Genomic DNA, 55,410 nt, shown 5'->3' on the forward strand with positions numbered 1-55,410 from the left:
GGGGAGCCGTGCGTAAAGCCGCAGGCCAGGAGTCTGGGGGGCTTCTGCCGCCCAGACTCCTAGGCGCAGCGCACAGGCGGGTGGGGCCACCCGGCGAGCACTGCAACGACGCATGCAGGGGTTTCTCGCCTGAACTTCTTCGACGAACTTGCGGGACAGCACACTAGGGCCTCAACCCTTCGCGCACCGTCGGGTAGCGCAGCTTCAGCTTCAGTTCGCGCTTCAGGCGCTCGTTGCTCAAGCGCCGCGACTCGCTCAAGAAGGACTGCTGCATCGGCGAGAGCTGCTGCGCCGCCTCGGCCCGCGAAACGCGCGGCGGGCGCGGCAGGCCGCACACGTCGGCCGCCAGGTCGAAGTAGTCGCCCATCTTCAGTTCGGTGTCGTCGCTCGCGTGCACGATGCGCTGCGGCAGGCCACGCCACAGTGCGACGGCACAGGCCCGCGCCAGGTCGTCGGCATGGATGTGGTTGGTGTAGACATCGTCTTGCGGCGCCAGCACCGGCGCACCGCGCAACAACCGCTCGCGCGGGTGCCCGCCAGGGCGGTCGACCGCATAGATGCCCGGGATGCGCAGCACGGTCACGCGCACGCCGAGCGCCCGGCCGAACCAGCGGATGCGGTCCTCGGCGTCGACACGCCGCTGAGCACGGTCGGTGGCCGGACGCACGGGACGGGTTTCATCGAAAAGCTCGCCCTGCGCGTCGCCGTACACGCCGGTCGTGCTGCCGTAGACCAGCGCGCGCACGCGGCCCTTGCGTGCCAGCGCCCGCAGCAGCGCCGCGGTCCGCGTGTCGACGCGCCCGCTGGCCGGTGGTGGCGCGAGGTGCAGCACCGCGTCGGCCAGTGCGGCCAGCCGGCCCAGCGTGGACGCGTCGTCCAGGTTGCCCACCAGTGGCACGGCGCCCAGGCCGCGCAGCGCGGCACAACGGTCCGGCTGGGACGTCAGCGCCAGCACGCGCCAGCGCGGCACCAGCAGGCGCAGCACGCGCTGGCCGACGTCGCCGCAACCGATGATCAACAGCCGTGGTCGGCGCAGGGGGAACGAGGGCAACAGAGGCATGGCGAACGGCCGGCCCGGCGTCGGGCCTTTGCAACCGGGGCAAAATGTCGGGTTTCGCAGTGTATGAGCCGCGGCCAGGCCCGTGGTGCATGAGGAGACTCCCCGATGACCTTCACCGTGACCGTGCAGCCCAGCGGCCACACCTTCGAGGTGCAGCGCGACGAGACCGTGCTGGCCGCCGCGATCCGCCAAGGCGTGGGCCTGCCCTACGGTTGCAGGGACGGCGCCTGCGGCTCCTGCAAGAGCCGGCTGCTCGATGGCCGCGTGATCCACGGCGCGCACCAGGTGAAGGCGATGTCGCCGGCCGAGGAAGACGCCGGCTACACGCTGACGTGCTGCGCCACGCCGCAGAGCGACCTCGCTATCGAGTCGCGTGAAGTGGTGGGCGCGGGGCAGTTCCCCATCAAGAAGATGCCCTGCCGCGTGACGACGATCGAGAAGGTCGCACCCGACGTGGCCGTGCTGCGGCTGCAGCTGCCCGCCAACGACCAGCTGCAGTACCACGCCGGCCAGTACGTCGAATTCATTCTGCGCGACGGCGCCCGCCGCAGCTATTCGATGGCGAACGCACCCCACACGCAGGCCGACAAGCCGGGCATCGAACTGCACATCCGCCACATGCCGGGCGGCAAATTCACCGATCATGTGTTCGGCGCGATGAAGGAAAAGGAGATCCTGCGGCTCGAGGGCCCGTTCGGTAGCTTCTTCCTGCGCGAAGACTCCGACAAGCCGCTGGTGCTGCTGGCGTCCGGCACCGGCTTCGCCCCGATCAAGGCGCTGATCGAGCACCTGCAGTTCAAGGGCATCACCCGCCCCGCGGTGCTCTACTGGGGCTGCCGCAGCCGTGCCGACCTGTACCTGCACAACTGGGCCGAACAGGCGGCCGCGAGCCTGCCCAACCTGCGCTACGTGCCGGTGCTGTCCGAGCCCAAGCCGGAAGACGCCTGGACCGGCCGCACCGGCTTCGTCCACCAGGCGGTGATGCAGGACCTGCCCGACCTCTCCGGCCACCAGGTCTATGCCTGCGGGGCGCCAGTGATGGTGGAGTCGGCCCAGCGCGATTTCGTTGCGCATGCTGGGTTGCCCGGTGAAGAGTTCTACGCGGATTCGTTCACCAGCGAAGCGGACAAGCACTGACGCGGAGGAGCATTTCCCCAACCCGTGGTCGCGCGTGACGAGGGCGCGGGGTGGCCGACTCCGCTCATGTCCCCCGCCCCGGACTACGTCCGGTCCTCCTCCTTTACTTCGCTGCGTCGGCCACCCCGCACCCTCGTCATGGCCGCTTCTGTGACCTGCCCGGAATGTCAGGGCGGTGCCAGATCGGGCCGGCGGGGTGCTCTGCGTAGCGAAGTAAAGGAGGAGCGGCGGGCGCAGCCCGTCGCGGGGGACATGAGCGGAGCAGAGCACCCCGCCGGCCCGATCCCACACCAATGTCGGCGAGAGAGTGCCTTTGCATCGCACAGAACCCGGCACCACTCGCCAGCGCCTGCGCGCGGTGTTCGCGCACATGTGGCGCCTCGACCGCCGAGGAGCGCCATACTGGTGCCTCCTTTTCGCTTTTGACGGGCGCGCCGGCGCCCCCGCTGTCCCCATGAACCGACGACTCTGGCTGCAAGCGCACGCCGCCCTCGGCTGCGCGCTTTCCTTCCCCTCGCTGCTCCAGGCGCAGACGCGCACCGTCAAGCTGGTGGTGCCCTACCCGGCCGGCGGGCCGCTCGATGCGATCGCGCGCGTGCTGGCCGACAAGGCCAAGGACGCGCTGGGCAACGTGATCGTCGAGAACCGGGCTGGCGCCGGCGGCAACCTCGGGGCCGACCACGTGGCGAAGGCGGCAGCGGACGGCAACACCATCGTGATGGGCGCCGTCGCGACGCATGCGATCAACCCGTGGCTCTATGCCCGCGTTCCCTACGACCCGATTCGCGACTTCGCACCGATCACGCTGGTCGCACGCGTGCCGAACGTGCTGGTGATGAACAGCGAGGCCGCGTCGCGACTGGGCATCGGCTCGGTGAAGGATCTCGTCGCCTATGCGCGGCAGAACCCCGGCCGCCTGAACTACGGCTCGGGCGGCAACGGCAGCGCCGGACACCTGGCCGGCGAGATGTTCAAGAAGCAGGCCGGCATCAGCATGGTCCACATTCCCTACGCGGGCGGTGCCCCGGCGCAACTGGGCCTGCTCGCGGGCCAGGTCGACCTGAACTTCGACAACCTCGCGACCGCGTCCGCCAACATCCGCTCCGGCAAGCTCAAGGCGTTGGCGGTGACCACGTTGCAGCGCTCCAGCGCCATGCCTGAGCTGCCGACCATCGCCGAGTCGGGTCTGCCCGGCTTCGCGGTCGACACCTGGTTCGGCCTGTTCGCGCCCGCCCAGACCCCCGCCGACGTGGTGGCGCGGCTGAACGACGCCTTCGTCGCGGCACTCAACGACGCAACCGTCAAGGCCCGCTTCGCAAATTTCATGGCCGAGCCGGCGCCGACCACGCCGCAGCAGTTCGGGGACTTCGTGAAGGCCGAACTGGCCAAGTACGAGCAGGTCGTGAAGGCCAGCGGCGCCCGCATCGAATGACGCGGCGCGCCGCGTTTTCACGACACCCCGCAAAGGAATGTTTGACGCGACACGGCAAGCTCGCGTAGTCTTCAGCCCATGTTGACGCAGCTCCTGCTCACCGCCAAGCATTGGAATCGACGTACTCGACGACGACGTTGAGGGCTCGTTCCTGCTCGGCTCCGCAAGGAGACCCCCTTCCCAGGCCACGAGTTACCCCTCGTGGCCTTTTTCTTTGCCTGCGCCATCCGTGCAGGTCCCACGTCAGCGAGGACACCATGAGCTTCGACCCCGTCAGCTTCCACCACTACCCCGTCGACGCGCTGATGCGCGTGACGAACCGTCCGCAGCGCGTGTTCGTGCGTGGCGACGGGCATTGGCTGTGGGATTCGACGGGCCGACGCTACCTCGACTTCGTGCAGGGCTGGGCCGTCAACGCGCTCGGCCACGCAGCGCCGGACATCGCCGCTGCACTCGTGGCTCAGGCGTCGCGGCTGATGCACACCGGCCCCGGCTACTACAACGACCGCGCGATCGAACTGGCGTCCCGGCTGGCGCAAGCCAGCAGCCTGCCGCGCGTGTTCTTCACCAACAACGGCGCCGAAGCGAACGAAGGCGCGATCAAGCTGGCGCGCAAGTACGGCCGGCTGCGCAAAGGCGGCGCTTACGAAATCGTCACCTTCGACAACGGCTTCCATGGCCGCACGCTGGCGACCATGAGCGCCAGCGGCAAGCCCGGCTTCGACCGCCTGTTCGCACCGCAGGTGCCGGGCTTTCCGAAAGCCCGCTTCAACCACCTCGGCAGCGTCGAGGCCCGTTTGTCGGCGAACACCGTCGCGGTGATGCTGGAACTGGTGCAGGGCGAGGCTGGCGTCATCGAGGCCGAACCGTCCTTCGTGCAGGGCCTGCGCGAACTGTGCGACCGGCATGGCCTGTTGCTGATCGTCGACGAGGTGCAGACCGGCATCGGCCGCACCGGCACGCTGTTCGCGTGCGAGCGCTACGGCCTCCGCCCTGACGTGATGACGCTGGGCAAGGGGCTGGGCGGCGGCGTGCCGATCGGTGCGGTGCTGGCACGCGAAGAGGTCTGCTGCTTCGAGCCAGGCGACCAGGGCGGCACCTTCAACGGCAATGCGCTGGTGTGCGCGGCAGCGCAGGCGGTGCTGGCGCATGTGGATCGCAGCGAGTTCCTGCTGGGCGTGCGCGACAAGGGCCGCCTGCTGCGCGAACGGCTCACGGCGTTGTCGGCGCGGCATGGGCTCGGCAGCGTGCTGGGCAGCGGCCTGCTGCTCGCGCTCGACCTGCCACCGGCACTGGACGCGAGCCGCATCACCGACGCAGCGCTGTCACCGCCGGGAGACACGCCGGGACTGCTGGTCAATCCGGTGCGCCCGCAGCGGCTGCGTTTCATGCCGGCCCTGAACTGCGGTGCCGACGAGATCGAACTGGCGATGCAGTGGCTCGACGAAGCGATCGTGCGCTCGTCGGCATGAGCCTCACAGCTCCTTGCGGCGGATGAAGCTGGAGCGCTTGGCGTCGTCCGGGTAGTGGAACTGGATCTCGCCGCGGCGCCACACGCCGAGCCAGATCATGTTGCGCGAGAAAGCGTCGTGGTCGCTCGCCGAGAACGGCTTCTCGTGCGTCGTCACGACGCCGGCGTAGGGGCGCTCCAGGTTCTCGAGCGCCTGCTTCAAGGCGTCGCCCGAGGTCTCGCCGTTGGTCTGGAACATCACGCGCAGCATCAGGTGCACGGCGTCGTAGGTCTGCGCGGCGGCCATCAGCGAGCCGAGGGGCTGGTTGCCAGCATGACGCTTCAGCCGCGCAATGAAAGACATGCGGCGTTCGTTGGAGATGTCCGGGATGATGGTCTGTACCATCATCGCCCCCTCGGCACCCGCGCCGCCGGTGTCCGGCACGGTGCGGAAGGACAGCGGCCATGGCCCGTAGAACGCGGCGCCGAACTGCGTTGCGGCGCGTGCCCGCGCCATCACCGCTAGTTCGGGGCCGACCGTGTAGCCGATCACCGCCTGGGCGCCGGCAGCCTTCGCGGCCTGCATCGCCTGCGTCAGGTCCTTCACGCCGAGATCGAAGCGAGCCACATGCACCGGCTTCAGCTTGTGCTCGGCGAGAAAGCGCTCGACGTCCTTCAGGCCGCCTTCACCGTAGCCCGTGTTGTCCGCGAACACCGCCACCCGTGTGTAGCCGCGCTTGACGATGTCGTCGACCAGAAAGTCGGCCTGCAGCGTGTCGCGCGCCGACATGCGGAAGACATAACTTTGCGCTGCCGGGTATTGAGCCGTGACCGCGGAGCCGGTCGCCACCGGCACCACGAGCAGGTGCTTGTGGTCCTGGAACACGCTCAAGGCCTTCAGTGCGACGCCCGTGTTGCAAAAGGCGATGGTGAAATCGACCTTCTCGTTGAGCACCAGGTCCTCGGCCACCTTGCGGCCTTCGTCCGGCACCGCCTTGTCGTCGCGCTGCACCAGCTCGATCGGCCGGCCCAGGTAGCCGCCCACTTCGTTGATCTCCTTGGTCGCCAGTTCCGCGCCCAGCCGGGCGCTGTTGCCAAAGTCGGCCGAGCCCCCGCTGAGCGGGCAGATGAAGCCGATGCGTACCGGCTTGGCGCTCTGGGCGACGACCGGAAGCGCGGCAAAGGCGAACGAAAGCGCAACGAGGGCGCGGCGGTACTGCATGAGATTCTCCTGACTGCATCGGGGGACCGGCGCGAGACTGCCGCATCGCGCAGTGCTCCCGGATCGGGACCAACCCTGCGTCGAAGGCCGATTGCGACATGCTTCACAAACCGCTGCTGCGGGCCGGCTGAACACCGGCTGAGAATCGGCAGGAAAGACGTCGAGCGACGTGCTCAAAACGCCTTCACGGCGGGAATGCCACGGCCGGAGGGGCGAGGCTTTCGTCGACGCGCCACAGTTGAGCCGGCTCTGTCGGCATGCCCTCGCCCGCTGCACGTAGGGCCGCCGTTTCGCCAAGCATCACGCTCAGGGTCAACGCCGCTGATTGCCACACGTGGGCGTTCGCGCTGCCCGGCTCGCTCGGCGACACGCGCAACCGTTGCAGCACGGCCGGCGAGACGGCCCCGCCACGCTGCTTGACCCGAGCTTCCTTCAGCGTCCAAGCGATGTAGAACACGCGCTCGAGACCGTCCCGTTCGATCCGCTGTGTCAGCCCACGGCGCTCGGCCGGCGTCAGCACAAGAGCAGACAGCCCCTCCAGGCGATCGCGCGCGCGATGCGCCTCGATATCAAGCCCGATCGGCTGCGGCCCGCATGCCACCGCGACCCAGTCGCCGCTGTGCGCAATCGCGACCGATGGCCACGGCCCGCAGACAGCGGCGGACAATACGCATGGGGGACCATCGGGTACGCACGACACGGTCCATTCCGATGCTGCGCCACCGCACGACTCGGCCAGCAGCTCCCGCAGCAACCAGCGCCCGGAAAGGAAATGGCCGCGTCTGCGCGGGGCCCGGATGGCAGCGAGACGCGTACGTTCTTCGCTGCCCAGCCAGTTCAGTCCGTGTTCATCCACCCGCCTCAGGCATTCGCGGACGGCTTCGACCCGGACTTGAACCGGCTGTGTCAACTCACTTCTCGCCGACCTTGGCGTAGGTGCCTTTGAGCGTGACGCCGATCACCACGGCACCGGCATGGCACTCGTACTCGGTCGCGCTTTCGAAGACGTTCTTCTTGTGATAGCTGACGATGTCGACCACGGCATTGGCGCCCTTCTGCTTCGCTTTCTCCTGGAAAGCGATCAACGCCGACAATGCTGCCCACTTGCACCCTTGTTCGTCGGCCTTGCCCACGCCGTTGGTCTTGCGGTTCGACACATCGTGGCCTTTGCGTTCGATCACTTTCGGGGTTTTCTGGCCCGCCAGGAAGAACTTGACGGAGCCGTCGAGCTTCTCCTTTGCTTCCGGCATTTCGAGCACATCCGCCAACGGCAGCTTGTATTCGGTGTCGCGGGCGTAGGCCGGCGCGGCCAGGCCACACGCGGCGGCCAAGAAGGTCAGAGTCAGAAAACGACGCATGGTGGATCCTCTCTATTTTTGCTCGGCAACGACCTTGGCAATCTGGCTGCGGAGCTGAGTGAGCCAGTTGTTGTAGGCCGGATGGATTTTCACGCCTTCAGGCGCGTCCTCGTAGCCCAGGCCGAAGCTGGACACGTACTTGAATTCGTAGCTCTGAGCGTCGTAGAGCACGTCGATCACGGCCTGGTGTCGGCCTTGCTTGTCGTACTTGAGCGCCAGGGTGCCGGGATTGTCGGTCAAGATGACCCAGCCTTTCTGTTGCGCCGCATACGAGATCGCCATGCGGGCATCTTCCACCGTCGCGCCGCGAGTGTCGCTGTGGACGATCTGGACGCGCCCTGCATCCTGGATCGGCACAGGATCACGGACCGCGTGCACGGCGGTCGGGCTGACCACGAGTACCGTCAGGGCAAGTGTGAACGCACGAATCACGAGACCCTCCGTCGATACAGATGCAAGCGGGATCAAGCCGGACAGCGCCGGAAGATCAACGACGTGTTGATGCCGCCGAACGCGAAGTTGTTGCTCATCGTGTATTCGGTTTCAATTGCGCGCCCTGCGCCGGTAATGTAGTCGAGCGGCGCGCAGCGCGGGTCGACCTGCGTCAGGTTGACGGTCGGCGCGAACCAGCCTTCGCGCATCATCTCGAGCGTCATCCAGGCCTCCAGCGCTCCGCACGCGCCCAGCGTGTGCCCCATGTAGCTCTTCAACGAGCTGATCGGCACGCGTTCACCCAAGACTTGGCTCGTCGCTGCCGTCTCGGCCACGTCACCGTGATCGGTGGCTGTGCCGTGAGCGTTGACGTAGCCGATGGCCGACGGCTCGAGCCCGGCGTCCTCCAGCGCGAGCCGCATGGCGATGGCCATGGTCTTCGCATTGGGCTGAGTCACATGGGTGCCGTCGCTGTTGGTGCCGTAACCCACCACCTCCGCGTAGATGGCCGCACCGCGTGCGCGTGCGTGATCGAACTCCTCGAGCACGAGCGTGCAAGCCCCCTCACCGAGCACCAGACCGTCCCGATGCGCATCGAACGGGCGAGGTGTCGTCTGCGGCTCCTCGTTCTTCACGCTGGTTGCAAACAGCGTGTCGAACACCGCAGCATCGATCGCATCGAGCTCTTCGGCACCGCCGGCCAACATCGCGACCTGACGGCCGTCGCGTATCTGCTCATAGGCGTAGCCTACGCCCTGGCTGCCCGAGGTGCAGGCGCTGGAGGTGGTGATGATGCGCCCGGTGATACCGAAAAACACGCCCATGTTGACCGGCGCCGTGTGCGACATCATCTTGATGTAGGTGTTGGCATTGATGCCCTCGGTGGTCTTCTCCGAAAGCATGCGCCCGAAGTCGGAGATGGCTGCCGGCGAGCCGACCGACGAACCATAGGCGATACCCACCTTGCCGCTGCTCAGCAGCGGGTCGCCCAGCAAGCCGGCGTCCTGCAGCGCGACTTCGGTGGCCCGGGTTGCCATCAAAGCGACCCGGCCCATGCTGCGCATGGACTTGCGGTTGTAGTTGGGCGGCAGATCAAACGGTTGGGCCGGCGCACCGAGCCGCGTGTTGAGGCCTTCGTAGACGTCCCACTCGTGCATGCGGCGCACGACATTGCGCCCTTGCTTCAACCTGGCATGCACAGCGGCCCAGTCATGGCCCAGCGGGCTCAGGGCACCGATACCGGTGACAACGACTCGCTTCACCCGATCATCCCCCCGTTGACGGAAATCACCTGCCGCGTGACGTAGGCGGCGTCGGGGGACATCAGGAATGCGACAGCGGCAGCCACTTCCTCGGGGCGCCCCATGCGGCGTGCCGGAATGATCTTCAAGGCTTCTTCCACGACGTGTGCTTCGATCATTTCCGTCTCGATGAGACCTGGCGCGACGCAATTGACGGTGATTTCGCGTCGAGCCAGTTCGACCGCCAATGCCTTGGTGGCCCCCATCAATCCGGCCTTGGCGGCACTGTAATTGGTCTGTCCACGGTTGCCCATCAGGCCGGACACCGAGGCCAGCGTGACAATGCGACCAGGCTGACGCCGTCGCACCATCGGCATCACAACCGGATGGATGACGTTGTAGAAGGCATCGAGGTTGGTGTGGATCACGCTGTCCCATTCCTCGCCGCTCATGGCCGGGAAGGCATTGTCGCGCGCGATGCCTGCGTTGCACACGACGCCGTAGTACGCGCCGTGCGCTTCGATATCGGCCGTCAGTGCGCTTGCGGCAGCTTCGCGGTCCGCGACGTCGAACACCAGCACGCGCGCCTCGCGCCCGAGAGACCGCACGGCGTCGGCAACCGATTGCGCCTGCAGCACCCCCTGGCGGCAATGCACCGCGATGTCATAACCATCGCGCGCCAACCGCAGTGCGATGGCACGGCCGATACCGCGGCTCGATCCTGTCACCAGCACCGTTGCGCTGCTCATGGGGACTCCTGGGAGGAAAGGTACAGCCCGGCGTCATCGGGCAGGAACACCGAGACGATCGCCGTCGCAGCGGTGTCGCCGTCGATCAGGATGCGGCACTCGAACGACCCGAGGCCGTTGCTGCCGAACAGTTCGCAGCGCGCCTCGATGCGCAGCGTCGAGCCGCACGGGAATGAATCGCGGTGCAATTCCATGCGCCGCGAACCGAGCAGGAAACCCAGCGGCACCGGGTCGCCCCGCTTGAGAGCGTGGCCGCCCGACCATGCGGAGATGGCCTGCGCCATGTATTCGATGCCCACCCAGGCCGGCACGGCGCCGTCACGCACGAACAGGCCTTGCCCGTTCACGTCGGCCTCCACCACGACATGCTGCTCGCCATGCTCGATCAGGCGATCGATCAGGAGCATCGCACCCCGGTGCGGAACATAGGCCTCGATCGCAGCGGTGTACTTCGCGTTCACGAGTCATCCTTGTCCGAGTAGCAGGGCGGCGTTGCTGCCGCCGAACGCGAACGAGTTGCTCAGCACATGGCGCGCCGGCCGGCCGAGCGACGAGCCCGGTTCGGCAACACGCAAGGCGGGCAGCCCGGGGTCGACCGCGCCGTCCCACCAATGGGACGGCAACGCGCCGCGCGGATTGTCGACGAGGGTCAGCCAGGCGAACGCCGCCTCGAGCGCGCCAGCCGCACCGAGCGCGTGTCCGGTCAGCGGTTTGGTCGAACTGACCGGTACATCATCGCCCAGCACCCGATACACCGCCCGGCTCTCCATGGCGTCGTTCTGCAGTGTCGCAGTACCGTGCAGATTGACGTAGTCCACGCCGGTCGCCTCGACACGCCCCCGGGCCAGCGCTTCAAGCATCGCCTGCTCGGCACCGCGTCCGTCGGGCTCAGGCGCAGACATGTGATAGGCATCCGAGCATTCACCCCATCCGGCCAGACGTGCCGGCCCGGGCTCTCTCGTCATCAGAAAGAGCGCTGCGCCCTCGCCGAGATTGATGCCTTCTCGGTTCGCCGACAGCGGGTTGCAGCGAGCGGCAGAGACCGACTCGAGCGCGGAGAACCCGGCCACCGTGAAGCGGCACAAGGTATCGGCACCGCCGGCGATCACGGCGTCTGCAAGTCCGGCCTTCAGCAGCCGTGCGCCTGAAGCCAGCGCTTTGGCGCCCGATGAGCAGGCGGTGGAAATGACATGCGCCGGACCGCTCGTGCCCAGGCGGTGCGCGACAAAAGCGGCGGCCGAGCCGAGCTCCTGTTGTGCATAGCAGTACTCCGCGGGCCATGAGCCGCCTTCGCGACGCCGCCGATGCAGCGCAAGCTCCCCTTCGCGCACGCCCGACGTGCTGCCGCCCAGCACAACGGCAACGCGATGCGGGCCGAAACGCGAGACTGCGGCAGCGATGCTGTTGGACAGGTCGTCCAGCACAGCGGCGATCATCGCGTTGTTGCGACTGCGGTGTTCGAGCGGCCAGGCCACGATGTCAGGCAGGGCCGCATCAACCACGCCGAGATGCAGCCGCTGCCCCGGCGAGCAGGCATCGGTCGGCCGCACACCCTGCGCGGCGTCGGACGAGAACAACCCGTCTTTCACCGGTCCCCGGCCTCTGCCGAGAGCGCAGACGAGACCCATGTCGTTGAGGTAGATGGTCATGGCTGCAAAGCTTGAGACTCTATCGTGAGTCGATAGCCGTCCTTCAGATTGTCCAGTTCGATACGGTCGGCACGCGCGCGCCTGACCCGCGCCACGGCCTCTGCACCGTATCGCAGTTCGCGCAGTGTCGAAGTTTCTTCGACAGTCCAGCCGGGCGGCAGCCCATCGCGTATGGCCTTGACCGGCCACAGGGCCAATTGCAGGTCGCTCAGGATGCGCGAACCGGACACCTGCGCCGGCCACCAGTCAGCGCGGCTTTCGGTGAGCTGCTCGCCATCCCAGGACAAGCGGGCGCCCGTGCGGCCCAGATCCAGCAGCGCCAACCTCACGGTCTGAGCGTCGGCTTCGAGCAGCGCTTCGACGGCCTGGCGGCGACCGACTGCCGTGACCTCCAGCCGCTGGGTCAGCGCCAGGCTCGTGCCGAGCGTCGAAGGATGGAGCCTCAGCAGCAACTCGGGGACCGGTTTCGGGCCGCTGGCGCAGCCGGCAAGCACAAGCGGCAGGGCCCACAGCACATGACGAAACAAGTTGAGCATCTGCAGTTCACCCGTGATCAGCATGCGGCCGGAACAGCGGGGACAGAAACCAGACGAAGGCAACCCCGAACAGCATCGTCAAGCCGAATGCCCGCAATGCAGGCGTGTTCGACAAGCCCAGCAACCCGAACGACAGCAGCGTGCTCGCCGCACCGAGCACGATCGCAAGCCACGCGGAACCGTCGTCGTGTGACTCCAGCAGGAAGATGCCGTAATCGACACCGATGCCGAGCAGCAGGACCAGCGCCAGAACGTTGAACAACTGGAAGCCCTCGCCGATCCAGCCGAGCATCCCGACGCTGAACAGGCAGGCCAACAAGGTGGGCAGCCATGCACGCCAGGCGGTGCGCCCATGGCGATGCCACAGCAAACCGAGCACCAGCACGAAGCCGACGGCCAGCAGCACCGACATCGAGATCCTGTAGCGCGCCATCAGGCCCGACACTTCGGCCGTCCGGTCGATCCACCGCACGCCAGGCAGCGTAGCAGTCGCGGTCTGCATGAGCTGCGCTGCTGCACGGCCGTCCAGCCCGTGCAACAGCACCATGCTGCTGTAGCCCTCGGTACCCACGCCGAGCCACAGCGCGCGCGTGGCAGTGGCTTCGGGACGGTCGAGCCAGCGCTGGAGAGTGAGCGGGTCAGGTGCGAAGGCCGGCCGCTCCAGCTGCTCACCGAGCACGCTGCCGACGCCTGCGAGCACCTGCGCTTCGACCCGCGCCGTGAGCAGGGCATCCGCCTGCTGCCGCGCGATCGACGGCACCCAGTCGGATACAGCCTGGTAGCCTGCCAGCGTGCCGGCAGGCAGCCGGTCCAGGACAGCTTTCAACGCTTCTTCCCGTTCGAGCACCTGCTGCTCGCTGGCCCCTTGCACAAGGAAGAACTGGGCCGGACTCGGCAGGCGAAGCAGGCGGCCCACTTCGCGCTGCGAGTCGACAAGCACCTGCGGCGACGACTGGAGTTGCCGAATGTCGTCGTTCGCCGCCAGCCGAGCTACGCCGACGAACGAGAACAGCACGGCGACCGCGAGCGCCCACCAGCCGCGCCCGCGCAACAGCGGCCAGCGTTCGAGGCTGCCGCCAACCGCTGCCGCGAAGCGGCTCGGCGCCACCCTGCCGCGGTCCAGCCACGGCACCCAGCAGGCGGCCGTCAGGAACGCGGCGGTCAGGCCAGTGGCCGAGAACACCGCCATCTGGCGCAGGCCCGGAAAGGGCGCCAACCCGAGTACCAGATAAGCGATCACGCTGGTACACAAGGCGAGCAGCAGGGCCGGCATCAGACCCCTAATCAACTCGAACGGCGCGACACCGGGCTGACGTTGTCGGCTGGCGAAGTAATGGATCCCGTAGTCCTCGGCCACCCCCACCAGGCTTGCCCCGAACACCAGGGTCAGCAGATGCACCTTGCCGAACACGAGCACAGTGACGGACAGAGCTGTCATGCAACCGACGACCAGCGTGAGCGCGACCAGGGCAATGGGCCGCACCGAGCGAAACGCGCACCAGACCAGCAGCACGATGGCCCCCAGCGAACCGAGGCCGATCAGGTTGACCTCACGGCTTGCTTGCGCTGCCGCGGCCTCCGCATGCAGAGGAACGCCCGCCGCCAGCACCTTCAGGCCCGGTGTTTCGACGCGTGCGGCAGCCTCGGCAGCTCGAATCGCATCACCATGCATGGCACCGTCGTGCAGCGAGAACGCGGAGCCCCGGGTCTCTCCCGACAACACGACCCAGTGCAAGCCATCGGCCTCGAACATCAGCCAGCCGTCCTGCGGGCGCACCGGCGAGGCGCCCGTGCGGGCAGACCACCAGGACGACCACAGGCTCAAGGGATCGCTGAGCCAGTCTGACAATCGACCTGATCCGCCGGGCTGGTGCAACGCGGTCAGCGCGGACTGCACCAATTCGGCCGTCGACGCCCGCTCCAGGCGCAGGCGCTGTGCCGGTGTCAGCAGCCGGTCTCTCCAGGGTTGCAATGCCTGCACCGCCTGCGCCGGTGATGCGCCGGGCGCCGCGGGCGCGAGCGCAGCGTCCCCGGCCCGCCACTCGGCCGCGAACACCCGCGCCGCCCGCTGTGCGCTCTGCTCGTCGGGGGATCCGAGCAGCACGACGATTTGCCGCTGTGCGGAATCGGACAGCACCTGTGCTGCCTGGAGCACTCCTGGCGACTGTTCGCTGCGTGGCAGCAGCGCCAGCACGTCGGTATCGAGCTGCCCAGCGCGCCAGAAACTCACTTGGTGACCGATCACCAACAGCACGGCGGCCAGCCACAGCCCAGCGGCCCACCGCATGGCAGATCGGTGCGGCAGCCCCGTCCCGGCACTGGGGACGAGCGCTTCGCCGATGACCGATTCAGGGCCGGGGAGCTGACTCAAAACGATCCTCCTCGTCACGCGTCAGCACAGCGGCAGGCTGCAGATCCGACAGACGGATGACGCTCACGTCCCCCGAAGCTTCTTCGATGCGCACGGTCCTTACATGCCGGTCACCGTCCAGCCCGAGCCGGCTGAACTGCGCGGCAAGCCCCGGCTCCACCGGCGTCAGCACCAGGCGCCAACCTTCCTTGCCGAGCAGTTCGCCTTCGGCACGAAAACGCCGCGTCAGCACCGGCAGGTCGCCCGCCATCAACGCGAACATCACCTCGTTCATGGTGCGCACCGCAGGTTCAGTGCGTGCGTCCAGCCGGGTGGCAGAGCTGCCGTCCGCCTCACGCACGACCAGCCGCTCGCGGGTCAACACCAGTGTCGATTCGAACGGCTGACGGGTCTGCCAGACGACGCCGCGCCCCTTCGCAACCAGGAACTCGCCCCGGGACACCAGCGGACGGCGAAAGCCCTTCAGCGTGCGTGTCTGTTCGAACTGTCCCCGCAGCACCACCGTTTCCACGAGCCGGGCCTGCACCTCGGTGATCACGTCCCGCGCGGCAGCAACGGGCGCTGCGCCCAGTACCGCCAGGCCGCCAAGCAGTTGCAGCGCACGTCGCCTGTTCAACATGGCGCTTTCACTCCCAGCCGCTCCCACAGGATGTCGGGGCAGACGTAGCGCATCTCGCGCGTCGCCGCGTCCACGGCAACCTGTATGGTCCAGGCGCTGTTGATCTTCTGGCCCGTCTTCGCGTCGCGCATCAGGTAGGCGATGCGCAGCCGGTTCTCCCACTCGACGATCTCTGCACGCACCTTCAAGGCCTGGCCCAGGAAGGCCGAGCGCACGTACTTCAACCGCATATCCACGATAGGCCACGCATAGCCGGACTCGCGCATGCGCAGGTAGCCATAGTCGAAGCGATCGAGCAATGCGCAGCGCGCCAGCTCCAGATACTTGACGTAGTGACCATGCCAGACGATGTCCATTGGATCGAGATCGAAGAAGGCCGGAACGACCTCGATCTCGCAACTCAGGTCAGGCCGGCTCATACAGGCTCCAGGACTCGGACCGAACTGCCGCCAACAGCGTCTGCAGATCCTGGTCGAGCGCGCGGTCTTCCTCGATCAGATCGATGCGTTGATCGAGATCGGCGACGAAGGCCCCGAGCGCGGACGGCAGACCCGGGTTGCCATCGACTCTGGCACGCAGAGCGACCCCCTGACGCGCCGCAATCAGCATCGCGGCAGCGACCTGCTCGACGAGCTCCAGCACGCGCAGGCAATCGCGTGCAGCAATCGTGCCCATGCTGACCTTGTCCTGGTTGTGACACTCGGTCGAGCGCGAGAACACCGAGGCCGGCATCGTGAGCTTCAGCGCCTCTGCGGTCCAGGCCGATACGCTGATCTGCAAGGCCTTCAGGCCATGGTTGATCGCTGCACGGCGACCGGTCGCTCCGGACAGGTTGGCCGGCAGCCCGTGATTGAAGCGCGTGTCGACCAGCAACGCCAGTTGACGGTCGAGCAGATCGGCAAGATTGGCGACCGCATTCTTCAACGCGTCCATCGCGAAGGCGATATGGCCACCGTAGAAGTGCCCGCCGTGGAGCACACGCTCTTCGTCGCCCAGGATGATGGGGTTGTCGTTGGCACTGTTGAGTTCGTTCTCGATCACACCCTTGAGCCATGGCAACGCATCCTCGAGCACGCCGATCACGTGCGGGGCGCAGCGCAGCGAATAGCGATCCTGCAAGCGCTGCTCGTTGCGCTGCGGACGTTCGCTTTGCAAATCAGCGCGCAGGCGGGCGGCCGCGCGCTGCTGCCCAGGGTGCGGCTTCACCGCATGCAAGGCCTCGTCGAAGTGGTGCGCATTGCCGGCGCTGGCCACCACGTTGCAGGCTGTGAGCCTCGTCGCGAGCCTGCTGAGGTAGTCTGCACGCTTCCATGCCAGGCAGGCGAGTGCGGTCATGACGGCGGTCCCGTTCATGATGGCCAACCCCTCCTTCGGACGCAGGCGCAATGCCGGGGCCTCGATGGCCTTCAGCGCTTCGGCGGCATCACACGGCGCGCCTCGGAACAGCACCTTTCGCTCACCGCACAGCACTGCAGCGACGTAGGACAACGGCGTCAGGTCGCCGCTCGCGCCAACCGAACCCTCCGCCGGGATCAACGGCAGCACGTCGTGCACCAGCAGCCGTTCCAGTTGCTCAAGCAGACCGACGCTCACGCCCGACGCACCTTGTGCCAGCGATGCCAGACGCGCAGCAAGCACCGCGCGCGTCTCGACGGGCGTCAACATGCGGCCGGCGCCGCAGCCGTGATAGGTGTAGAGATGGTGGGGCAGTTCCGCGACCAGCTCCGGCGGGATGCTCACGGTGCAGGAGTCACCGTAGCCGGTGGTGACGCCATAGATGACGCCGTCTTCACGCAGCAACCGGTCCAGGAACTCGGCGCCGCGCGCAATGCGGCGCCGGAACCCCGGGTCGTCAGAAAGTTGCGCGATGTGTGTGCGCCGCGCGAGTCCCACCACATCTTCGATGCCCAGACGGCTGCCGTCGAAGCGGACATGAGGGGCGTCTTGTCGGTGTTCAGTCATGGTGTGCCTGGGCGGGCAGCGGCGCACCCGCCGCCTGGTCCCAGAAAGGAAAGAAGTTGAACCAGTCGAGCGGAGCCTGCGCGAGCATGGCTTCCACACGGCTCGCGAAGCGCCCTGCCAGCGCAGCACAAGCGGCATCGCGCTGCTTGCGAGGCAGCGTGACCTGCTCATCCAGCAGTTCGAACCGAACCAGGTGGCCCTGCCGCTCGCGCACGCAGCCCATGAAGAACAGCGGGCAGCGCAGTAACGCGGCAATGACGTAGGCCCCTACCGGGAACGGCGCCGAATGGCCGAGGAAGCTCGCCGTCGTGGTCTTGCTGTGCGACACCGGCACGCGGTCGCCTGCAATCGCGACAAACTCGCCTTGTGCCACCCGCTCGGCCAGCAGGGTCGCCGTGGCAATGGAGACCTCCGTCACCTGCAGAAGGCGTACGCCTCCCTCAGGGTTCAGGCGCGTGAGGATGGCATTGAAGCGTTCCGCGTGCGCTGTATGGACGAGCACCGTCAGCCTCGCCTTGCCGACTCGCTCGGCCATGATCTGGCAGAGCTCGAGACAACCCATGTGCGCCGTGACAATCACGCCACCACGGCCTTCGGCGATTGCCCGGCTCATCAACTCGCGGCCCTCGATGCGCAGACGGTCGACGTCATAGCGACCACTTGCGGCGAGCAGCTTGTCGAGCAAGGTTTCCGCAAACGAGCAGAAATGCCGCAAGGTGTCGCGCCAGGTGGGGTCGTGACCGAGCACGCCGTGCGTATGCTGCAGGCGCTGGAGATACTGCAGCGACGCATGCCGTGCCGAGGGCGTGCATGCCCAGTACCAGCACACCACCGGGTACAGGCATAGACGGAACGGCAGGCGGCCAAGCAGGCGATTCACGCCGTAGAGGAACCACATGCCGGCGACAAAAGTGCTTTCGCCGACACTGGCCCAGTGGCGGGTGCCAGTCGTGCTCATGCAGGCCTCAGCTTGCGCCACAGCAGCAGCGGCAGCCGCACCAGCATGCCGACGAACAGCATCGCATGCATGCGCGAAATCAGCACGTTGTCGAGCCACGCACGGAAGTGCGAGACACCGTCGAGCGGATAGGTCACGCGCGTGGGCCGGTTCACCACCCGCACGCCGCGCCAGTGCAGGCGCACGAGCACCTCGACGTCGAAGTCCATGCGCCGTCCGATCGATACGGCATCGATCAGGCGCACCACCGGGGCCAGCGGGTAGACGCGGTAGCCGCACATCGAATCGCGGATCGCGAACGACAGTGTGTTGATCCACACCCACACATGCGTGGCATACCGGGCATACAGCCGGGACTTCGGTACCGAGGTGTCGTAGACGGGGCACCCGACGATGACCGCATCGGGGTGCACGCGCGCCAGCGCGAGGAACGAAGGAATGTCGTCCGGGTCGTGTTGGCCGTCGGCGTCGACCTGGACCGCGTGGCTGAAGCCGCGACGCCGTGCCTCGCGCAAGCCGGCCATCACCGCGCCCCCCTTGCCCTGATTCATGGGCAGGCGCACGAGGTACACGTCGGGTTGCCGGGCGAGCCCGTCGAGGACCGCCGCACACCCCTCTTCGCTGCCGTCATCGACCAGGATGCATGGCAAACGGTGACGCAGCACGCCGTCGACCATGAGCCCGATCGTGGCCGGATGGTTGTACACGGGGATCACGACTACCGGACTAAACATGCTCGCCCGCAAACAGAACCCGGCCACTGGCATGCAGGCCGGCGGCGGACTCCAGATGAAACTGCAGCTGCCGCTTCGTCGCGTGCCACTGCAGCACCAGCTTCAGAACCGTGCCAGGCAAGATCGGGCGCTGGAACTTCAGCGCGTCGATCCGCCGCACGGAGGCTGACAGGCCGAAACACTCCTGCCCGAGCGTCACGGCCCAGTCCAGCTGCACCACGCCGGGCAGGATCGGTGCGCCCGGGAAATGCCCGTCGAACACGGCCTGCCCCGCATGCACTTCGATCTCGGCGGTCGCTTCCTGCGTGCCGCGCGCGAGCCAACGCAGGTGCTCCGGCCGCGACGCGTCGAACAGTGCCAGCAGCGACGCCTGTGTCGTCTTGCCTTGCGCATTGACCGGCAAGGTGTCGACATAGCGCCAGCGTCGCGGCAACGCGATGCGTTCGAACGCTATCCCAAGCGACTGACGCAAACGGGCGTTGAACGCACCGCGGCCGACCCGTTGCAGCGTCTCTCGGCCCTCCGTGGTCAAGACAACGACCGCCCCGGTACGCACGCCGGCTCCCAGGGGAAGCAACACGACGCGCGCCTCTGCCACGTCGGGCAGGGTCGTCAGGTGGCGCTCCAGCGCGGTCAGCGATACGCGCTTCTCCTCGATTTTCACGATCCGATCCGCCCGGCCCAGCAGCACGAAGGTGCCATCGCGCTGCACTTCGACCTGGTCGGATGTCTGCCACCAGGCATCGGTGGGCAGGTGCAAGGAGCGCACCGCCAGGCTGCCTTCGTCGACGCGCCACTCCACGCCGGGCAGTGGTTGCCATGCATCCCCGTGCACGTCGCGCTGCCGCCAGGCGACTCCGCCCGTCTCGGAGCTGCCGAACACCTCGATCGGTGCACGCCCCCACAATGCAGCTGCATGCAGCGCGGCCTCGGCAGGCAGCGGCCCCCCGGAAGAAAACACCGCGCGCAGCCTGCCACGCGTGTTGTTCCAGTCGAGCGTCGCCGGCAACCGCTTGAGATGCGCCGGGCTCGAGATCAGCAAGGACGGCTCGCGCCCGACCTCGACAGCAATCTGCTCCGGGTAGTCGATGCGTCGCGCGCTGAAGGACCGTCCGGCAGCGAGCGGCCACAGCACGAGAAACAACAAGCCGTAGATGTGCTGGTGAGAGACCGTCGCGTGCACCCGCCGGCAGTCGGCGACCAGCGTGCCGAAGGCATGTTCCAGCGTGTGCACTTCGGCGTCCAGCTGCGCCAGCCGCTTCTCGATGGCCGTAGGCTCACCGCTGGAACCCGAGGTGTACATGACGACCGTGACCTCATCGCGCTCGAGCGGACGCCGCGCGGCATCCGACTCGGCGCCGTCGGGGCCGATCCCGCCGGGCAGATCCCCCGCGAACCCATCGACTTCGCCAGCGACCCGTGACAGCGTGGCGGGCTGCGCATCCCCCAGCAGGAAAGGCGTCTTGCCGGCATGCCAGGCCCCGTACAGGGCGGCCGCGAATTCGAAGCTGTCCTCCAGATACAACGCCCAGCGCTTGCCGTTGCGGCCGGAGAACGCCCCTTGCCAGCGAGCCACTGCTTGCGAGAAGGCTGCTCCGTCGAGCGTCCCGTCCGTGCGCCACGCCACGGGTCGCGAAGCGTGGCCGGCCCGGCTGCCCACTTCCGTCAAAGGGATCCAGTCGTTCAAGCCGCCCCCGCCCGTACCGAATTCTTCGCGACGATACACCGGCGCACCAACCATTCGCCGGCAAAGAGCAAACCCATCATCAAGTACGACACGAGGCCGTTGTACAGGGCCCAAAGAGCGTCCGAAGCAAACCACGCCGTCCACGCCGACACGAGGCCGTTGACGACAAAGAAGGCGCACCAGACCATGGTGACGCGGCGCGTGTAGACAATGCCTTCAGGCGGCAGGTCGGGCTGCCGCAATCGCGCCAACCGCTCAATCGCGCTGGGCGGCTTCAGGAGACTGGCCGTGAACAGGGCCAGCATCGACCCGTTGATCAGCAGCGGATAGAGTTTCAAGGGCAGCGCCGCATTCAGGAAGAAGGTCGTCGCCGCCAGCAGCGTGGCCACCCCGACGGCCAACCACCAGGCCCGCTGCCGGGTCGCACCGAGCCGCACCAGTGCCAGACCGAGCAGCAGCAGTGCGAGCCACCGGGGCTCGAAGCGCCCCAGCCCCCAGTACACCGCAAACGGGTAGGCCAGGGTCACCGCGACCAGCAACGCGCTGCGCAAGGACCACCTCAGGCGTGGGCTGCATCGGCCATCAGGCCATGGAGCGCGTCGACGACATCTTGCACCGTGCGCACGCTCTTGAAGGCATCGGGCTGCAGCCGGCGCCCCACGAGCGGCTTGAGTTGCACGATCAGATCGACCGCGTCGATGCTGTCGATATCCAGATCATCGTGCAGCCTGGATGTGAGCTGAATGCGTTGGGCCTCGATGTCGAAGGTGCTTTCGAGGATCTCAACGATCTTTTCGAAGATTTCGTCTTTCGTCATGGCAGCACGCTGGCGGTTGGGATGAGTACGGGGAAAGCGGATCAGCCGGCCCGGTGCTGGGACACCAGTGCAACCAGCGCATTGACGCTCGCGAAATGGCGACGGGTCTCCTCGGACTCCGCCGACAGCGTCACGCCATAGCGCTTCTGCAAGGCCAGGCCGAGTTCCAGGGCGTCGATCGAATCCAGGCCCAGTCCTTCGACGAACAATGGCTGGGCCGAATCGATGTCCTCGGGCGTCACGTCTTCCAGCGCGAGCGAAGAGATGATCAGTTCCTTGATTTCCTGCTCAAGCGTGGGCACGTTGAAGCTCCTTGGCGAAGTAGTGGGTCAGATGATCGGTCAGGCGCCGCGCGGCCAGCGCCTCGCTGGGCGCTGCGTCGACGAAGGCTTGAACGGCAATGTCGTCCTGCACTTCGATGACGAAATGCACACGCTGCGGCGGTACTCGATACCACTTCTCTCCCTTGGTCAGGGTCGGAGGGTGGCAGCGGATCAACACGGGGGTGACATCGATGCGTCCGCGAATCGCAACGTTGGCCGCTCCCCGCTGCAAATGCAACGCCCCCGAAGGGGGGGTACGCGTGCCTTCCGGGAAGATGACGAGGTTGCTGCCCGACCGGACCGACGCAATGCAGTCTTCGAGCAAGCCGGCGCCGCTGTCGTTGCAGATGAAGTCTGCGGTCTGGACGGGCCCGCGGGTGAACGGGTTGCGGATCAACGACGCCTTCACGACGCAATCGGGGTGACGGATGAGCGACACGAGGAACACGACGTCGATCAGGGACGGGTGGTTCGCCAGCACGAGCAGGCCGCGCCGATGCAGCTTCTCGCTTCCCCGGACTTCATAACTGAGCACGCCCAGAGCCTTCATCATCCCGATGAAGGCAGCGAACGACCGGTGTATCAGCCCGCGCGCAAGCGCCGCGCGACGTTCGCGCTGGCGCACACCGATGCGCAGCATCGGGAACACGATGAGGCGCAGGCACAACCCCCCGACGCCGAACGCCGAGAAGCACAGCCCGGTGGCGCAGATGCGCCAGTAGAGGTTGAACCGCTCAGCCATGGCGCCGCCACTCCCACTCGACGGTACCGGCGTGCTGCGTCAGACGCGCCTCCTCGGCAAGAAAGAAGCGCAGCACTTCGAGGCCTGCGGGCAACTCGGCCGGTGCGCCGCGAACTTCAGCCGGCACAGGGCGAGAGGCCAGGCTCCAGCGGGGATGCCCCGCTCGCGCCGGCGCAAGGCGCCATGCCCAGGCCCACCGAGCCTGAGGTTCATCGCGAAAGCAGACATAGTCGTCCGGCAACGGCTCGTCGTAGCAGACCAACATCACCTCGCCGGCGCCGTCAGCCAGCAGTCCGGCAGCCTCGGTCACACCAGCGGCGGCAGTCGCCTGCCCTGCTGCCACGCACACGGCGTTGGAACGGTCCTCGCGGACGATCGAGTAGAGGCCGCTGATGGCGTTGTGCACCGACATCGTGAAACCGGTGGGCGAAACGCTGCCGTCACGCTCGAGATCGGCAAGCAACTGGAGCGAGCGGTCGACGTCGCCATAGCGGGACGCAAACACCGTCGGCATTGCCGGGCGGTCGCCCTGGCACCACCAGCTCGCCTGCAAGGCCATGCGTCCGAGCGTGCTCAGACGCCGACGCATCATTGCGGCGATTTCCGGCAACGCCGGCGCATCGTCGCCATGAGGCAAACGTGCACGCGCAGACCACGCCAGCCAGTCATCGGGCTTGTTCAGCCCGGGGCTCCACGCAGACCAGGCCCGTATTCCGAAGTTGAACTCCACTTGCGATCACCCTTGCACGGACGAAGAAAGATCGTCCGCTCTCCTTGAAGGCCCACCGCGGTACTGCACGTCGGCAGCTTGCACGTGTAAGCCTTCACCCTCTTCGTGTAACGAAGTATGTATTGTAGGGAATGGGCAATCGCCGAACGTGCAAAACTGCCAAGGAGATCAAACAGTTACGTGCTCTCCCCCGCAAAGAAGGGGGACCCTGAGCGATTTGACGCATCGCGTCGATGGGAAACAACAACGCAATGGGGGTGGAGGCCGAACCCTGCTCTGGCGGGGCCCGGCACGCGGGTGCGCGGCTACGCTTCGCTTGCCTCGCAGCGACTCGCTCGTCCGGGGACTTGCCCCCTGAAGGTTGCGCCCATGGGGGGCACACAAGGAAAAGACCGCCTCCGGCGGTCTTTGCAGCGGCGCGCAGCCGTGTTCACTCGCCCAGATAAGCCGCCCGCACCTTCGGGTCGTTCAGCAGCTCCTTTGCGTCGCCGCTCATCGTGATCTCGCCGGAATCCATCACATAACCGCGGTTCGCCAGTTGCAGCGCGCGGCTGGCGTTCTGTTCGACCAGCAGCACCGTGACGCCCTGCTGGTGGATGTCGTTCACGACCTCGAAGATCTTGTCGACCATGATCGGCGACAGGCCCATCGACGGCTCGTCGAGCAGCAACAGCTTGGGACGAGCCATCAGCGCACGGCCCATCGCCAGCATCTGCTGCTCGCCGCCGGACATCGTGCCGGCCAGCTGGTTGCGGCGCTCCTTCAAGCGCGGGAACAGCCCGAACACCTTGTCGATGTCCGCGTCGATCTCCTTGTCCTTGCGCGTGAAGGCGCCCATCAACAGGTTCTCGGTGATGCTCATGCGCGTGAAGGTACCGCGGCCCTCGGGCACCATCACGAGGCCCTGGTTGACGAGTTCCCACGCGCCCTTGCCCTTGGCCGGCTGGCCGAGGTATTCGACCGCACCGTCGGCGATCGGTTGTGTGCCGGTGACGGCCTTCAGCGTGGTCGTCTTGCCGGCGCCGTTGGCGCCGATCAGGCTGACCAGTTCGCCTTGCTTGACTTCGAGCGACACGCCCTTGACGGCCTGGATGCCGCCGTAGGCCACTTTCAAGCCGCTGATCTTGAGGATGGTCTGGGTCATCTTCGATGCTTTCGTATCAGGGCCGGGTCAGTGTGCCGTGTGGCCGGCGCCGAGGTAGGCCTCGATCACCTTCTCGTTGCGTTGTACGTCGTAGGGCGTACCTTCGGCGATCTGCTTGCCGTAGTCGAGCACCGTGACGCGGTCGCACAGACCCATCACCAGCTTGACGTCGTGCTCGATCAACAAGATGGTGCGGCCATCGTTGCGGATACGGTCGATCAGCTCGCGCAGCACCACTTTCTCGGTGGAGTTCATGCCGGCGGCCGGCTCGTCGAGCGCGATCAGCTTCGGCTCGGTGGCCAACGCGCGGGCGATCTCCAGTCGCCGCTGGTCGCCGTAGCTCAGGGTGCGGGCCTTGTAGTCGGCGTACTTGGCGATGTCCACGTATTCGAGCAGCTGCATGGCCCGGTCGCGGATCTCGGCCTCCTCGCGGTTGAACGACTTGGTGCGGAACACTGCGCCCAGCAACCCCGAACCGGTACGGATGTGGCGCCCCACCATCACGTTCTCGAGCGCGGTCATGTCGGCGAACAGGCGGATGTTCTGGAAGGTGCGCGCAATGCCCGCCTTCGCCACCTCGTGCACCGCGGTCGGCTTGTAGGGCTTGCCCGCCAGCTCGAAGCTGCCGGAATCCGGCGTGTACAGCCCCGTCAGCACGTTGAAGAAGGTCGTCTTGCCGGCGCCGTTGGGCCCGATCAACCCGTAGACCTGCCCCTGGCGGATTTCTATGCCCACGTCGCTCAGGGCCTGCAGGCCGCCGAAGCGCTTGGAGACCCCGGCGACTTGGAGAATGACGTCGTTGTTGCTCATGCTCTTTCCCTCACTTCGTCGCCGGCTGCGGAGCGGCCTTGCCGTGCTCGGGCGCAGGCCACAGGCCGCGCGGGCGCAGCAGCATCACGATGATCATCGCCAGCGCGATCAGCAACTGCCGCAGGATGGCGGCGTCCAGGCGGCCGCCGGTCATCTCCTGGAGCGGGCCGGCCACGTAGCGCAGCACCTCTGGCAGCGCCGCGAGCAGCAGCGCACCGAGCACGACGCCGGGCAGGTGGCCGAGGCCGCCGAGCACGACCATCGCGACGATCATGATCGACTCCATCAGGCTGAAGGATTCCGGCGAGATGAAGCCCTGGAAGGCCGCGAACATCGACCCCGCCACGCCGCCGAAGGTGGCGCCCATGCCGAAGGCGAGCAGCTTCATGTTGCGCACGTTGATGCCCATCGCCTTGGCGGCGGTGTCGTCTTCCCGGATCGCCATCCAGGCGCGGCCGATGCGGGAGTTCTCGAGCCGGTAGCAGATCAGGATGCTGACCAGCACCAGCGCGACGAACAGGTAGTAGTACTTGACGACCGGCGGCACCAGGTAGTCGCCGATGTGCATCGGCGAGCCGAAGTCGAAGCCGAAGATGCGCATCGAATCGATCGCACTCAGGCCCCGCGGCCCGTTGGTGATGTTGACCGGGTACTCCAGGTTGTTCATGAACACGCGGATGATCTCGCCGAAGCCGAGCGTCACGATCGCGAGGTAGTCGCCGCGCAGGCGCAGCACCGGGGTGCCGAGCAGCACCCCCGCCAGTGCCGCCACGCCGGCGGCGAGCGGCACCATGACCCAGATCGGCGTGTGCAGCCCATCAGGGAGCAGCTGTGCGATGGCCGGAAAGGTCTCCCACAAGTGGGGCGACGCCATCAGTGCGAACAGGTAGGCGCCCACCGCGTAGAAGGCGACATAGCCCAGGTCGAGCAGGCCGGCATAGCCGACGACGATGTTCAGGCCCAGCGCGAGCATCACGTAGAGCAGGGCGAGGTCGATGATGCGAACCCAGCCCTGGCCGAAATACAGCGCGATGTGCGGCACCACCGCGAGTGCAATGCCGACCAGCACGAAGGTCAGCAGCTTGTTCTTTTGCAGCATGAATGTCTCTCCCGGCGGTCAGGCACGATCGGCGACGCGCTCGCCCAGCAGGCCGGAGGGACGCAACGTCAGCACGAGGATCAGCACGATGAAGGCGAAGATGTCGGCGTAGTGGCTGCCCAGCACGCCGCCGGTCAGATCGCCGAGATAGCCGGAACCGATGGCCTCGATCAGACCCAGCAGCACCCCGCCCAGCATGGCGCCGGTCAGGTTGCCGATGCCGCCGAACACCGCAGCGGTGAAGGCCTTCAGCCCCGGCAGGAAACCCATCGAGTGCTGCACGGTGCCGTAGTTGGCCGCCCACATGACGCCCGCCACGGCGGCGAGCGCGGCGCCGATGATGAAGGTCGCGGAGATCACCATGTCGGGCCGCACGCCCATCAGGCTGGCGACGCGCGGGTTCTCGGCGGTGGCACGCATCGCGCGGCCCAGCTTGGTCTTGTTGACCAGCCACAGCAGCCCGATCAGCAGCGTGGCGGTGGTCACCAGGATCAACACCTGGGTGACCGTGATCACTGCGCCGAACACCGGGATCACCTCGGTGGGCAGCAGCAGCGGATAGGGCTTGGGATTCGGCTTCCAGACGATCATCGCCAGCGTCTGCAGCAGGATGGACATGCCGATCGCGGTGATGAGCGGCGCCAGGCGCGGCGCGCTGCGCAGCGGCTTGTAGGCGACCTTCTCGATCGTGAAGTTGAGCGCCGCGCACACGACGATCGCGCACAGCAGCGAGATCAGCATCATCAGCCAGCCGGGCATCCCGGGGACGGTGTCCTGCAGGAACGTCACGACGGTCCAGCTGGTCAGCGCGCCCACCATCAGCACTTCGCCGTGCGCGAAGTTGATCAGGCTGATGATGCCGTAGACCATCGTGTAGCCCAGTGCCACCAGCGCATACATGCTGCCGAGCACCAGACCGTTGATGATCTGTTGGAGGAAGATGTCCATCAGTCGGTCTCCGAGGAAAAATAAACGTCGGGGCGGAGCAAAATCCGGGCCCGTGATCCGCCCTTGGGGGGCGGCTCGGCGCGCCGGTCGACTCTAGTCCCAAACAGCGAGCCGGCAACGAGGGTTGCTCCCGTTGCCGGCTCGAGCAGACCGACGAGGAGCTTCCCGGGGAAGCCCCGTAACCCCTCTTTCGACCCGCAAAGTGGCGCGGATTGTAGCCAAGCGGCGCGCGGTGAAAAGTTCGGGGTTTACCCTCCGTTAGCTGTCAATCCAACGACGATTCAGAAAGATCATCGTTTTTTGCGCGATTGCTCGTTCTTTTGACGCAACTCTTCGAGTTTTTCTCCGATGCGGATCTCCAGGCCCCGGGGTGCGGGGTCGTAGAAGCGCAGGTCGTCGGGGACGCCGTCGGGCAAGTAGCGCTCCCCGGCCGCGAATGCATCGTCCTCGTCGTGGGCGTAGCGATAGCCCTTCGAATAGCCGAGGTCCTTCATCAGCCGCGTCGGTGCGTTGCGCAGGTGCAGCGGCACGGGGCGGGTGCCGTCCTGCTTCACGAAGGCGCGCGCGGCCTTGTAGGCGTTGTAGACCGCGTTCGACTTCGGAGCGATGGCGAGATAGACCACCGCTTCGGCCAGCGCCAGCTCGCCCTCCGGCGAGCCGAGCCGCTCATACGTCTGCGCCGCGTCGAGCGTGAGCCGCAACGCGCGCGGATCGGCCAGCCCGATGTCCTCGCTGGCCATGCGCACCAGGCGGCGCGCGATGTAGCGTGCGTCGACGCCGCCGTCGAGCATGCGCACGAACCAGTACAGCGACGCGTCGGGGTCGGAGCCGCGCACCGCCTTGTGCAGGGCCGAGATGGTGTCGTAGAACTGCTCGCCTCCCTTGTCGTAGCGACGCAGCTGCTCGCCGAGCGAGCGCTCGAGCATGGCCTCGTCGATCTCCAGCAAGGCTTGCGGCCCGCTCATGCGCACGAGGTTCTCGTAGGTGTTGAGGAGGCGCCGTGCATCGCCATCGGCATAACCGATCAGCCGCGCGCGTGCGGCGTCGGTGAGCCCGGGCGAATGCAGCAGTTCCTGCGCACGCGCAAGCAGCGCCTGCATGTCCTCGTCGCCGAGCGCCTGCAGCACGTGGACCGTGGCACGCGACAGCAGCGCCGAGTTCACCTCGAACGACGGGTTTTCGGTGGTGGCGCCGATGAAGGTGAACAAGCCCGACTCGACGTGCGGCAGAAACGCGTCCTGCTGCGCCTTGTTGAAGCGGTGCACCTCGTCGACGAAAACAATGGTGCGCCGGCCCATGCTGCGCGCCACCTGCGCCTGCTCGACCGCGTCGCGAATGTCCTTCACGCCGCCCAGCACCGCCGAGATCTGGATGAACTGCGCATCGAAAGCATCGGCCATCAGCCGCGCCAGCGTGGTCTTGCCGACGCCGGGCGGACCCCACAGGATCATCGAATGCAGCTGCCCTGACTCGAAGGCCGCCCGCAACGGCTTGCCAGGCCCGAGCAGGTGCTGCTGGCCGATGACCTCGTCGAGCGTGCGTGGGCGCAGGCGTTCTGCGAGCGGAGCGTCGGAAGCAGGCGGTTCGGCAGCGGACAGCAGGTCGGGCATGCGCAGATTGTGGCAGGCGCGCCTGTGCCCTGCGGGAACAAAAGCTGCTGCTTGCCAGGTGTCGTCATTCATACGATGAAAGGCCCTTTATGACTTCCTTGAACCGACAGCGCCGCCACTCGGTCCCCATGCAGATCGGCGGCGCCATGACCGTGGTGCTGGGCCTTGCCCTGGGCGGCTGCGCCAGTAAGCCCGATGCACCCAAGTCCGAACTGGCGGTGAGCCAGGCCGCCATCGACAGCGCGACCACGGCGGGCGCCACCGAACATGCGCCGCTGGAACTGAACCAGGCGCGGCAGAAGCTGGACGCGGCCCGCACCGCCCTGCGTGCCGAGGAGCACGAGAAGGCCCGCCGTCTGGCCGAGCAGGCCGAAGTCGACGCGCGCGTTGCGGCCGCCAAGGCGAATGCCGAGAAGTCGCGCCGTGCCGTGACCGAAATCGAGCAGAGCATCCGCATGCTGCGCGAGGAAATGCAGCGTTCCGGCACACGCCCCGCCTCCTGACACCGCCCACAACGAAGGAGACCGACATGAAGCACACGCTCCGCCTCACTGCCGCTGCAGCCGTCGTTGCGCTGCTGGGCGCCTGCGCGAACACGCCATCGCAGCCGAACGCCGCACTCGAAGACGCGCGCAGGGTCTACGGCACGGTGAGCAACGACCCGACCGTCGCCCAGGGCGCGCCCGTCGAACTCGACCGTGCACGCAAGGCCTTGAACCGCGCCGACGAGGCATGGACCGACGACCAGGACGCCGCCGAGACCAACCACCTGGCCTACATCGCCAAGCAGCTCGCCGTGGTGGCTCGGGAAACCGGTGCGCAACGCGAGGCCGAAGCCCGCGTGCGGCAGGCCAGCGCCGAACGAGAAAGCGTGCGTGCCCAGGCCCGGACCACCGAGGCGCGGGTGGCGCAGTCGCAGGCGGCCGACGCCCAGGCTCGGGCGGCTGCGGCGCAGGCCGAGGCTCAGGTGGCCAGCCAGCAGGCACAGAACGAGGCACAGCGTGCGCAGCAGCTCGAGCAGGAACTGCAGCAACTGCAGGCGCGCAATACCGATCGCGGCATGGTGATCACGCTGCAGGATGTCCTGTTCGACGTCGGCGAAGCGACACTGAAGCCCGGTGCCGAGCGCACGCTGCGACGCGTCGCCGAAGTGCTCAACCGCCACCCCGAGCGTCGCCTGCTGATCGAGGGCTACACCGACAGCACCGGCAGCGAGTCCTACAACATGGAGTTGTCGCGCCGCCGAGCCGAGGCGGTCGAGCATGCGCTGATGCGCCACGGCGTACAGGGCCAGCGCATCGACATCCAGCCCCAGGGGGAGGCCTACCCGGTGGCCGACAACAACACCTCCGCCGGCCGGCAGATGAATCGCCGCGTCGAATTGCTGTTCTCCGACGAGCAGGGGCAGGTCGAGCCGCGTTGATGGGACCGCCTGCAGCGCTGCCCCCCCGCGGCGGCATCCCGCCGTGGGTCGGGCAGGCCCTGCTCGTGCTGGCCGTCGTGTTCCTGCTGCGCGCAGCCAAGGTGGTGCTGCTGCCGGTGGCGCTGGCGGTGGTGTTCACCTTCGTGCTCGCACCGCCGGTGCGGCGCCTGCGCAGCCTCGGCGTGCCGCCGGCGCTCGGTGCCGGCCTGGTGCTCGGCGCGCTGGTGGCCGCCCTCCTGCTGTTCGGCAGCACGCTGGTGACGCCCGCCGCGGCATGGTGGGAGCGTGCACCGTCGAATCTGCACCAGGTGATGGAGGCGCTGGAGCGACTGCGTGCCGCGCTGCCGGGCAGCAATGCTCGCGTCGATCCCAACCCGTCGCCGCTGGAAGCCCTGGCAGTGCGCGAGCAGTTGCGCAACGAAGGCATGGCGCTCACGCGGGTCGTGCTGGGCCAGTTCTGGTACTTCACCGTGTCTTCGGCAGCGACGGTGATCCTGCTGTTCTTCCTGCTGGCGACCGAATACCACCTGGTGTCGCGCGGCATCGAGGCGATCGCCCGTCCGCGTGCGCGCGCGCTGGTGCTGTCGGGCATACGCGAGGCGCAACGCGACATCGGCCGCTTCCTGACGACGATGACGCTGCTCAACATCGGGCTCGGCGTGGCAACCGGGTTGGCGCTGCAGGCGATCGGGCTGCCCAACCCCATCTTGTGGGGCACGCTGGCGGCCGTGCTCAACTTCATTTTCTACATCGGTCCGGTGGTGATGACGGTGCTGCTGCTGATGGCCGGCATCACCAGCTTCGTCGACGCGGGGCTGATGCTGGCGCCGGCGCTGGCCTTTCTCGCACTGAACGCACTCGAGAGCAATCTCGTCGGCCCGTGGCTGATGGGCCGGCGCCTGCGGCTGAATCCGGTGTTCGTGTTCCTGTCGGTGATGCTCTGGGGCTGGGTCTGGGGCATGGCCGGTGCGCTGATCGCGGTGCCGATGCTGCTGGCACTGCGCACCGTGTGCCGCCGCGTGCCGCGGATGAAGATCGTCTGCGCCTTCATCAACGAGGTCGATCCGACGCCGCTGCCGCTGGCCGCGCTGCTCGACGCGCCGGGCCGCGACCGGCGTCCTCGCGTTTAGGGCCTGTTCACACGACGGAGGGCTGATGCGTTGTTGTCCAAAAGGCCGTGAGCAAGGCGCAAAACGAAGCCGGCTGGGGCGTTGGGAAGCGCCCGTGCGCGATAGCTGTACAGCGCAGCAACGCCATTTGCCGCGCTACGCCTGGTTCGCTGCGCAGACCGGACGGCTGCGCGCGGCACCCGGCGAGGCTTTGCAACGCCGCGTACGGCCTTTTGGACAACCACCCGCAGGGAGCGGGCCTGCCAGGCGCAGCGCGTCGTTGGGCGCCTCGCCCAGATGCCCAGTCTGGGCAGCGTCGCCCGCCTCGCTCTGCGCCCTGGCAGGCTCGCTCGCACAGCCCTCCGTCGTGTGAACAGACCCTAGCTTTCCGGGTTTCGAGCAGCTTGTCACGAACAGCGGCGTGACATGTCAGGCACTTTCCTATGCCACGTGCAGCGACGCCCCGACTGTCGCCTGCGCGTCGCGGTCCCTACAGTGCATGCGTCATCTTCTGCTCCCCTCGTCCATGACCACCGCCGCTCCCGCCGAAGCCGCCGGCATCGCCACGCTGTACCGCCACGTCTGGCACCATGCTCAGGGCATGCGGTTGCGCTGGACCGGAGCGATGTCGCTGCTGGTCGGCTCGCAACTGCTGAAGCTGTGCGTGCCGTGGCTGGCCGCGCAGGCGATCAACACCATCCAGACCGGCGGCCAGGCCGGCCTCGCGCAGGCGGCCATATGGATCGCCGCGATCGTCGGCATCTACGTCGCCGTGTGGAGCATGCACGGGCCGGGGCGCGTGCTCGAACGCTCGGTGGGCGTGCAGGTGCGTCGCGGGATTTCCGGCGCGTTGTACGCCAAGCTGACACGCGTGCCCCTCGCATGGCACGACCGCCATCACTCGGGCGATGTGCAGCACCGGGTCGAGCAGGCGAGCCAGGCGCTGTACGACTTCACGCAGAACCAGTTCATCTACCTGCAGAACGCCGTCAACATCCTCGGCCCCCTGATCGCGCTGACGCTGCTGTCGGGCCGCACCGGTGCCATCGCAGCCGTCGGCTACGTGGTCGTCGGCCTCGTGATCGTGCGCTTCGACCTGGCGTTGATGCGGCTGGCTGCGCGCGAGAACCAGGCGAGCCGCCGCTACGCCGCAGGCCTGCTCGACTTTCTCGGCAACGTCTCGACGCTGATGAGCCTGCGTCTGCAACAGGCGTCCCAGCGGCTGCTCGACAAGCGCCTGGCCGCGGTGTTCGAGCCGCTCAAGCGCGCCATCGTGCTGAACGAATTGAAGTGGTGCGCCGTCGACCTGTTGACGGTCGTGCTGACCTGGGGCCTGGTGGTCGCGTTCGCGTGGCAGGCAGCCGGCGCCGGCGGCACGCTGCTGATCGGCAGCCTGTTCATGGTCTACCAGTACGCGCAGCAGGCCGGCGGTGTGGTCGGCTCGCTGGCAGCCAACTACCAGAACTTCGCCCGCATGCGTACCAACTTCGCCAGCGCCGACCCGATCTGGCAGGCCGAAGAGCATGGCACGGCCGGGCCGTCCATCGCCGCCGACTGGCAGACGCTGCGCCTGGCCGACATCGGTTTCAAGCATGCCGGCAGCGATGAGCAACGCGGCGGGCTGCAGCATCTGTCGCTGGAACTCGAGCGCGGGGCACGCATCGCACTGGTCGGTCCCAGCGGTGCCGGCAAAAGCACGCTGCTGCGTGTGCTGGCCGGCCTGTACGACGCCCAGCACGGGCACTACGAGGTCGACGGCGTGGCGCAACTCGGTCTGCGCCACCTCGGCGAGGTCGCGACGCTGATCCCGCAGGAGGCAGAAATTTTTGAAGCCACCGTGCGCGAGAACGTCGCCTTCGACCTGCAGGTCGACGACGCGGTCCTGCGCCAGGCGGTCGACGTGAGCGCCTTCGATGCAGTGCTCGAGCGGTTGCCGCAAGGCCTGGACACGCCCATCTCCGAACGTGGCTTCAACCTCTCCGGCGGTCAGCGGCAGCGCCTTGCGCTGGCGCGCGGCGTGCTCGCGGCGCGAGGCAGCTCGCTGATCCTGCTCGACGAGCCGACCAGCGCGCTCGACCCGCTGACCGAACTGCGCATCCATCAGCGCCTCGACGCAGCGTTCCCGCAGGCCACCATCGTCGCGTCCGTGCACCGCATGAGCCTGCTCGAACACTTCGACCGTGTCGTGCTGATGGTGGCCGGCCAGGTGCACGACAGCGGCACGGTCGCCGAACTGCTCGACCGCCAGCCGCTGTTTGCCGAGATGTACCGCGGCGCTGCCGCGGCCGACGCCGACGCATCCGAAGCGGCGCTGGGCGCTGCAAACGAGGCCGTCATCGCGGCCTGAGGGCCGAGAGGCTCAACGCGGCGTCGAGACGCCGGGATCGCGATCGCGCAGCGGCATGCCCGAGTCTTGCGGCGCCGGTGGCCGGCGCTCGCGCATGCTGCCCGCCGGGGCGATGGGGGCCGACTCGCGTCCAGGGCGGATTCCCCGCACGCAGTCGCTGCGGGCATCGCGCGGGCGATTGGTGCATTCGGACATCTCCGAACGCACGCGCGGGTCGCTGAAGTCCATGAAAGGATCGGCCTCCATCCGGGACTCCTCCGGGCCGCCCGCGTGGCGTACCGCATCAGGCTGCGTGACCGGCGGCGGCACCATGTCGGGTGCCGGCGTGCGGGGCATCGGTGCAGGCTGCATCTGGGCCAGCGCGGAGCCTGCTGCGAACCACAGCACGGCGTGCAGGATCGGGCGTGTCTTCATGATCATTCCTCTCAAGGAAACGCCGCGCCGCTCCAGGTTTCCGCCCTCGCGGGCCTGGCGCGAAGCGACAGATTCGAGGTGCTCGGCAGGGGCCGGCCGCCGCACCCTGTAGCCATGCCCGGCGTGGGCGCAGCCTGGACAACAAGGTGCAACCGGCGTGCCCCCGCAGTGCAGCAGAGACGGGAACACCTCTTGCTCGGATGTCCCCCAGCTGTCATCTCCGCGGCTCGTTCTGTCCATGCAACCGACCTACGGTCACGCCGTTTCCGCCCTCGTCAGCGATTTCTGCGAACGCACCATGCCCGGGCCGTGGGCCGAGCCGGTCAATGTCGTCAGCAGTCTCGCCTTCGTCGTCGGCGGCGCATGGCTGCTGCACGGCATCCTGCGCACGTCGCCCGGCATCGTCCCTGGTGGCCGCTGGTCGCTGCTGCTGCTGGCTGCGCTGTGCGCATCGATCGGGGTGGGCTCGATGGCGCTGCACCTGACCGCTTCGAGCTGGGGCGCGACGCTCGACATGCTGGCAATCCGCTGCTTCCTGCTGTGGGTCATCGCCTGCTTCCTGCGCTGGATGCTCGGCTGGAGCTGGCCGCGGGCGCTGCTCGGCATCCCCGCGTTCTATCTGCTCGCGCAGGCCTGGTTCGAACTGGCGCAGCAGGACGCGCTGTTCGGGCTGCACGCCTACCTGCCGGCGCTGTGGGCGCTGCTGGCCTGCACGGTGACACTGGGGATGCGTGGAGACCCTGCGTGGCGCAGCTTCGCGCTCGCTGCATTCGGACACGGCGCGAGCCTGGCGTTCCACCGACTCGACCGCGACCTGTGCGACTGGCTGCCGCTGGGCACGCACTTCCTGTGGCACCTGGTCAATGCAGCCCTGACGTACGGCCTGGCACGCTGCATCGTGCAGCGTGCATGTGCGCAGCCTTCGCAGCCGGCGGCTGCGCGCGCACCTGCCGCGTAGCCCTTTGCCGTGGCCCGCCCCGACGAAGGGCTACGCCGCCATCGATGCCGTGTTGCGGCTGACGTAAGCCGAGGGCACCGGGACCACCGGCGCAGCCAGGCCCAACCGGCGCCGAAAGTAATCCACCGTTTCGCTCAACCCGTCCTCCAGCGCCACTGCCGGCTGCCAGCCGCCCAGCAGTTGCTTCGCACGGCCGATGTCGGGGCAGCGCCGCTTGGGATCGTCGGCCGGCAGCGGCTTGTGCACGAGCCTGGAGTGGCTGCCGGTGAGGCGCAGCACCTGCTCGGCCAGCTCCAGCACCGTGCTCTCGCAGGGGTTGCCCAGGTTCAGCGGCCCTTCGACACCCGCATCCATCAAGCGAAGGATGCCTTCGATCAGGTCGTCCACGTAGCAGAAGCTGCGCGTCTGCTGGCCTTCTCCGTAGATCGTGATGTCCTCGCCGCGCAACGCCTGCACGATGAAGTTACTGACCACGCGCCCGTCGCCCGGCTGCATGCGGGGCCCGTAAGTGTTGAAGATGCGGGCGATGCGCACCGGCACGCCGTACTGGCGGTGGTAGGCGAAACACAGCGTCTCCGCGCAGCGTTTGCCCTCGTCATAGCAGGCCCGTGGCCCGAGGATGTTGACGTGGCCCCGGTAGCTCTCGACCTGTGGATGCACCTCGGGGTCGCCGTAGATCTCGCTCGTGGACGACTGGAACAGCCTCGCGCCGCAGCGCCGCGCCTGCTCCAGCATGTTGCGCACGCCGACCGCACTCGACAGGGTGGTATGCACGGGATCGCGCTGATAGTGCTCGGGGCTGGCCGGGCAGGCAAAGTTGAAGATGCCGTCGGCGTCCAGCGACATGGGGTCGATCACGTCGTGCACCGTCAGCGAGAAGCGGGGGTGCCTGCGCAAGTGCTCGACGTTCGACGGCGAGCCGGTGCAGAAGTTGTCCAGCACCCGGACGCGGTGACCCGCCTGCACCAGGCGGTCGCACAGGTGACTGCCGAGAAAGCCGGCACCACCGGCGACGATAACGTGTCGAGGACCCATGGCAGCTCGCAAGCAAGTGTGGTGTGGTGGAGGCCAGCAAGCGTCATGCCTTCAAGCCGCTTGAAACCGAATCACCCGTTGCGCACCTCGTGCATCTTCAACTTGTGGCTGATCGCATAATTCAGCTCACTTTGCAGTTGCTGGCGGGTGCAGCCCGCCGGCTGATACCACACCACCAGTTCGAAACCCAGCGCACCGCCCCCCAGCGACAGCAGCAGCACCGATGGCGGCGGCTCCAGCAGCACGCGATCGTTCGACGCCGCGGCCTCCAACAACAGGCTGCGCACCAGGTCGACATCCGTGCCCGCCACCACGTTGACCGGCACACGCAGACGCACGGCGCGTTCCAGGTACACCAGGTTGACGACGTTGTCCGTAATGAACCGCTGGTTCGGCAGCAGGATGGCGACGTTGTCGTTGGTGACCACCGTCGTACGACGGGCGCCGATCTCGTGGACCACTCCTTCGACGCCGGCCACCTCGATGCGGTCGCCGACCTTGATCGGGCGTTCGAACATCACGATCAACCCCGAGATGAAGTTGCTGAACACGTTCTGCAGCCCGAAGCCGACACCGACACCGAGCGCACCGGCGACGACGTTGAACGTGGTCAGGTTGATGCCGGCGTTCTGCAGGATCACCAGCACCCCGACGATCAGCACGACGTAGCGGACGATGGAACCGATGGCCTGACGGGTGCCGAGGTCCATCTGGAAGCGCAGCAGCACCCGCACGACCATCCAGTGACGCAGACGCGCGGCAACCCCGACGAGCAGCACCAGCGCCAACGCCAGCTTCAGCAGAGAACTCAGCGTGAACGCGGTCCCGCCGAACGAGAACAGCCGGACGTCAACACGCTGCAGCACGTCTCGCACAGAGTCCCAATCCATTGCAAAGGCTTGAAGCTGCGACCCCAGCAGCCCGAGCAGACACCGTGCCGCGGGCGTGTGGCGCACAAGGCGATACAGGACGGGCACATCGCTTGCCGCCTTCGTGGCTCATCAATGCAAAGGGTTTCTGCAGTGCGCATCGCCTACGTCACCGAGACCTATCCGCCGGAGATCAACGGCGTCGCCCTCACCGTGGAACGCGCCGTACGGCACCTGCGTGCGCGCGGCCACCAGGTCGACCTCGTTCGTCCGCGCCAGCCGGGCGAGAGCATGCGCTGCGACGACGCCGAGTGGCGCAGCTTCGGTCTGCCACTGCCGATGTACCGCGATCTGCGCTTCGGTCTGGCGTTCGCCCGCACGCTCAAGCGGCGCTGGACCGCGCGGCGCCCGCAGGTCGTACACGTCGCAACGCCGGGTCCGCTGGCGTGGGCCGCGGTGCGGGCTGCGCAGGCACTCGAGATCCCCCTCACGAGCGATTTCCGCACGAATTTCCATCAATACAGTCACTATTACGGTCTGGGTTGGTTCGAGCCGGTGGTGTGCGACTACCTACGGCGGCTGCACAACCGCTCGCACCGCACCTTCGTGCCGACGCGTTCGGTGCGCCGTGAGCTGAACCGCAAGGGCTTCGAGCGGCTCGCGGTGGTCGGCCGCGGCGTCGACGCGCTGCGCTTCTCGCCCGAGCATCGCAGCCGCAGCCTGCGCACCCAGTGGGGGGCCCGGCGCGAAACGCCGGTGGTGCTCTACGTCGGCCGGCTGGCGGCCGAGAAGAACGTGCCGCTTGCCCTGCGGGCCTTCGAAGCGATCCGCACGGCCCATCCCGAGGCACAGATGGTGGTGGTCGGAGACGGCCCGATGCGCCGGCGCTGGCAAGACGACCACCCCACGGTGCGCTTCGTCGGCCCGCTGCGCGGCGAGGCATTGGCTCAGCACTATGCCTCGGCCGATATCTTCCTGTTCCCCAGCCTGAGCGACACCTTCGGCAACGTCGTGCTGGAAGCGATGGCCAGTGGCCTCGCCGTGGTCGCCTACGACACCGGCGCCGCAGGCGAGCACATCGACGACTGCGAAAGCGGCCTGCTGCTGCCGCCGGGCGACGAGGCCGGTTTTATCGCCGCCGCCTGCTCGCTGGCGTTGCAACAGCCGCGGCTCGGCTGGATGCGCGCGGCCGCGCGCCAGGCCGCCCTGCAGGCGACCTGGGCGGCCGCGCTGGATCGTTTCGAGGCTCACCTGATGGATGCAGCGCATGCAATGGAAACATCGGACGCCCGGACCGCCTGCCCGGCTTGATGCAACGCCGCCCCTGCGCGCCGGCCGCGAGCCCTGGGCGGCGCTCGATCTGCTGTGGACACGGCGGCTGCACCGCGGCGCCGACTACCGGGTGCTGGTGCTGCTGCTCGCGGTGGTCAGCCGGCTCGGCAACGGCGTGCTGTGGTATGCCGGCATGGCCGTCCTGCCGCTGGTGGCCGGCCCGCGCGGCTGGGCCTGCTCGCTGCGCATGATGGCGCTGGGACTGCTGAACCTGACGCTCTACCTGCTGCTCAAGCGCTGGGCCTGCCGGCCCCGGCCCTACGTCGCGTGCCAGGACATCCATGCCTGCACCCGGGCGCTCGACCAGTTCAGCTTCCCGTCCGGCCACACGCTGCACGCGGTGGGCTTCTCGATCGTGCTGATCGAGTACTTTCCGGCCCTGGCTCTGGTGCTGGTGCCCTTCACGCTGTTGATCGCACTGTCGCGCGTGGTGCTGGGCCTGCACTACCCGAGCGACGTGCTCGCTGGTGCAGGGATCGGCGCGTTGATGGCCTTCGGCGTGCTCGCGCTGTTCTGAAGCGGCGCCTCACAGGCCTGCAGGTAGGCCATCGGCTCGGTCGGCGTGCTGAGACTTTCCTGCCACTCGCGCACGAAATCGGTCACCGTCTCGGCACGGCGGTATTGCAGTTGCTCGGCCAGCAGGCGCTGCCACGAGCGGCGCAGGTAGGCATGGTCGGCGTCGTGCGGATGCAGCTCGAAGCGCACCAGCACGCGCCGCTGCAGGCGCCGGCCGCGCATGGCGTTCCAGCACAGCGAGCCGAGGCGGCGCCACGCCGCCCGCGTCGAGTAGACGATGCTGGGCGCAAGCAAGGCCTGCCGCCGGGGCAGCGCGTAGATGCAGCGCAGCGTGCTGGTGTACTGCAGCGGCACCGCTTCCAGCGCCGTCCAGGCCTCGCGGCCCAGCAGCCAGGCCGGCGCGACGAAGCCGTGCAGCGGCCAGCCGTTGGCCTGGAACCAACGCACGCCGGCCACCAGCCGCTGCAGCGCGGCCTCGCGCGACAAGGCGGCAAACTCGGCTTCGCCGGCCGTGTAGACGCGCCGCTTCAGCAGGTCCAGCGGCCCATGCGGCCGGCCGTCGTCATGGTGGGTGTAGCCATGCAACGCGAGTTCGTCGCCACATTCATGGCGCTCGGTCAGCAAGGCATCGAACGCCAGGCTGCGTGGCGCGCCGTGATAGCGGGGCACTGCCAGCAGCGTCAGCGGCACCGGGGCCACCTCGCCGACCGCCTCGATCACGCGCCGGCAGGCCGCCCAAGTGGCCGGCGCCACATCGTGCAGCACGACGCACAACCTCGGGTCCATCACGCCGGCCCGGTCGACAACGGCAACGCCGGCGACAGCGCCTGCTCTGCACGGCGGCCGAGCAGACCCCGGTAGTGCCCCATCAGCTGGGGCAGCACGCAGTGCCAGTCGAACCGCTCGGCGCGCGCACGGGCGGCCTGCGCTATCGCGTGCCGGTCGCGTGCGAAGCACGCGTCGATCGCCTCGGCAAAACTGGACGCATCGCCACGCTCGACGCCGACCCCGACGCTGTCGTCCACCAGTTCGCCCAACCCCTGCACGGCACGCGCCACCAGCGGCAGCCCGCAGGCCATGGCCTCCAGCGCCGCCAGACCGAAGGTCTCCTGGTCGCCGGCGTGCACGAAGGCGTCTGCGCTGGCGAGCACGTGGGCGAGCCGCAGGCTGTCATGCTCGAAGCGGCGCACCATCACACGCGGCCCGGAAGGCGGCGTGGGCCCGGCTCCGAGCGCCAGCAGCACGTAAGGAGGGCCCAGTCGGGCGACCGCCTGACACAGCAGATCCAGCCGCTTCTCGGGCGCGAAGCGGCCCACGTAGACCAGCAGGCGCGCATGCGGAGGCAGCGCCAGCGAGGCGCGCCACACCGTGTCTTGGCGCTTCGGGTGGAACACCTGCGTGTCGACGCCGAGCGGCTGGCGTTCGACCGCGCGCACGCCGGTGTCCAGCAGGCACCGGCGCATCGCCTCGCTCGGCGCCAGCACGAGGTCGAAGCGGTCGTAGAGCTTTTTCACATAGCTGCGCACGAAACGCCGGGTCCACGGGCCGGCTGCACGGGCGGCCAGGGCCTCCAGGTTGGAATGGCAGAACGCCACGCTCGGCACGCCCAGCGATTGCGCCGCGTCGAGGACCGACCACGCCAGCCGATAAGGATCGCCGGCCTCGATGATGTCGGGGCCCAGGCGCCGCAGCGCCTCGGCGCAGGTGCGGCGCGAGAGCGGCACGCGGTATCCCTGCGAAAACGGCAGCGGCACACCCGGCAGCCGCACCATGCGCTCGCTGTCCGTCACCGGAGCACCGATGGTGTGGCGCCAGTCGGTGTGGCGTTGCAGCCAGAGGCGTTTGGCCTGGAGGTAGCGGCGCACGCCACCGCTCGTCGCGCTCCAGAACATCGTGACGTCGGCCAGATGCGGCCCGCGGCCGGTGCTCATCAGGAGGCCCTCCGGCTTGCAACACGATCGAACTGGTTGTGACGGAAGGATGACCCACCCGGCAGTCGTTTCATAGCAGATGCCCTCGCAGCGGAGTTGCGCGTCTCGGCCGCGCGCACTCGGTCTGACCACGCTGGCAAACGGCGTGCCCGTCGAGCGAGGCGCCGGGCACGCTACCTGCCGTATGTACCAGGCCTTCAAGGAAAGCCCGATGGACCCCGCTGCACCGATGCGCCAAGACCAGATCGTCACGTTGCTCAACGGTCTGCTCGAAACCTGCCGTGACGGCGAATTCGGCTTCAGCGCCTGCGCGCGACACGTCGGTTCGGCCGAATTGCGCGAGGTCTTCGCGATGCGCGCTGCCGACTGCCAGCGCGCCGCGCTCGAACTCGGGACCTACGTCGCCGAATACGGCGGCACCCCGGACAGCGGCGGCTCGGCCGCCGGCGCCCTGCACCGCGGCTGGGTGGAGGTGATCAGCGCGCTGCCCGGCGGCAACGACCACGCCATGCTGCAGGAATGTCAACGCGGCGAGGACGCCGCCTTCGAACGCTACCGCGACGCGCTCGGCCAGACGCTGCCCGAGGCGCTGCGCATCGTCATCGAAAGGCAGTTCGCCGGCGTGCAGCGCAACCGCGAGCAGATACAGGAACTGCGCGCGCGGTACCCGGGTTGAGCCGGACACGCCGTACCGGAGGCTGTACTTTTTTCAGGAGATCGCATGCCAGGCTTGAAAGCGACCGGCCTCGCCCTGCTGGCGGTCAGTGCCCTCGCCGTCAGCGGTTGCAACCGCGAGAACCCACCGTCGACGAATACCCAGGGCCCCCCCGACAGCGCGCCCCAGCCGGTGCCGACGCCGACCGGCACCACCGGCTCACAGCTCGACAACGCACCGGCCGGCAGCGCTGCCGCGCCCGCCTCCAGCGTTGCGGTCAGCACCAGCGCAGCGAACCCCAGCGACCTGACGCTGGCCGACCAGAATTTCCTGACCGGTGCCGCGACGGCCGGGCTGCTGGAAGTGGCCGCGGCCCGCGCTGCGGCCCAGAAGGCCACGCATGCCGGCGTCAAGGCCTACGCCGGCATGCTGCTGAAGGACCATACCGCGACAAACGCCGAGCTGAGGGCGCTCGCCGCGAAGAAGCAACTGGACCTGCCGGCCGAGATCGGGGCCGGCCAGGCGCCCACGCTCGCAGCCCTGACGAACGCCTCCGGCGCCGCTTTCGACCGCATGTTCGTACAGACCGTCGTCAGCGCGCACCGCAGCGACATTGCACTGTTCGAGCAGGCCGCGCGCGACGCCCGGGATGCCGATGTCCGTGCCTTCGCCGGCAAGGCGCTGCCGAAGCTGCGCGAACATCTCTCGGCAGCGCTCAAGCTGCCCGGCGCAAGCGAGGTCGGCACCAACGCGCCGGCCGGCAGCGAGCGCAAAGGCCCTTGAAGCGACCATGGGTGCCCTCATCGTTGCGGCGCGGCCCGCCGCCCAGCCTCCCCGCAGCGCCGGCGCTGCCACGCTGCGCGTCTCGGTGCGCCGCGCCGGCAAGGCGCTGGCCCGGGCCTTGGCGCCCGAGTCGCCGCAACCACTGGTCTACGTCAGCGACGCAATGCCCGGCCTGACGCGCGTGCGCCGCGGCAAGGGTCACGCCTATCTCGATGCCGAAGGCCGCCCCGTACGCGACCGCCGCGAGTTGCAGCGCATCCGCCGCCTGGCCATCCCGCCTGCCTATACCGATGTATGGATCTGCCCGCTGCCGAACGGACACCTGCAGGCCACCGGCCGCGATGCGCGCGGCCGCAAGCAATACCGCTACCACCCGGACTGGCAGGCGCAGCGCGACGCCGACAAGTTCGACCGCATGCTCGACTTCGGCAGGGCACTGCCGCGCATCCGGGCCCGCATGCGGCGCGATCTCGACACGCCGGGGCTGTCGCGCGAGAAAGTCGTCGCCGCCGTGGTGTACCTGCTCGACACCACTTTCATACGCGTCGGCAACGACGAATACGCGCGCACCAACGGCTCCTACGGCCTGACCACGCTGCGGAACCGGCACGCCGAGATCCGCGGCGCGACCCTGAAGTTGAAGTTCAAGGGCAAGAGCGGCGTCGCGCACGAAGTGGAGGTCAGCGACCGCCGCATCGCCGCCGTCGTGCGGCGCTGCCAGGACCTTCCAGGTCAGGAACTGTTCCAGTATGTCGGCGACGACGGCGAGGCGCGCTGCATCGGCTCGGCCGACGTGAACGACTATCTGCGCGCCGCGGCCGATGCCGATTTCACTGCCAAGGACTTTCGTACCTGGCATGCCAGCGTACAGGCACTGGAGCGGCTGGCAGCGCTGAACGCGCCGACCCTGGGCGAGGCGCGCCGGCTCATCAAGCAGGCGCTGACCGAGGTCTCGGCGAGCCTGGGCAACACCGTGACGGTGTGTCGCAAGTCCTACGTGCACCCGCGAGTGCTGAGCTGCTTCAGCGACGGTACGCTGGCCGCCGCCCTCGAACGCGAGTCCGAGCCAGCCGGCGCCAAGGTGCCGACCGGCCTGCGGGCGGCCGAACGCAGGTTGATGCTTTTCCTGCAGGTGTGACGGTTGTGCGGCCCTGGCGGCGAATTTTCCGCGGGCGGGTTGCGACGCGATAACAATCGATATGCACAAGATGCATAGTTTCTGTGGCGCTTCGAGCCTACAGTTCGGGTCACGACACCGTGCTGCTCAAGGCAGCCGGTGTCCACGTATGACCACCGAAAGGAAACGAGCGTGAGCAGTCTGTCCTACGTGTCCCCGACTTCCGACAGTCCGTGGGGCACCTATCTCTCCCAAGTCGATCGCGTGATTCCCTATCTCGGCCCGCTGGCCCGCTGGGCCGAAACGCTGAAGCGCCCGAAGCGCGCGCTGATCGTCGACATCCCGATCGAGATGGACGACGGCACGGTGCGCCATTACGAAGGTTTCCGCGTGCAGCACAACCTGTCGCGCGGGCCGGGCAAGGGCGGCGTGCGCTACCACCCTGCCGTGACGCTCGAAGAGGTGATGGCCCTGTCGGCCTGGATGACGGTCAAGAACGCCGCCGTCAACCTGCCCTACGGCGGCGCCAAGGGGGGCATCCGCGTCGACCCCAAGCAGCTGTCGATGAAGGAGCTGGAAAAGATCACCCGCCGCTACACCAGTGAGATCGGCCTGATCATCGGCCCGCAGCAGGACATCCCCGCGCCCGACGTGAACACCAACGCGCAGATCATGGCGTGGATGATGGACACGTACTCGATGAACGTGGGTGCCACGGCCACCGGCGTCGTCACCGGCAAGCCGGTGCACCTGGGCGGCTCGCTCGGCCGCGTCAAGGCCACCGGCCGCGGCGTGTTCGTCACCGGTCGTGAAGCGGCCCGCCGCATCGGCCTGAACCTCGACGGCGCCCGCATCGCGGTGCAGGGCTTCGGCAACGTCGGCAGCGCGGCGGCCGAACTCTTCGCGGGAGCCGGCGCCAAGATCGTCGCCGTGCAGGACCACACCGGCACCATCGTCAACCGCAACGGCCTCGAGATGGGCTCGTTGATGGAGACCTTGCGCCGCGACGGCGGCGTCGGCAACTTCACCGGCGCCGACCGCACCGACACCGAATCGTTCTGGGACGTCGACTGCGACATCCTGATCCCCGCCGCGCTCGAAGGCGTGTTGACCGCCGAGCGCGCCAACCGCACCAAGGCCAAGCTGGTGCTCGAAGGCGCCAACGGCCCGACGCTGCCGACGGCCGACGATGTGCTGCACGACCGTGGCGTGCTCGTCGTGCCCGACGTGATCTGCAACGCCGGCGGCGTGACGGTCAGCTACTTCGAGTGGGTGCAGGACTTCTCCAGCTTCTTCTGGAGCGAAGACGAGATCAACGTGCGCCTCGACAAGATCATGGTCGACGCGCTGAAGAAGATCTGGGACACGGCCGAGCGCCACAAGATCTCGCTGCGCACCGCGACGTTCGCGGTCGCCTGCGAGCGCATCCTGATGGCACGCCAGGAGCGCGGCCTGTACCCCTGAGCCGCGGCAAAACGCCCTTCGCTTGAAAAAGGCTCCCGGCGCCGGCGCGCCGGGAGCCTTTTTCTTGGGTCGCCCGCACACGCTGCGCGCATTGGCGACAGGTGTTTGCTGAGGGCGTCAGGCGGCCCCGCAAGCGCGCTCGGCCGCGGGTGCGCCCGCGTCAGCCCACCTTCTCCAGGTTGGCTCGCACCTGCTCGAGCAGTGCCGCCAGCTGCTGCCGCTCGGCGGCACTGAGCCCCTGCACCGCGGCGTCTGCCAACAGCCGACGCTGCTTCAGCATCGATTGCTGCTGCTTCAACGCCTCATCGGTCAGGAAAAACCGGGTCACCCGGCGATCGACTTCGTCGCTTTCGGCGCGCAGCCAGCCATGTTCGCGCAACCCCCCCACCAGCCGCCCCAGCTGACCCTTGTCGCGACCCGAGTGCTCGGTGAGCTCGCGCAAGGAGCTGCCGGGGTGGTGCGCGAAATAGAAGAGCACGCGCGTCTCGAGCGGGGTCAGGCCTTCCTGGCCGCCTCGCAACGCCTGCAGCTGGCGCGAACGCACCAGGTGCGCCACGGCTTGCACCGCGTCCAGCAAGGTGCCCGGGTCGGCAGCAACCTTACCGTTGACATTGTCAACTGATTTCCGCATGATTGTAGATATTGTCAACTATATCGCGTTCAGCGCCTGCCTCATGAACCACACCGCCCCCGTGCGCCGCGTCCAGCGCGTGCGCTTCGAGCCACGCCGCCGGACGGCCTACGTGGCCCGTACCGACCCCGTCGGCGCCAGCTTCATCCGTGTGAGCTTCACCGGCGACGACCTGCACGACTTCCAGTCGCTGTCGTTCGACGACCATGTGAAAGTGGGAGTGCCCGGCGCCGACGGCCAGATGGTACTTCGCGACTTCACGCCGCGCTCCTTCGACGCGACCGGGCGTGAACTCACCATCGAATTCGCGCTGCATGCGCAGGGGCCGGCAAGCGACTGGGCGCGCCGGGCCCGCCCCGGCGACGCGCTGATGATCGCCGGCCCGCGGGGCTCGTTCATCGTCCCGCAGGACCCCGCCTGGCACCTGCTGGCCGGCGATGCTTCGGCGTTGCCGGCCATGGCCCGCCGGCTGGAGGAGTTGCCGCCGGGTACGCAGGCCGTGGTGCTCGTGCAGGTGCCCGATGTCTCGGACCGACGTGCACTGCAGACCGCCGCGAACGTCGGCGTGCAATGGGTCGCGTCCGGCGCCGAGTGGATAGACGCGCTGCGTGCGCTGCACCTGCCATCCGGCGAGGGCTACGCCTGGTGCGCGGGTGAGGCCAGCCTGATGAAGCTGGCGCGCGGCGTGTTGATCGACCAGCACCGCCACCCTCGCGAGGCGCTGCGCGTCGCCGCGTACTGGAAGGACGGTGTCTCGGCCTTCCACGAGAAGCTGGACGACTGATGCGGTGCCCGGCCGCCCTGTGCCCGACCGCGCTTCGGATGTAGCGCTCGACGGTGACCCACCCCATTCCTGCAAGGACCACTTTCATGATCCCCGCCAAGTTCGCCCCCGCCCTGTTCGCTTTTCTGCTGTCCGGGACGATGTCGCTCCTCGTATCGGGCATCGCCACCGTGCGCAACGCCGGCACCGTCGAAGGCGTTGCCGGGCCCTGGATGGCCGCGTGGCTGCCCTCCTGGCTGATCGCATTTCCGGTCGTCCTGGTCGTCGCGCCCGCGGTGCGGCGGGTCGTCAACGTGCTCGTCAGGGCGTGAATCACTGCGGGACTCACGCGTGTCGACTCCGGACCTGAACCTGCTGGTCACGCTCAACGTGCTGCTGTCGGAAGGCAGCGTCGCAGCCGCGGCCCGCCGCCTGCGTCTCAGCCCTTCGGCCATGAGCCGCGCACTCGCGCGCCTGCGTGCGACGACGGGCGACCCCCTGCTGGTGCGGGCCGGCCGCGCGCTGGTGCCGACGCCTCGTGCGCTGGAGTTGCGCGAGCGCGTGCGCCTGCTCGTCGACGAGGCCGAAGCAGCGTTGCGCCCGGCAACAAGACCTGACCTCGGGCAGCTGGCCCGCACGTTCACCGTGCGGGCCAGCGAAGGCTACGCAGAAACCTTCGGCCCGGGCCTGATCGCCCGCCTGGCCGGCGAGGCGCCGCGCGTGCAACTGCGGTTCGTCACGAAAACCGACAAGGAGGGCCGGCTGCTGCGCGAGGGCGCGGTCGATCTCGAGATCGGTGTCGTCGCAGGCACCGAGAGCCCCGAGCTGCGCGTGCAGGCGCTGTTCCCGGACCGCTTCGTCGGCGTCGTGCGCGCGGGGCATCCGCTGTGCAAGCGGGACGTCACGCCGCAGGCTTATGCCGCCGCGATGCATGTGGCCACTGAGCGGCGCGGTGGCCGCCGCGGGCCGGTCGACACCGCGCTGCGCGCGCTCGGCCTCGAGCTGCGGGTCGCGACCACCGTCGGGGGCTTCGCGACCGCCCTGGCGCTCGCACGCGGCACCGACCTGGTCGCGACGGTGCCCGAACGGCACACCCATGCGCTGCGCACCGGCCTGCACAGCTTTGCGCTGCCCTTCGCGACGCACGATGTCACGGTCTCGATGCTGTGGCATCCACGGCTGCACGCGGACCCGGCGCATCGCTGGCTGCGGCAGTGTGTTCGAGACGTCTGCACCGTGGGACTCGGTTGAGTGCCAGCGCCCAGCCTGCATCGCCGAGATCGACGGTTGGGCGGATACAGCGCGGCGAGCGCTTGTCCGGGCTCGCGGCTTCGTTCGCCGGCCACCCGCCGCCGACATTCGATTGTTGGTCTGTGTTGGATTGTGTTGCCGGCTCTGCCCTCTTTATCCCGATCCGCTCAACCGGAAGAATCGTTTCCATCGAGATTTTTCTCACCAAGGAGTTCGACATGGACAAGGGTTCCCAGCCAGCCGCCATCGTGACCGGGGCGTCCGGCGGCATCGGCCGCGCCATCGCGCTGCGGCTGGCCCAGGACGGCTTCGCGGTCGCCGTCCACTACGCCGGCCAGCCGGCCAGCGCCAACGAGACCGTGCGGGCGATCGAGGCCGCGGGCGGGCGGGCCGTTGCGCTTCAGGCCGATGTGGCCGACGCCTCGTCGGTCGGGCGCTTGTTCGCCAGCGCCGAGGCGGCCTTCGGCCGACTGGACGTGGTGGTCCACAGTGCCGGCGTCATGCCCATGGCGCGGATCGACGAAGGCAACGTCGATGCCTTCGATCGCGCCGTCGCGGTCAACCTGCGCGGCACCTTCCTGGTGATGGCGCAGGCGTCGCAGCGCCTGTCGGCCGGCGGCCGCATCATCGCCCTCTCGTCGAGCGTGATCGCCAAATCCTTGCCCGGCTACGGCCCCTACATCGCCAGCAAGGCCGGCGTCGAAGGCCTGGTGCGTGTGCTCGCGAATGAGCTGCGCGGCCGCGGCATCACCGTCAATGCCGTGGCGCCGGGACCGGTCGAGACCGAACTGTTCCTCAAGGGCAAGTCGGACGATCTGATCGATCAGATCGCCAAGCAGGCCCCGCTGGAACGTCTCGGCCAGCCGCGCGACATCGCCTCGGCCGTGTCGTTCCTGGCCGGCCCCGACGGTGCGTGGATCAACGCGCAGGTGATGCGTGTCAACGGCGGCTTCGCCTGAGGCCACTTGCATCGACCCGCCCCCTTCAGAAACCAACCCAGGAAACACCATGCCATTTGCCAACTTCAAGTTCCCCGAAGGAACCGTGGACCACGCCCGCAAGGAAGAGATCATCCATCGCACCACCGCGATGTTCGTGGAGTACTTCGGTGAGGGCGTGCGCCCCTATTCGATGGTGCTCATCGACGAGGTCGCCGACGGCGGCTGGGGCCGCGCCGACGAGACGCTGACCCTGGCGAAGATGGGGCTGCAGCCGCAAGCAAAGTAGGCCCGGCCACTCGCCGGCTGTCCACAAGAAGGGCTCGGGAAGTTCGCTCGAGAGCAAGCCCCGGCATGTGCCGGGGCCTCGGGAAGCTGAGCCTGTATCGACCCGGCTCATGCGCTCATGCCGGGAGCCCCGGGTCGAGGCTGCTCCGCGGTTTCGCTCACAGAGGCGCGCAACTCTGCTTGTCGGTCCACATCGTGCCGCAGCGGTACAGGGGGATCGACGTGGCGTAGCCGTAGCGCGTGCCCAGGGTGATGTATCCCGCGTAGCCGACGCGGCCGGCCGTGTAGTGCGTGTACACCGGGGCGGTGACGGTCTCGGAGGGCGTCTGGCCGTCGGTGCCGGTGGTCCGGCTCACCTGGTTGGAATCGGCGCTTTCGGTGCCGTCGCTCTTCTGGGCACGGACGACGAAGTAATAGGTTGCGCCCGCGCTCAGCCCGGACACCGTGAAGGACGTGCCGCCGACGAGGCTGGCGTTGGCACGCGTCCAGGGGCCGTTAGCCGCCGCTGCGCGGTAGACGTTGTAGCCGGAGACGCCGGACACGCCGGTCCACGTCAGCGACACCGAGTTCGACGTCGAGCTGGTCACCGCCAGATGGCTGGGCACGCCGTCGGGCACGGGGTCGCCGCCGCCCTCTTCATGGGCCAGGATGAAGTCACGCACCTTGGCCTGCGCCTGTGGGTTGGTGATGAGGGTGTAGTGGTCCAGGCCCTGGAAAAGCGCGTTTTCATCGGCACCCGTCAGCATCGCTGTGTCGGTGGGAGAGGCGTTCGTGTCGGCCGTCCCGCGCAGGGTCAGGTACTTGACGGTCGGGCTGCCCGGCACTTCGGTCCCGGCGTTGAGTTCGACCATGAACGGGGTGAGAGGGATCGGGCCCCACTGCGCGCACGATCTCCACAGGTACTGGCATTCCATGTACCGGGAGATGCCGTGGTGCGGGCCGGCGATGCTGATGAACTGCGAGACTTTCTGGGTGCCTCCGAGGTTCTTGATGTAGTAGCGCCCCGAGACGGCGGACGACGAGAACCCGACGAGGACGATCTTCGACGCTCCGGTGGTCCGCAGAACCTCGTCGACCTTCGCACTCATCTCGCGCGCCGTGGCCGGCACATCGCCCTGGAAGTTCGAACTGTCCTTCCAGAGGAACATCCGGCTGGCCTTCCAGCCCTGGCTTTGCAGATAGTCCTTCAGCGGCGCGATCTTGCTCAAGTCGCCCGAGGCACCGGTCATGAAGACGATGGGGTCGTGCTCGGCCGGTGTCGACGGCACGCCGATCGAGAACCGCGCCAGCTGGCACACCGGGGACGTTCTGCCGGCGTTGTCCGTTGCCGTCACGGTGCCGGTATAGGCGCCGTCGGACAAGGTGTAGGACTTGCTGAAGTTCGCCCCGGCAACGGAGGCCACGTCGTCGACCCCCGTCGGTCCGCTCAACTGCACGCGGTAGCTCACCACCGGTCCGTTGCTCTCGTCGGCCGATGCCTTCACGGTCGCGCTCGTGCCCGACACCGTCGCCGAGCAGGAGGTCACGGTCGGTCCCGTCGTGGTCTTCTCCCACTTCAGGATGAAGTCGCGCATCTTCGTCAACGCCGCTGCGTCGGTGATGACGGTGGAGTGGTTCAGTCCATTGAACAGGACGTTTTCGTCCGCGCCGGCCAAGACCGCGGTGTCCACGGGTGTGGCGTTGAAGTCCATGGACCCCCGGATGGTGAGGTACCGGACGTTCGGCCAACCCGGCACTTCGGTGCCGGCGTTCAGCGCTTGAAGCCACGGCGTATTGGGGATAGGGCCCCACTGGGTGCGGCACGCGACATTGCTTTGCGTGCACGCCTGCCAGATCGAGATGCCGTGATGCGGCCCGGCGAAAGAAACGAAGATCGAGACCTTCTGGTCGCCGCCGTAGTTCTTGATGTAGTTGCGGGTCGCAATGGTGCCGGCAGACCAGGCAGCGATCACGACTTTTCGAGCACCGGTCTGCTGAAGCACCTGGTCGACCTTGGCCTTGATCGCTTGCGCCGAGGCCTCCATGTCGACGTTCATCTGGCCGGAATCGGTCCAGGGATACACCCGATTGGCGTCCCAGCCGTGGCTGACCAGGTGGTCCCGCATCGGGTACATGTTCGCGGGCGTGCCTGTCATGCCGGGGATGAGGATGATCGGGTTATGCGCTGCTTGCGCCGACGCAGGCGCCATCAGCGTCAGCGCCGTGATACTTATCGCGGCAAGCAGGCCTGCCAATGACCTGTGTCCTGTCAGATCGAGCAACCATCGAAAGGGGTTCATTGATGTCTCCAAGGAGGCCGGTGTCGAAGCGGTTCGCGCCGCGCACCGTGGTTGGTATGTGTCTGCGGGATGGAATCGATCGGCGTCATCGCGACCTGCCGGACAGTGACGGCTGGCGGCCTTCATCGAGCGCGGCCGCGGCTTGCGATCCGGATGGGAGGTCGTCCTCGTCCCCGCCCCCACCGCACCCTGCCAGCGTCGACGCGAGCAGAATGGATGCGAGCACGTTCAAGGTCAGCCTCCGCGCAAGAACGTGTTTCATGAAGATCTCCTACGGCTGTGTCACGGTGGGCCTCGGTGTGTCACGCGGTGCCCCGGCCGGCGTGGCGCGCACCGTCAGAACGGGGCCTGCGCCAGGCTCTTCCCGAGCTGCTCGACCGTCGAGGTCATGGTATGCAGGGGGATGGCGGCCGGCTTGATCGAAGGAGCGCAATCTCTTGATCGATGGCGTGCCCTCAGCATGCAGTTGCGTCCACCGGCACACGTTGCCGCGAAGGCGCTCCAGCGCGGTTCGCGTGACGCGATGAAGCGGAAGCTTCCTGGCTCCGCCCATCCATCCCGCCATCGGAGGACGCGCCCGGTCGTGAGGGCTCTTCGTCAGCCGTCCCGCGCTCCCGCGGCGCAGCCACTGCTTCAAGCGGCGGTCTTGTAGGCGCCGCACCCGATCAGCATGTCGTCGATCCGGGCCACGTAGGTGCGCTTGGTCTGCACCTCGTTCGTGACGGGGTGGTTCCACTTGTACTCGACCCATCCCCGCCCTTCCCGCTTGGCGAGCTGGGCCATGTCGACGAGGAACATCTTGCCGTCGACGTCCTTGCTCGCCGGGCCGCCCAGCCCGATCACGCGGGACGTCATGCCGCTGGCGAGGATGAGCGCCTTGTCGAGAGAGATCGCCATCAGGTAGAGATCGCGGTCGATGAACTGGCCACGCGAGAGCTTGTTGATCTCGGCGATCAGGGCCGCCTTGCCATGTTCGCGGCCGAATCCGACGGCGCGCTCCACCAGCGCACGGGCGTCTTCCGGGCTGCCATGCTCCTGTGCACCCAGCCGGAACACTGCCACCTCGCGCAGCAGCGAAACGGCTTGCGCGTTGATGGCTTCCACGCTGGCACGTGTCTCGTCCACCACGTCGAGATTGCGCTGCACCATCGCGTCCAGGTCGAGCACCGCCTTGTTGACGTGCTCGATCCCCTCGCTCTGCTCCTGCGTTGCGAGGCTGATGCCCGCGATGTCGCCCGCCACGGCCTCGAAGGCGCCGACGATGTCCTGCATCGAACGCCCGGCCTGCTCCACCAGCTGGTGCCCGGCCTCCACGCTGTCGACCGATTCGGAGATCAGGGCCTTGATCTCCTTGCCGGCGTCCACGCACCTCAGGGCCAGCGAGCGCACCTCGGCGGCCACCACCGCGAACCCCCGTCCGTGCTCGCCGGCACGCGCCGCTTCCACCGCGGCATTCAGCGCCAGGATGTTGGTCTGCGCGGCGATGGCGTCTATGACGCCGATGATGTCGAGCACCTTGCGGGAGCTGTCGCGTATCGCGCCCATCTTCGCCACCACGGTCTCGACCGTGGCGCCACCCTGCGTGGCCAGTGCCGAGGCTTGTCGCACCAGGGGTTCCGCCCGGCGCGCATGTTCGGCGTTGTGCTTGACCGCCGCCGTCAACTGCTCCATGGCCGCCGCCGTGCCTTGCAACGCCTCGGCCTGGGCTCTGGACTGGTTCGCCAACGCCTCGCTGTCGCGGGCAAGGTGAGAGGAGTTGGCCGCCAGCGCGGTCGCCCCCGCGCGCACGGTGCCCACCACACGGAACAGCCGCTCGCGCGTGACATCGAGCGAACGGATGAGGCCGCTGCGGCTCGTCGACACGGCGGCGTTCAATGGCGTCAGGTCTCCATCCGCCATGCGCACGGCACAGGCACCAGCGGCACGCAAGGGCTGGATCAGGCCACGGCTGACGTGCCGCCCGCACCACCAGGTGGCGGCAAGGCCAACCAGCACCGCAACAGCCGCCACCGCGCCATGGGCTCCAGCGCCCACGGCGTGCCAGGCGAGCACGATCATTGCGGCGACCTGCGCCAGCATGGCCCCCCACAGCAGCCCGGACGACCGCCTGGTCGCCTGCTGCCGCCCGTCGGCCGCGGTGCCGCCACCGCCCCGGCGAGCGGCGCCCTCCCGGCCCGGCTCCGTCGTCGTCGCCAACCTTTGAACATGTACAACCATGGCTCACACTCCATCCAACCACTCAGGGAGCGTTCCCGGCCACGCGTGTGCGGGGCAACGCGGCATCTCAACGCTGACGCAGCATGGCCAGCCGCACCTGCCGCAGCCAGACGAGCTTCTCGTCGTTCCAGGTATAGAAGCCCTCGCCACTGGCACGGCCCGTGCGGCCATGCCGCACGTGCTCGTCGAGGAGCGCCAGCACGTCCTCGCTCTTGGCGAGTTGCGGCATCAGGTGCCGGGCGATCGACAGAAAAGTGTCGAGGCCGCCCAGATCGGCCCCTTCCAGCGGGCCGAGGTGGCGATATCGGCGACCCACCGAATGCTTCATCACCTGGTCGATCGTGGCGGCGTCGGCCACCCCTTCGCGCAGCATGTGCAGCGCTTCGCGCAGAACGGCAAACTGGAAGCGGTTGCCGATGAACCCCGGCACCGCCTTGTGCAGCACCACCGGCTCGCACCCCGCCTGGGCGAGCAGCGACACCGTCGATGCCACCGCCGAAGGCCGGGTTTGCCGGCATGCCAGCACCTCGACCAGCGGAATGAGGTGCGGCGGGTTCCAGAAGTGAGCGACCAGGAAGCGCTCCGGGTGCCGCATCCCGCCCGCGAGCGAGTCGGGCGTGAAACCGCTGGTGCTGCTCGCGATCACTGCGTGGGGTGCCAGCGTGTCCTCCAACAGGGCATACAGCCGGTGCTTGACGTCCAGCACTTCCACCACCGCCTCGATCACCATCGTCGCCTGCTGCAGCCCCGTGAGCCGCGGCGTCAGCGCGATACGACCCAAGGCGACGCTTGCGGCGCCCTCGGTCATCGCCCCGCCGTCGACCAGTTCCTCGAACACCTCCGCGCAGCGGGACGCCGCCTTGTCCAGGGAGCCCGCATGGCTGTCGTACAGCGTGACGGCCAGGCCCGACGCGGCGAGCCTGGTCGCAATGCCGCACCCCATCAACCCGGCGCCTGCAACGGCAACTTCCATCTCTTTTCTCTCCATGTGACGTGTATTCATCCAGCGCTCGAGGGTCAGGAGCCGATGCTCCACGGCTGGAAGGTGACCGACATCACCTGTCCGAACGGGATCCAGCGCCGGCCGTCCCAGCGCGCCATCTGCATCTGCTCGACCGGGTAGTGGTCGTCTTTCGCCGTCGTGACCTGGATGCCGGGCGACAGCAGCGGCAGCGTGACGTCCTTCAGGTTCTCTGCCTGCCGCATCACGTTGGCGCGGCCCAGGTCGCCGCCGCACTGCCGGAGCACCTGGACCAGCAGCGCGCCGGTGTTGAAGGCCAGCGCCGGCAAGGGGTTGGTCACGTCCTCGTCGGGCAGGTACTTGTGCATGAAGGCCCGATACCGCCGCATGCCTTCGTCGTCGGCCCACCGGGCATCGCGCGGGTCCTTGGCATATGCGCCGCTGTAGAGCGTCACGCCGGGCCGGTCGAGCGCCGGCTCCATCGTCGTCGAGATGCCGGCAGCGCCGAGGGCGATGTAGATGGTGGTGCGCCAGTTCCTGGCATAGGTCTCGCTCAGCGCGTTCGCGGCGAACTTCGGGATGGCGGCCAGGACCAGCACCTCGACCCCTGCGTTGTGCATGCTGGCGATCTGCGACTCCACGTTCGAGTCCGACGGCTCGTACGACAGCACCTTCACCAGCTTGAACGCCTGCAGCTTGCCCAGCACGTCCTGTACGCCCTTCAGGTAGTCGCGCCCGAAGTCGTCGTTCTGGTACAGCACCCCGATCTTCGCGTCGAGCCGGGTCTGCAGAATGTGCTTCGTGTAGATGCGGGCCTCCTGCCTAAAGCTCGGCTGAAAGCCCATGCTCCATGGCAAGGCCTTCTGGTCGCCCCACTTGTCGGCACCGGTGCCCAGGAAGAGATGCGGCACGCCGAGCGAGTTGAGATACGCGGACTGAGCGGCATTGGTCGGCGTGCCGAAGCTGCCGAACATCAGTGCCACCTGATCTTTCTCCACCAGCTTCCTGGCCAGCTCGCCGGACTTCGACGCCGAGTACTCGTCGTCGGCCAGCACCAGCTTCAATTGCCGGCCGTTCACGCCGCCCTGGTCGTTGACCATCTTGAAGTAGGCCGCATGGGCACGGGCGAGCAGCCCGTACTGGGCTGCCGGGCCGGTCAACGCACCGGTCTGCCCGATGCGGATCTCGCGCGCACTCACGCCCGGCGCCTCGGCGGCATGGGCCAGGCCCATCCACGACGCGACGACCCCGCATGCAAGGCCGATTGCCGCCTTGCGCATCACACCCAACTGCATGTTGATCTCCTGCT

General features: G+C 67.8%; 56 protein-coding genes. 19 read left to right on the top strand and 37 right to left on the bottom strand.

What is annotated here, in order from left to right:
• Positions 1-163 precede the first annotated feature (163 nt).
• Positions 164-1,060, bottom strand: coding sequence for an SDR family oxidoreductase (locus tag M8A51_RS24355; protein ID WP_251776040.1), 897 nt, complete (start codon positions 1,058-1,060; stop codon positions 164-166).
• A 105-nt stretch (positions 1,061-1,165) separates the two neighbouring features.
• Between M8A51_RS24355 and M8A51_RS24360 the strand changes: the two genes are divergently transcribed.
• The 3 genes from M8A51_RS24360 (at position 1,166) to M8A51_RS24370 (ending at position 5,101) form a co-directional block, all read left to right on the top strand.
• Positions 1,166-2,197, top strand: coding sequence for a CDP-6-deoxy-delta-3,4-glucoseen reductase (locus tag M8A51_RS24360; protein WP_251776039.1), 1,032 nt, complete (start codon positions 1,166-1,168; stop codon positions 2,195-2,197).
• Between the two features lie 454 nt (positions 2,198-2,651).
• Positions 2,652-3,629 (top strand): Bug family tripartite tricarboxylate transporter substrate binding protein, encoded by a 978-nt coding sequence (locus tag M8A51_RS24365; RefSeq protein ID WP_251781224.1) that lies wholly within the window; start codon positions 2,652-2,654, stop codon positions 3,627-3,629.
• A gap of 257 nt (positions 3,630-3,886) precedes the next feature.
• Positions 3,887-5,101 (top strand): aminotransferase class III-fold pyridoxal phosphate-dependent enzyme, encoded by a 1,215-nt coding sequence (locus M8A51_RS24370; RefSeq protein ID WP_251781225.1) that lies wholly within the window; start codon positions 3,887-3,889, stop codon positions 5,099-5,101.
• 3 nt (positions 5,102-5,104) lie between these two features.
• On the opposite strand, the gene M8A51_RS24375 is transcribed toward M8A51_RS24370, so the two are convergent.
• The 26 genes from M8A51_RS24375 to M8A51_RS24500 all read right to left on the bottom strand — a co-directional run bounded on the left by M8A51_RS24375 (position 5,105) and on the right by M8A51_RS24500 (position 28,820).
• Complete coding sequence (locus M8A51_RS24375) at positions 5,105-6,301, bottom strand: ABC transporter substrate-binding protein (protein WP_251781226.1); 1,197 nt, start codon at positions 6,299-6,301, stop codon at positions 5,105-5,107.
• Between the two features lie 184 nt (positions 6,302-6,485).
• Positions 6,486-7,055 (bottom strand): 4'-phosphopantetheinyl transferase family protein, encoded by a 570-nt coding sequence (locus M8A51_RS24380; RefSeq protein WP_251781227.1) that lies wholly within the window; start codon positions 7,053-7,055, stop codon positions 6,486-6,488.
• 157 nt (positions 7,056-7,212) lie between these two features.
• Positions 7,213-7,659 carry an excinuclease ATPase subunit gene (locus tag M8A51_RS24385; protein WP_251781228.1) on the bottom strand — a complete coding sequence of 149 codons (447 nt, stop codon included), beginning with the start codon at positions 7,657-7,659 and terminating at the stop codon, positions 7,213-7,215.
• Positions 7,660-7,671: 12 nt separating this feature from the next.
• Positions 7,672-8,091, bottom strand: a complete 420-nt coding sequence (locus tag M8A51_RS24390) for a hypothetical protein (protein ID WP_251781229.1) — start codon at positions 8,089-8,091, stop codon at positions 7,672-7,674.
• Between the two features lie 32 nt (positions 8,092-8,123).
• Positions 8,124-9,353, bottom strand: coding sequence for a beta-ketoacyl-ACP synthase (locus M8A51_RS24395; RefSeq protein WP_251781230.1), 1,230 nt, complete (start codon positions 9,351-9,353; stop codon positions 8,124-8,126).
• Entirely contained in the window at positions 9,350-10,081 is a 732-nt protein-coding gene (locus M8A51_RS24400; protein WP_251781231.1) for a 3-ketoacyl-ACP reductase FabG2, read from the bottom strand. Before M8A51_RS24400 ends, M8A51_RS24395 begins: the two co-directional genes overlap by 4 nt.
• Complete coding sequence (locus M8A51_RS24405; RefSeq protein ID WP_251781232.1) at positions 10,078-10,542, bottom strand: hotdog family protein; 465 nt, start codon at positions 10,540-10,542, stop codon at positions 10,078-10,080. The genes M8A51_RS24400 and M8A51_RS24405 overlap by 4 nt, the downstream gene beginning before the upstream one ends.
• A 3-nt stretch (positions 10,543-10,545) precedes the next feature.
• The gene (locus M8A51_RS24410) at positions 10,546-11,730 is read right to left on the bottom strand and encodes a beta-ketoacyl-ACP synthase (protein WP_251781233.1); all 1,185 of its coding nucleotides are present in this window, start codon (positions 11,728-11,730) and stop codon (positions 10,546-10,548) included.
• A complete protein-coding gene (locus M8A51_RS24415; protein ID WP_251781234.1) occupies positions 11,727-12,290 on the bottom strand; it encodes a DUF3261 domain-containing protein in 564 nt (187 codons plus the stop codon). Before M8A51_RS24415 ends, M8A51_RS24410 begins: the two co-directional genes overlap by 4 nt.
• On the bottom strand, positions 12,274-14,553 hold the full coding sequence (locus M8A51_RS24420; protein ID WP_251781235.1) for an MMPL family transporter: 2,280 nt from the start codon (positions 14,551-14,553) through the stop codon (positions 12,274-12,276). The genes M8A51_RS24415 and M8A51_RS24420 overlap by 17 nt, the downstream gene beginning before the upstream one ends.
• Positions 14,554-14,614: 61 nt before the next feature.
• Complete coding sequence (locus M8A51_RS24425) at positions 14,615-15,256, bottom strand: LolA family protein (protein ID WP_251781236.1); 642 nt, start codon at positions 15,254-15,256, stop codon at positions 14,615-14,617.
• A complete protein-coding gene (locus M8A51_RS24430) occupies positions 15,250-15,675 on the bottom strand; it encodes an acyl-CoA thioesterase (RefSeq protein WP_251781237.1) in 426 nt (141 codons plus the stop codon). Before M8A51_RS24430 ends, M8A51_RS24425 begins: the two co-directional genes overlap by 7 nt.
• Positions 15,662-17,218, bottom strand: coding sequence for an HAL/PAL/TAL family ammonia-lyase (locus M8A51_RS24435; RefSeq protein ID WP_251781238.1), 1,557 nt, complete (start codon positions 17,216-17,218; stop codon positions 15,662-15,664). Before M8A51_RS24435 ends, M8A51_RS24430 begins: the two co-directional genes overlap by 14 nt.
• A complete protein-coding gene (locus M8A51_RS24440) occupies positions 17,211-17,966 on the bottom strand; it encodes an LpxL/LpxP family acyltransferase (protein WP_251781239.1) in 756 nt (251 codons plus the stop codon). The genes M8A51_RS24435 and M8A51_RS24440 overlap by 8 nt, the downstream gene beginning before the upstream one ends.
• A 206-nt stretch (positions 17,967-18,172) precedes the next feature.
• Complete coding sequence (locus M8A51_RS24445) at positions 18,173-18,910, bottom strand: glycosyltransferase family 2 protein (protein ID WP_251781240.1); 738 nt, start codon at positions 18,908-18,910, stop codon at positions 18,173-18,175.
• Positions 18,903-20,651: an AMP-binding protein gene (locus tag M8A51_RS24450; RefSeq protein WP_251781291.1), complete on the bottom strand. Its 1,749-nt coding sequence runs from the start codon at positions 20,649-20,651 to the stop codon at positions 18,903-18,905. The genes M8A51_RS24445 and M8A51_RS24450 overlap by 8 nt, the downstream gene beginning before the upstream one ends.
• Positions 20,594-21,148 (bottom strand): COG4648 family protein, encoded by a 555-nt coding sequence (locus M8A51_RS24455; protein WP_251781241.1) that lies wholly within the window; start codon positions 21,146-21,148, stop codon positions 20,594-20,596. Before M8A51_RS24455 ends, M8A51_RS24450 begins: the two co-directional genes overlap by 58 nt.
• 8 nt (positions 21,149-21,156) lie before the next feature.
• Positions 21,157-21,414, bottom strand: coding sequence for an acyl carrier protein (locus M8A51_RS24460; protein WP_251781242.1), 258 nt, complete (start codon positions 21,412-21,414; stop codon positions 21,157-21,159).
• A gap of 41 nt (positions 21,415-21,455) precedes the next feature.
• A complete protein-coding gene (locus M8A51_RS24465) occupies positions 21,456-21,716 on the bottom strand; it encodes a phosphopantetheine-binding protein (RefSeq protein ID WP_251781243.1) in 261 nt (86 codons plus the stop codon).
• A complete protein-coding gene (locus tag M8A51_RS24470) occupies positions 21,703-22,377 on the bottom strand; it encodes a lysophospholipid acyltransferase family protein (protein WP_368408596.1) in 675 nt (224 codons plus the stop codon). The genes M8A51_RS24465 and M8A51_RS24470 overlap by 14 nt, the downstream gene beginning before the upstream one ends.
• A gap of 94 nt (positions 22,378-22,471) precedes the next feature.
• Positions 22,472-23,209 carry a beta-ketoacyl synthase chain length factor gene (locus M8A51_RS24475; RefSeq protein ID WP_251781245.1) on the bottom strand — a complete coding sequence of 246 codons (738 nt, stop codon included), beginning with the start codon at positions 23,207-23,209 and terminating at the stop codon, positions 22,472-22,474.
• Positions 23,210-23,639: 430 nt separating this feature from the next.
• On the bottom strand, positions 23,640-24,353 hold the full coding sequence (locus tag M8A51_RS24480) for an ABC transporter ATP-binding protein (protein ID WP_251781246.1): 714 nt from the start codon (positions 24,351-24,353) through the stop codon (positions 23,640-23,642).
• Positions 24,354-24,380: 27 nt separating this feature from the next.
• Positions 24,381-25,163, bottom strand: a complete 783-nt coding sequence (locus M8A51_RS24485; RefSeq protein ID WP_251781247.1) for an ABC transporter ATP-binding protein — start codon at positions 25,161-25,163, stop codon at positions 24,381-24,383.
• A 10-nt stretch (positions 25,164-25,173) separates the two neighbouring features.
• Positions 25,174-26,262, bottom strand: coding sequence for a branched-chain amino acid ABC transporter permease (locus M8A51_RS24490; protein ID WP_407062261.1), 1,089 nt, complete (start codon positions 26,260-26,262; stop codon positions 25,174-25,176).
• A gap of 18 nt (positions 26,263-26,280) precedes the next feature.
• The gene (locus tag M8A51_RS24495; protein WP_251781248.1) at positions 26,281-27,210 is read right to left on the bottom strand and encodes a branched-chain amino acid ABC transporter permease; all 930 of its coding nucleotides are present in this window, start codon (positions 27,208-27,210) and stop codon (positions 26,281-26,283) included.
• Positions 27,211-27,500: 290 nt separating this feature from the next.
• A complete protein-coding gene (locus M8A51_RS24500; RefSeq protein WP_251781249.1) occupies positions 27,501-28,820 on the bottom strand; it encodes a replication-associated recombination protein A in 1,320 nt (439 codons plus the stop codon).
• 89 nt (positions 28,821-28,909) lie between these two features.
• Between M8A51_RS24500 and M8A51_RS24505 the strand changes: the two genes are divergently transcribed.
• The 4 genes from M8A51_RS24505 to M8A51_RS24520 all read left to right on the top strand — a co-directional run bounded on the left by M8A51_RS24505 (position 28,910) and on the right by M8A51_RS24520 (position 33,699).
• Positions 28,910-29,323, top strand: a complete 414-nt coding sequence (locus tag M8A51_RS24505; protein WP_251781250.1) for a DUF4398 domain-containing protein — start codon at positions 28,910-28,912, stop codon at positions 29,321-29,323.
• 26 nt (positions 29,324-29,349) lie between these two features.
• Complete coding sequence (locus M8A51_RS24510) at positions 29,350-30,243, top strand: OmpA family protein (RefSeq protein ID WP_251781251.1); 894 nt, start codon at positions 29,350-29,352, stop codon at positions 30,241-30,243.
• Positions 30,243-31,373 (top strand): AI-2E family transporter, encoded by a 1,131-nt coding sequence (locus tag M8A51_RS24515; protein ID WP_251781252.1) that lies wholly within the window; start codon positions 30,243-30,245, stop codon positions 31,371-31,373. The genes M8A51_RS24510 and M8A51_RS24515 overlap by 1 nt, the downstream gene beginning before the upstream one ends.
• A 505-nt stretch (positions 31,374-31,878) precedes the next feature.
• On the top strand, positions 31,879-33,699 hold the full coding sequence (locus tag M8A51_RS24520) for an ABC transporter ATP-binding protein (protein WP_251781253.1): 1,821 nt from the start codon (positions 31,879-31,881) through the stop codon (positions 33,697-33,699).
• Between the two features lie 12 nt (positions 33,700-33,711).
• Here the strand turns inward: M8A51_RS24520 and M8A51_RS24525 are convergent, their stop codons facing one another.
• Entirely contained in the window at positions 33,712-34,113 is a 402-nt protein-coding gene (locus M8A51_RS24525) for a hypothetical protein (protein WP_251781254.1), read from the bottom strand.
• Between the two features lie 238 nt (positions 34,114-34,351).
• Here M8A51_RS24525 and M8A51_RS24530 point away from each other — a divergent pair, with 238 nt between their 5' ends.
• Positions 34,352-35,071 carry a hypothetical protein gene (locus tag M8A51_RS24530; RefSeq protein WP_251781255.1) on the top strand — a complete coding sequence of 240 codons (720 nt, stop codon included), beginning with the start codon at positions 34,352-34,354 and terminating at the stop codon, positions 35,069-35,071.
• A 30-nt stretch (positions 35,072-35,101) separates the two neighbouring features.
• Here M8A51_RS24530 and M8A51_RS24535 read toward each other — a convergent pair whose 3' ends face one another.
• A complete protein-coding gene (locus M8A51_RS24535; protein ID WP_251781256.1) occupies positions 35,102-36,106 on the bottom strand; it encodes a UDP-glucuronic acid decarboxylase family protein in 1,005 nt (334 codons plus the stop codon).
• 71 nt (positions 36,107-36,177) lie between these two features.
• Positions 36,178-36,996 carry a mechanosensitive ion channel family protein gene (locus M8A51_RS24540; protein WP_251781257.1) on the bottom strand — a complete coding sequence of 273 codons (819 nt, stop codon included), beginning with the start codon at positions 36,994-36,996 and terminating at the stop codon, positions 36,178-36,180.
• 114 nt (positions 36,997-37,110) lie between these two features.
• Here M8A51_RS24540 and M8A51_RS24545 point away from each other — a divergent pair, with 114 nt between their 5' ends.
• Together M8A51_RS24545 and M8A51_RS24550 are read left to right on the top strand one after the other, a co-directional pair.
• On the top strand, positions 37,111-38,286 hold the full coding sequence (locus M8A51_RS24545) for a glycosyltransferase family 4 protein (RefSeq protein WP_251781258.1): 1,176 nt from the start codon (positions 37,111-37,113) through the stop codon (positions 38,284-38,286).
• Positions 38,243-38,824, top strand: a complete 582-nt coding sequence (locus M8A51_RS24550; protein WP_251781259.1) for a phosphatase PAP2 family protein — start codon at positions 38,243-38,245, stop codon at positions 38,822-38,824. The genes M8A51_RS24545 and M8A51_RS24550 overlap by 44 nt, the downstream gene beginning before the upstream one ends.
• On the opposite strand, the gene M8A51_RS24555 is transcribed toward M8A51_RS24550, so the two are convergent.
• Positions 38,752-39,609: a DUF2334 domain-containing protein gene (locus M8A51_RS24555; protein ID WP_251781260.1), complete on the bottom strand. Its 858-nt coding sequence runs from the start codon at positions 39,607-39,609 to the stop codon at positions 38,752-38,754. The genes M8A51_RS24550 and M8A51_RS24555 overlap by 73 nt on opposite strands.
• Positions 39,609-40,754, bottom strand: a complete 1,146-nt coding sequence (locus M8A51_RS24560) for a glycosyltransferase (RefSeq protein WP_251781261.1) — start codon at positions 40,752-40,754, stop codon at positions 39,609-39,611. Before M8A51_RS24560 ends, M8A51_RS24555 begins: the two co-directional genes overlap by 1 nt.
• A 211-nt stretch (positions 40,755-40,965) precedes the next feature.
• Between M8A51_RS24560 and M8A51_RS24565 the strand changes: the two genes are divergently transcribed.
• From M8A51_RS24565 to M8A51_RS24580, 4 genes are all read left to right on the top strand, one after another.
• Positions 40,966-41,430 carry a ferritin-like domain-containing protein gene (locus M8A51_RS24565; protein ID WP_251781262.1) on the top strand — a complete coding sequence of 155 codons (465 nt, stop codon included), beginning with the start codon at positions 40,966-40,968 and terminating at the stop codon, positions 41,428-41,430.
• 45 nt (positions 41,431-41,475) lie between these two features.
• Complete coding sequence (locus M8A51_RS24570) at positions 41,476-42,192, top strand: DUF4142 domain-containing protein (protein ID WP_251781263.1); 717 nt, start codon at positions 41,476-41,478, stop codon at positions 42,190-42,192.
• A gap of 7 nt (positions 42,193-42,199) precedes the next feature.
• Positions 42,200-43,330, top strand: coding sequence for a DNA topoisomerase IB (locus tag M8A51_RS24575; protein WP_251781264.1), 1,131 nt, complete (start codon positions 42,200-42,202; stop codon positions 43,328-43,330).
• 171 nt (positions 43,331-43,501) lie between these two features.
• Entirely contained in the window at positions 43,502-44,773 is a 1,272-nt protein-coding gene (locus M8A51_RS24580; RefSeq protein ID WP_251781265.1) for a Glu/Leu/Phe/Val family dehydrogenase, read from the top strand.
• Positions 44,774-44,933: 160 nt separating this feature from the next.
• Here M8A51_RS24580 and M8A51_RS24585 read toward each other — a convergent pair whose 3' ends face one another.
• Positions 44,934-45,404, bottom strand: a complete 471-nt coding sequence (locus tag M8A51_RS24585; protein ID WP_251781266.1) for a MarR family winged helix-turn-helix transcriptional regulator — start codon at positions 45,402-45,404, stop codon at positions 44,934-44,936.
• Here M8A51_RS24585 and M8A51_RS24590 point away from each other — a divergent pair.
• From M8A51_RS24590 to M8A51_RS24610, 5 genes are all read left to right on the top strand, one after another.
• Positions 45,403-46,188, top strand: coding sequence for a siderophore-interacting protein (locus M8A51_RS24590; RefSeq protein ID WP_251781267.1), 786 nt, complete (start codon positions 45,403-45,405; stop codon positions 46,186-46,188). The genes M8A51_RS24585 and M8A51_RS24590 overlap by 2 nt on opposite strands.
• A gap of 86 nt (positions 46,189-46,274) precedes the next feature.
• The gene (locus M8A51_RS24595) at positions 46,275-46,499 is read left to right on the top strand and encodes a DUF2798 domain-containing protein (protein WP_251781268.1); all 225 of its coding nucleotides are present in this window, start codon (positions 46,275-46,277) and stop codon (positions 46,497-46,499) included.
• 19 nt (positions 46,500-46,518) lie between these two features.
• Positions 46,519-47,418 (top strand): LysR family transcriptional regulator, encoded by a 900-nt coding sequence (locus tag M8A51_RS24600; RefSeq protein WP_251781269.1) that lies wholly within the window; start codon positions 46,519-46,521, stop codon positions 47,416-47,418.
• A 218-nt stretch (positions 47,419-47,636) separates the two neighbouring features.
• Positions 47,637-48,377: an SDR family oxidoreductase gene (locus M8A51_RS24605; RefSeq protein WP_251781293.1), complete on the top strand. Its 741-nt coding sequence runs from the start codon at positions 47,637-47,639 to the stop codon at positions 48,375-48,377.
• Between the two features lie 49 nt (positions 48,378-48,426).
• The gene (locus tag M8A51_RS24610) at positions 48,427-48,645 is read left to right on the top strand and encodes a tautomerase family protein (protein WP_251781270.1); all 219 of its coding nucleotides are present in this window, start codon (positions 48,427-48,429) and stop codon (positions 48,643-48,645) included.
• Positions 48,646-48,802: 157 nt separating this feature from the next.
• On the opposite strand, the gene M8A51_RS24615 is transcribed toward M8A51_RS24610, so the two are convergent.
• From M8A51_RS24615 to M8A51_RS24630, 4 genes are all read right to left on the bottom strand, one after another.
• Positions 48,803-51,049 carry a fibronectin type III domain-containing protein gene (locus M8A51_RS24615; protein ID WP_251781271.1) on the bottom strand — a complete coding sequence of 749 codons (2,247 nt, stop codon included), beginning with the start codon at positions 51,047-51,049 and terminating at the stop codon, positions 48,803-48,805.
• Positions 51,050-51,556: 507 nt separating this feature from the next.
• Positions 51,557-53,140, bottom strand: coding sequence for a methyl-accepting chemotaxis protein (locus M8A51_RS24620; RefSeq protein WP_251781272.1), 1,584 nt, complete (start codon positions 53,138-53,140; stop codon positions 51,557-51,559).
• A 67-nt stretch (positions 53,141-53,207) separates the two neighbouring features.
• The gene (locus M8A51_RS24625; protein ID WP_251781273.1) at positions 53,208-54,113 is read right to left on the bottom strand and encodes a 3-hydroxyacyl-CoA dehydrogenase family protein; all 906 of its coding nucleotides are present in this window, start codon (positions 54,111-54,113) and stop codon (positions 53,208-53,210) included.
• Between the two features lie 44 nt (positions 54,114-54,157).
• Positions 54,158-55,396, bottom strand: a complete 1,239-nt coding sequence (locus tag M8A51_RS24630; RefSeq protein ID WP_251781274.1) for an ABC transporter substrate-binding protein — start codon at positions 55,394-55,396, stop codon at positions 54,158-54,160.
• Positions 55,397-55,410 lie beyond the last annotated feature (14 nt).

It is taken from the genome of Caldimonas mangrovi, assembly GCF_023721835.1.
GTDB classification, from domain to species: domain Bacteria; phylum Pseudomonadota; class Gammaproteobacteria; order Burkholderiales; family Burkholderiaceae_C; genus Caldimonas; species Caldimonas mangrovi.

What these genes read in the sequence shown, in the direction of transcription:
- M8A51_RS24540 (WP_251781257.1), bottom strand. Translation starts at nt 36,996, where the DNA reads ATGGATTGGGACTCTGTGCGAGACGTGCTGCAGCGTGTTGACGTCCGG.
- M8A51_RS24375 (WP_251781226.1), bottom strand. Translation starts at nt 6,301, where the DNA reads ATGCAGTACCGCCGCGCCCTCGTTGCGCTTTCGTTCGCCTTTGCCGCG.
- M8A51_RS24400 (WP_251781231.1), bottom strand. Translation starts at nt 10,081, where the DNA reads ATGAGCAGCGCAACGGTGCTGGTGACAGGATCGAGCCGCGGTATCGGC.
- M8A51_RS24495 (WP_251781248.1), bottom strand. Translation starts at nt 27,210, where the DNA reads ATGGACATCTTCCTCCAACAGATCATCAACGGTCTGGTGCTCGGCAGC.
- M8A51_RS24485 (WP_251781247.1), bottom strand. Translation starts at nt 25,163, where the DNA reads ATGAGCAACAACGACGTCATTCTCCAAGTCGCCGGGGTCTCCAAGCGC.
- M8A51_RS24595 (WP_251781268.1), top strand. Translation starts at nt 46,275, where the DNA reads ATGATCCCCGCCAAGTTCGCCCCCGCCCTGTTCGCTTTTCTGCTGTCC.
- M8A51_RS24630 (WP_251781274.1), bottom strand. Translation starts at nt 55,396, where the DNA reads ATGCAGTTGGGTGTGATGCGCAAGGCGGCAATCGGCCTTGCATGCGGG.
- M8A51_RS24605 (WP_251781293.1), top strand. Translation starts at nt 47,637, where the DNA reads ATGGACAAGGGTTCCCAGCCAGCCGCCATCGTGACCGGGGCGTCCGGC.
- M8A51_RS24365 (WP_251781224.1), top strand. Translation starts at nt 2,652, where the DNA reads ATGAACCGACGACTCTGGCTGCAAGCGCACGCCGCCCTCGGCTGCGCG.
- M8A51_RS24460 (WP_251781242.1), bottom strand. Translation starts at nt 21,414, where the DNA reads ATGACGAAAGACGAAATCTTCGAAAAGATCGTTGAGATCCTCGAAAGC.
- M8A51_RS24625 (WP_251781273.1), bottom strand. Translation starts at nt 54,113, where the DNA reads ATGGAAGTTGCCGTTGCAGGCGCCGGGTTGATGGGGTGCGGCATTGCG.
- M8A51_RS24470 (WP_368408596.1), bottom strand. Translation starts at nt 22,377, where the DNA reads ATGCTGCGCATCGGTGTGCGCCAGCGCGAACGTCGCGCGGCGCTTGCG.
- M8A51_RS24435 (WP_251781238.1), bottom strand. Translation starts at nt 17,218, where the DNA reads ATGACTGAACACCGACAAGACGCCCCTCATGTCCGCTTCGACGGCAGC.
- M8A51_RS24620 (WP_251781272.1), bottom strand. Translation starts at nt 53,140, where the DNA reads ATGGTTGTACATGTTCAAAGGTTGGCGACGACGACGGAGCCGGGCCGG.
- M8A51_RS24415 (WP_251781234.1), bottom strand. Translation starts at nt 12,290, where the DNA reads ATGCTGATCACGGGTGAACTGCAGATGCTCAACTTGTTTCGTCATGTG.
- M8A51_RS24590 (WP_251781267.1), top strand. Translation starts at nt 45,403, where the DNA reads ATGATTGTAGATATTGTCAACTATATCGCGTTCAGCGCCTGCCTCATG.
- M8A51_RS24565 (WP_251781262.1), top strand. Translation starts at nt 40,966, where the DNA reads ATGGACCCCGCTGCACCGATGCGCCAAGACCAGATCGTCACGTTGCTC.
- M8A51_RS24490 (WP_407062261.1), bottom strand. Translation starts at nt 26,262, where the DNA reads ATGCTGCAAAAGAACAAGCTGCTGACCTTCGTGCTGGTCGGCATTGCA.
- M8A51_RS24555 (WP_251781260.1), bottom strand. Translation starts at nt 39,609, where the DNA reads ATGGACCCGAGGTTGTGCGTCGTGCTGCACGATGTGGCGCCGGCCACT.
- M8A51_RS24515 (WP_251781252.1), top strand. Translation starts at nt 30,243, where the DNA reads ATGGGACCGCCTGCAGCGCTGCCCCCCCGCGGCGGCATCCCGCCGTGG.
- M8A51_RS24510 (WP_251781251.1), top strand. Translation starts at nt 29,350, where the DNA reads ATGAAGCACACGCTCCGCCTCACTGCCGCTGCAGCCGTCGTTGCGCTG.
- M8A51_RS24520 (WP_251781253.1), top strand. Translation starts at nt 31,879, where the DNA reads ATGACCACCGCCGCTCCCGCCGAAGCCGCCGGCATCGCCACGCTGTAC.
- M8A51_RS24535 (WP_251781256.1), bottom strand. Translation starts at nt 36,106, where the DNA reads ATGGGTCCTCGACACGTTATCGTCGCCGGTGGTGCCGGCTTTCTCGGC.
- M8A51_RS24385 (WP_251781228.1), bottom strand. Translation starts at nt 7,659, where the DNA reads ATGCGTCGTTTTCTGACTCTGACCTTCTTGGCCGCCGCGTGTGGCCTG.
- M8A51_RS24370 (WP_251781225.1), top strand. Translation starts at nt 3,887, where the DNA reads ATGAGCTTCGACCCCGTCAGCTTCCACCACTACCCCGTCGACGCGCTG.
- M8A51_RS24360 (WP_251776039.1), top strand. Translation starts at nt 1,166, where the DNA reads ATGACCTTCACCGTGACCGTGCAGCCCAGCGGCCACACCTTCGAGGTG.
- M8A51_RS24530 (WP_251781255.1), top strand. Translation starts at nt 34,352, where the DNA reads ATGCAACCGACCTACGGTCACGCCGTTTCCGCCCTCGTCAGCGATTTC.
- M8A51_RS24585 (WP_251781266.1), bottom strand. Translation starts at nt 45,404, where the DNA reads ATGCGGAAATCAGTTGACAATGTCAACGGTAAGGTTGCTGCCGACCCG.
- M8A51_RS24450 (WP_251781291.1), bottom strand. Translation starts at nt 20,651, where the DNA reads ATGGTTGGTGCGCCGGTGTATCGTCGCGAAGAATTCGGTACGGGCGGG.
- M8A51_RS24430 (WP_251781237.1), bottom strand. Translation starts at nt 15,675, where the DNA reads ATGAGCCGGCCTGACCTGAGTTGCGAGATCGAGGTCGTTCCGGCCTTC.
- M8A51_RS24420 (WP_251781235.1), bottom strand. Translation starts at nt 14,553, where the DNA reads ATGCGGTGGGCCGCTGGGCTGTGGCTGGCCGCCGTGCTGTTGGTGATC.
- M8A51_RS24615 (WP_251781271.1), bottom strand. Translation starts at nt 51,049, where the DNA reads ATGAAGGCCGCCAGCCGTCACTGTCCGGCAGGTCGCGATGACGCCGAT.
- M8A51_RS24500 (WP_251781249.1), bottom strand. Translation starts at nt 28,820, where the DNA reads ATGCCCGACCTGCTGTCCGCTGCCGAACCGCCTGCTTCCGACGCTCCG.
- M8A51_RS24525 (WP_251781254.1), bottom strand. Translation starts at nt 34,113, where the DNA reads ATGAAGACACGCCCGATCCTGCACGCCGTGCTGTGGTTCGCAGCAGGC.
- M8A51_RS24355 (WP_251776040.1), bottom strand. Translation starts at nt 1,060, where the DNA reads ATGCCTCTGTTGCCCTCGTTCCCCCTGCGCCGACCACGGCTGTTGATC.
- M8A51_RS24505 (WP_251781250.1), top strand. Translation starts at nt 28,910, where the DNA reads ATGACTTCCTTGAACCGACAGCGCCGCCACTCGGTCCCCATGCAGATC.
- M8A51_RS24545 (WP_251781258.1), top strand. Translation starts at nt 37,111, where the DNA reads ATGCAAAGGGTTTCTGCAGTGCGCATCGCCTACGTCACCGAGACCTAT.
- M8A51_RS24480 (WP_251781246.1), bottom strand. Translation starts at nt 24,353, where the DNA reads ATGACCCAGACCATCCTCAAGATCAGCGGCTTGAAAGTGGCCTACGGC.
- M8A51_RS24575 (WP_251781264.1), top strand. Translation starts at nt 42,200, where the DNA reads ATGGGTGCCCTCATCGTTGCGGCGCGGCCCGCCGCCCAGCCTCCCCGC.
- M8A51_RS24560 (WP_251781261.1), bottom strand. Translation starts at nt 40,754, where the DNA reads ATGAGCACCGGCCGCGGGCCGCATCTGGCCGACGTCACGATGTTCTGG.
- M8A51_RS24410 (WP_251781233.1), bottom strand. Translation starts at nt 11,730, where the DNA reads ATGACCATCTACCTCAACGACATGGGTCTCGTCTGCGCTCTCGGCAGA.
- M8A51_RS24550 (WP_251781259.1), top strand. Translation starts at nt 38,243, where the DNA reads ATGCAATGGAAACATCGGACGCCCGGACCGCCTGCCCGGCTTGATGCA.
- M8A51_RS24425 (WP_251781236.1), bottom strand. Translation starts at nt 15,256, where the DNA reads ATGTTGAACAGGCGACGTGCGCTGCAACTGCTTGGCGGCCTGGCGGTA.
- M8A51_RS24445 (WP_251781240.1), bottom strand. Translation starts at nt 18,910, where the DNA reads ATGTTTAGTCCGGTAGTCGTGATCCCCGTGTACAACCATCCGGCCACG.
- M8A51_RS24570 (WP_251781263.1), top strand. Translation starts at nt 41,476, where the DNA reads ATGCCAGGCTTGAAAGCGACCGGCCTCGCCCTGCTGGCGGTCAGTGCC.
- M8A51_RS24610 (WP_251781270.1), top strand. Translation starts at nt 48,427, where the DNA reads ATGCCATTTGCCAACTTCAAGTTCCCCGAAGGAACCGTGGACCACGCC.